Here is a 52550-nt window from a genome sequence, read left to right on the forward strand (position 1 = left end):
AATTAAAATTGTCAATGATGGCGTTAGAATCGAATGGCGACCACAAGCCCGCCTTTTATGATCTGCGTCTTGTTGCGCTAATTCGGGATCATAGGGATTGACCCGATCTAATTCATAGCTAATAGTTGATTTGGCAACGCCTAAGGCGTCAGCCATATCTTGGTAAGTATGATGGCCTTCACTGACCAGTTGAGCTAGCGCACCACGTTGAAAACGTGATAAAGTAGCAGTACCCAAAGTAATCACTCCTTATAGCTGGTTGGAATTAACTACTACCATTGTAAGAGATTGCTTTGGGCCTTTTTTTATTTTTGTTCGGATTAATTATAGAATTTGCCCATAACAAACAACAGTGTGACCTCGCCGAAGCATCCAAAAGAGATGTTGCCGAGTCAGGCCGGTATTCGAAACCGATTGTAGTCGCAATTCGAGATGCTCAGCCGTTTTGGCCAGCCGAAAATTATCATCAAGAATTTTATAAAAAACAACCCAAACGTTATCAGGCAATAGAAAGAAGTCGTCGTCAATTCCTTTGGCTTCAGAGGGTCAAAGAGAAATTTACTCGCCAGATCAAATAAATTACTGTTTTTCCTTGCCTTAAGCTTACTCGAACCCAGTATACTGATCTTGTAACCATCGAGATTGAATGCTGAGCTAATTATGAAGACGGATGGTTGTAATTAGTCAGCGAGGGTTCATCTTGGCAGGGGAGGTTCATAATGAAACAGAAAATAATTGATCGTGGCTTTTGGACTTTGCTAGCGTTAGTTTTTGTTGCCGTCATCGGTGGTGGCATTTTTCAAGCACATCGGATAGCCGAGGCAAAAGCAAAATATGTGCAGTCGTCGGTGCCAACGCTCTTCTTTCACGGTGGTGGCAGTAATTACCACGCTGAAGAGCACATGACGAGTGTGGCCAAACGGGAAGGCGCGACCAACACGATTATCCGTGCGTTTGTCTCCAAAACTGGTCATGTTCATTTGGATGGAACGATTGGTAAACGAGCAATTAACCCAATCGTGGAAGTAAACTACGCTAATAACCGACAACTTGATTTTAATAAACACGGTCAGTGGGCTAAAAACGTTGTTGTTGCATTACAGAAAAAATATCACATTACTAAATTCAACATGGTCGGTCATTCACTTGGCAATATTTCGTTAATCTACTATATGTTGGAATATGGTCAGGATAAACGTTTGCCCAAATTGCAAAAACAGGTCGACATGGCCGGTCACTTCGCAGGATTGAACTTCAAACGTGTTCCAGCATCCATACGGCAACCTGCAGGGCTAAAGCTGGACAAGAGTGGCAAACCAAACAAGATGAACGCCACTTACAAGCAGATGACAAAACTACGCCAAACATTCCCCAAGCACCAGGTTGATGTGCTAAATATCTATGGTGATATTGGCGGCCAGACAGATGGCACGGTACCCAACGTTTCATCGTTGTCACTGAGGTATTTGATTGCTGACCGGGCTAAGTCATACCGTGAACGAAAGATAACCGGAACACGGGCTAAGCACACGTTATTGCATAATAACGCTCAGGTCGATCAGCTCCTTGCTGACTTCTTGTGGGCAAAATAATCTGGAAGACTAAAAACGACTTGTCAATTGAATGGCAGGCCGCTTTTTTGTATAAAACGTGGATTGTGACAGATGGTCACCTATTAAATGTATTGGTGGAGAACAGATTTACAAACAGCGTGGTTGTCGATTACTTTCTAAACGCTACGTCAATTCTATCCGTATCTACGGTTTTTGTTTGGGCATCATTTACGTCGAACTTTTGATCAGCACCAGCATCGTTCATCTTCTTTAAGAATTCAAAGAAAGGCGTTTTGATGCCCAATTCTTCTAAATCGGCTAATGACAAGTTGTAACGAATGGATTGCTCCGTACCGGCCTCAACTTTTTGAACCCAGTGAGGTTCCCGAATGCTTTCTCGACCAATTGCAACAAACGTAATACCAGCTTCCATCACCTTTTCAGCATCAGCAGGTGTGTTTACGTTTCCAACGGAGATGAGTGGAGTGTCTGGCGAAACGCGCTGAATCTTGGTAATTAAAGGCTCTTTGTCATCGTGATTGTTCAACGATGGCCGCCAAACGTTGCCCATGGAGATGTGAAGATAGTCCAAGTTCATGTCATTAAGTTTAGTCACAAACTTCAAAGTGTCTTCAATACGAATACCTGGCTCTTCAATTTCTTCTGGTGACAAACGGTACCCAAGAATGAAAGGTGACGTAGCGGTATCGGCGATGGCTTGTTGAGCGGCTTCGATAACCCGCATTGGAAATCGCATTCGGTTTTCCAATGAACCACCCCATTGGTCGTTTCGACGGTTACTGTGTGGTGAAAAGAATTGTTGGAGTAGATACGTGTTGGCTCCGTGAAGTTCGACACCGTCAAAACCGGCCAAAATAGCACGTTTAGTTGCCGCGCCGAAATCTGCAATCGTTTGCTCAATTTCATCTTCGGATAGTGCCCGTGGCGTTTCTGCGTGTGGCCGTAATGCGGGGACTGCACTAGCAGACACAGGCTGATGCCCTCGCAGAATGCGTGAGTTTGTCATTCGCCCGGCACTGAAAATTTGCAAAATTGCTTTAGTACCGTTTTGTTTAATGGTGGCTGCCATCTTGGCAAGGCCAGGAATAAACTTATCATCGGCGACAGATAATTCACCTTCGAATCCCTTACCCAGCGCGTTAACGTTAGCAACAGGGGTAATAAACATGCCGGCCCCGCCCGTATGAATATTGAAGTAGTTTAGTTCATCTGTTGAAACTTCACCGTTTTCTAACGACATGCCTTCGGTCATTGGTGGAATAGCAACCCGGTTTTTAACGGTCACTCCAGATTTAAAAGTGTAAGACTTTAAAAATTGGTACGTCATGTTCATAACCTCCTGAAAGATATGTGATAAGATTAGCCTTAGTAACTGCTTACTAAAAGTCAGTGTAGCACCATTTTGATGAGCAAGTGGTGAACAAAATAATGATAATGTTCAAAAATGAATAAAATACTGCTTTTGTTTATTCTTACGTGAGGAGACTGAATGATTATGGAAATTCGGCGGCAAATATTTAATTCAGTATATGAATTTATGCAGAATCGGCCCATCAACGAATTAACGGTTGATGATATCTTAAATGCTTCAGGTGTCAGCCGCGGATCGTTCTATAAATATTTTGCTGACAAATATGATGTCATTAATTCGTACTTTGCAGATACCATGAACCGGATGTTTTTAAATTGTCGCCTGAGCAATTGGAACGGCATTTTGCGTAAACAATTTGAGTTTTTGGCCGACAATGCCAGTTTCTTTAAATATGCTTTTAAAACAACAGGGCAAAATTCGTTTTGCGTTTATTTCAACTGTCATCTTGTGCGTCAATTTGGCGAGGCAATTATTAAATACGGACACCAAACGGAACTTTCGGCTGTTGAAAAACATGCAGTGCAATTTTATGCGGATGGGGTGGTAGCTTATACGCGTCGGTGGCTATCCTCTGATATGAGCACGCCAATCGATGAGGTTGTCCAAGAATTGACCAGCTTGATTCCCCAAGTGGTCTTGGACGCCACTTGCGATGAAATTACCATCGAACCAGAGTACGCCTAGTAGATTGTGATTTATACTGCCGCTTGCGGTTGACGGCATTGAAACACCAGCGTGGGACCGGTTCGAGCCTCCAAAAAAAGGAGTCTTTCACCTCGTTGGCAAGACTCGCAAAGCCCTCGAGTCTTGCCAAACGTCCGTGTTGTAAGACTGGAAACCCACCAGCCTAACAACACCTTCACGCCTTGGTTTCAATGCCGTCGCCCTTCAGCTACTGTAGAAAAGCCATACCAATTGCACGAAGGTACTGACTCGTCATCGAATTCGTGCCAACTGCGACTCGTAGAATCAGGCTTTGAAAGTTAGTGAAGTCAGGAAGAGACAGAGTTTCGTGTCGGCAATCCTTTGTGGCGGGTTAGGCCACTTAGGAGTGCAGGATGACTTCCAAGACCGGTTTGTGGGCTTGGAATCAAGGTAGAAAACCGCGTTTTTTGCGGGTTGAGACCGGTCCCATGAAACACGGCGTCTCTTCCTGACGAAACGGCATTAAGAACATAAAGATAACTGATAGTTGGACACGATTTCTAAACAGAAGTCGTGTTTTTTGTTGACAATGTGACACGACGGTTTATACTATATTTAGTAAGTGAGTAGTCACTCAATAAAGTAAACAGAGGTGAACGTCATGACAGAAGTCATTAAAGTTGCTAACCTGCAGCAAGGATATGGCAAACGCATTATTTTGAATGATATTAACTTAGACATAAACACGGGTGACATCCTTGGTTTAATTGGTCCTAGTGGCGCCGGTAAAACAACCTTGGTCAGCACGATCATGGGAATGTTGAAGCCAAAACAAGGCACTGTAACTGTATTAGGTACGCCAATGCCTAATCGGAAACTGCTCGGCAGAATTGGTTACATGGCACAAACGGATGCCTTGTATTCTGTATTAACGGCCCGTGAAAATCTAAAGTTTTTTGGTGAAATGCAGGGGATGAGTAAAGCAGAATTGCAAAAACAAATTCCCTATGCAACGGGTATCGTTAATTTAAACGATGATTTGGATCAGTACGTGAAGGACTATTCGGGTGGAATGAAACGGCGGTTATCATTGGCAATTGCGCTGTTGGCAGATCCTGAACTGCTCATCTTAGATGAACCCACCGTCGGGATTGACCCCGAACTGCGGCAACAGATTTGGAAAGAACTGCATCGTTTGGCAGACGAAGGCAAGACAATCTTATTGACGACGCACGTCATGGAAGATGCCGAGCAATCCAGCTATTTGATGATGATTCGTGGTGGCCGTGCCATTGCCCAAGGCACGCCTGATGACCTAATTAGTCAGTATCACGTTAACTCAGTTGAAGAAGTCTTTTTACAAGCAGGGAGGGATCAAGATGCGCACACTAGCAATGATTAGAAGAGTCTTTCGGGAAATGTTGCGTGACAAACGTACGTTAGCCCTAATGTTTATCGCACCTTTGTTTATTCTGTCACTGGTCTACTTCCTGTTTCAGGGGAACACCACAACGACAGCTTCCTTAGCAACACGTAACGTTGACAGTAGTATGGTGACGGCCATAAAAAATAAGCACATTACGATTCATGATGTCAGCTCAGACAAGTCTGCTAACACAATCATCCGTGAACATGATTACGCCGGAATGCTTAGTCAAGACGGAGACAAACTGACGTTAACGTTGGCTAACACCGACCAAAGTAAGAGTGCGGTGATCAAACAAAGTTTGCAAGCGGCCCAAGCAAAATTGAAGGGCCAAGCAGCAGCGACAACCATTAAGACGCAGGCTCAAGCACTACAAAAGATGCAGGCGGCCCTTGGTGCAGCAACGCACACGCCGGTTAACGCGACTGCTAACGCTGGCAACCTGAAAGCTAAGCTAGGAAGCACAAGTTATACGACGAAGACACATTATCTTTATGGGAGTAAGGATTCCACATTCTTTAATACTTTGTTACCAATCATGATGGGCTTCGTGGTTTTCTTCTTCGTGTTCTTGATTTCGGGTATCGCTTTGTTGCGGGAACGGACAACTGGGACACTGTATCGTTTGCTAGCAACACCGGTTAAACGTGGGGAAATCATTTCGGGTTACCTGTGTGGTTATGGTGCGTTTGCCTTCATCCAAACGTTGTTGATCGTGTTATTCACAATGTATGTTTTCAAGATTCAAATTCTGGGCAGCATCTGGCTTGTTCTTTTGATCAATGTCCTGTTAGCAATGGTTGCTTTGACGCTAGGACTGCTGATTTCAACGTTTGCTTCCAGTGAATTTCAGATGATTCAATTTATTCCAATCGTTGCGATTCCACAGATTTTCTTCGCCGGGATTATTCCAATTAGCTCACTGCCAGGCTGGTTGCAGCCAGTGTCCTACATCATGCCGCTGTACTATGGCGCTTCAAGCATGAGCGCGGTGGTGCAAAAAGGTGTCGGTTTCATGGATGTGTTACCCAACTTAAGCATTTTGTTATTGTTTGCCGCTGTTTTCCTAGTATTGAATTTACTGACCATGCGCAAATATCGTCAGGTTTAATTTGGCAGAATTGCTGGTATTTAACTCAATGTGCGGTTAAATTAAAAGGTAGACAAAAATTTGGAGTAAAAACACATGGAAATTAGTAATGTTGAAACACTGTTTGACAAGACACTCCAGGAATCAAAGCTAACGGCTAAACAACAGTCAGTGCTCAAAGTCAGCTTAAATCTCTTTGCAGAGAAAGGGTTTGATGGCACGAGTACTAGTGAAATTGCTAAACAAGCTGGCGTTTCTGAGGGAACCGTGTTCAAGCAGTTCAAGACGAAGGATGGTATTCTGGCCGCATTATTGAATCCGTTTTTGGATCAGGTCGTGCCAATGGCGGCAACCGAGTTCTTGACGGAGGTTAAGGATCAACGTTTTGACGATCTAGCGGCGTTCTTTAACTACGTGATTAAGGATCGAATGACGTTTGCCATTGCTAACCAGAAGCAACTAAGAATTTTGGTTCAAGAAATCATTCGGAATAGTGACATGATTCAGTCGGTCATCGATAAAATCATGTCACGCATTCTGAATACTTTTGGCAAGAACTTGCAGACCTTCAAGGATCGTGGCGTATTAGTTGATTGGCCCACAAAACGGATTATTCGTTATTTCCTTGGTGTAGCGGGCAGCTACATCGTGCCCGCCGTTTTAATTGGCAAGGCGAGTCAGTTGGATATCGACAAATCATGCCACGAAGCGACCGAATTCCTGGTTCGTGGCTTAACACCAATTAAATAGTCTCGTCAAAGCCGCATTCCATCAGGGATTGCGACTTTTTTTTAAAAATAATTGTTAGTTTTTATTGCATAAAACTAACAAAAGAACTAACATAATTCTCGTTCGAAAATTTCCAGTGGAAAGAATTTAATTTTAAAATAAGGATTGAAATACAGGAGGCCGATTATGGCGGATGAAAGTCGTGATTTATTAGATTGTTTCGGTTCACTGATGCAGAATCGATTATTTATGATGGCAGTATTACATCAGCGTGATTTGACGAGTCGGCGGGCACCGAGTGAAGGCCGTGGTCAGTTGCGGCTGTTACAGGTTTTGTATCAAACACCGGCAGGGTTAACCAACGCAGAAATCGCGCAGTTTTTAGATATTCGGCCAAGTTCTGTTAGTGCCATGGTCAACCGGTTGGAGGCCGTTAACATGGTCGAACGGGTGCCCAGTGAAACAGACAAACGCACGGTTATCATCAAAATGACGCAGGCCGGTATCGACATGTTTGCTAAACAAGATGATCAGGTTGATGACATGGCAAGCCAGGTTTTTGGCACCTTAACGAAGGCTGAACAGGTTGAGTTAAATCGGTTGCTGGAGAAGTTAAATAAAGGTACGGCCGATTTAGATTGGCGGGACTTTATGGGCGGCGAGCAGGGATGGCCACATCGCGGCAATTTTGATCAACGCTGGTTTTAAATAAAACGGTGATAAAAAACTAAAGGAAGAAATTTTTGGAGGCAACATTATGGATCGTAGAGCAGGCGGGCCACGCGGTGGCGGTCCACAGGATGCGCAATACACACGAACAAAGTTTGATTTTAAGGGGTTCTTAAACCTGATTCGTCAAACGAAACCTAAGTATTGGCAGTTATGGTTGGGATTAATCCTTGGTTTTATTGCGACGGGGGCGCAGTTGGCAGTGCCGAAAATGGCACAAGGAATTATCAACGGGCTTAAGTCAGGTTTTAATTCCACTTTGCTCATTATCGCGGTTGCACTGTTTTTAGCGAGTGCCTTAATCAACGCCTTGTCAGGGACGATGTTGGGTTTCTTTGGTGAAAATATTGTTGCCAGATTGCGGCGTACCTTGTGGCAAAAAGTTGATTCGTTTGCACGTTAACTATTTTGATAACGTGAAGGCCGGTGAAATGACTTCTCGACTGGTGAACGACTCAACCCAGATTAAAGATTTATTGGCAAACGCTTTTCCACAGATGGCTAATTCACTCTTGCAGTTAGTTGGAGCGCTGATCATCATGGCATTGATGGACTGGAAAATGACGCTCGTTATGATTATTGCCATTCCGTTGGTCATGATTGTAATGCGGCCAATTATGCGCCAATCCAGCAAGATTGGGTTGCAACGACAAGATGCCCTAGCTTCATTTAATGGCGAAACTGGCGAATCGTTGGGCGAAATTCGGTTGGTGAAATCTTCAAACGCTGAGGAATATGAAACAACCTCGGGGTACAAACAGATCGACAAGTTGTATCACATCGGAATGCGAGAAGCTATTTTTGATTCCATCGCGAGTCCGGCCATGAACACGTTAATGCTGGCCATGTTTATCGGTTTGTTGGGTTACGCAGCCGTTCGAGTGGCTGATGGCACGATGTCAATGGGAACATTATTGTCATTTATGATGTATTTGTTCCAAGTTATCGGACCAGTCGGCTCACTTGGCCAATTCTTCACGACATTAGCGAAGACAAACGGTTCGACACAACGGGTTCAGGATCTGTTGAAGGAACCTGAAGAATCATTTACTGATGGCGACAATGAATCCGTTACCGACCAAACGGTGGCGATGGAACACGTTGACTTTGCTTATGACGATGACGGTCCCGTTTTACATGATGTTAACTTTGAGGCCAAGCCAAACAGTGTCATTGCGTTTGCTGGGCCATCGGGTGGTGGGAAGTCTACCATCTTTAGTCTGCTAGAACGTTTCTATCAACCCACCAGTGGGAAAATTACGATTGGTGGCAAGGATGTCGCAAACGTCAACTTGAAAGACTGGCGCTCTCAAATCGGTTATGTGAGCCAGGATTCTGCTATTATGGCTGGCACGATTCGTCACAACTTAACTTATGGCGCGGACAAAACGTACACGGATGACGAACTTTGGCACGTGCTTGAGCTGGCTTTCGCAGACAAGTTTGTTCATGAAATGACAGATGGTTTGGACACGCAGGTCGGTGAACGTGGCGTGAAAATCAGTGGTGGTCAACGACAACGTTTGGCCATTGCCCGAGCTTTCCTCCGTGATCCAAAGATTCTGATGCTTGATGAAGCAACAGCGAGTCTAGATTCCGAATCGGAAGCGATGGTTCAAAAGGCCTTGGGTGAATTAATGAAAGGCCGCACAACATTGATCATTGCGCACCGACTGAGCACGATCGTCGACGCCGATGACATTTACTTCATTGAAAATGGTCATGTGAGCGGCCACGGCAAGCATCAGGCACTCATGACTGAATTGCCACTTTACCGAGAATACGTGAGGATTCAGTTTAAGGAATAGAGCGAGAACAACCCCGTTTAAAGACCGAGCAACAATGGAAATAAGGCACTGTGCAAGCGAACTTTGCTTGTGCGGTGTCTTATTTTAATTGTGCGCAGGTCTTTGGGGTTGTGAACGCGTTTGCGAGAATATAAAAGCGAAAATTTGGTGTTTTTCGCAGTTCGTTGAAAGAAAGCAATCTCCAAAAGTGAAAGGCATGTCCTAACGCCATGAATGTCCGCACAGCAATTTCTTCTATTATGTGCGCGCAGCATTAATGCTATGCTGAATACACGACTTTTACACAGAAAAGAGAAACTATACAATATATGGATACTTTATTTACTAAGACGTCAGTTCCGCGCGCGTACTTTACGCTCGCCATGCCAGTGGTCATCAGTATGATTGCCAGCATGATCTATAACCTGGTGGACACATTCTTCATTTCACAAACGCAGAATCCCAACATTGTGGCTGGGGTAACGGTTTGTACGCCACTATTTTCAATTATGTTAGCGATTGGGGATGTTTTCGGCCTGGGCGGTAGCGCGTTGGTGTCCAAAATGTTGGGGAGCAAGCAGCATGAGTCTGCCAGTCAGGTGAGTCGCATTTGTTTTTATGCAGCGATTGTCATTGGTATTCTGACCGCGGGCATTTTACTATTATTTGAAGCACCTATTCTCACTGCGTTTGGGGCTAGTAGCGGGATTCGTCCGTTCGCGAGTGCCTTCTATCGTATTATGGCGATTGGCGGGCCGCTGATTATTGTGTCGCTGGTGCCTAGCAACTTAATTCGCACAGAAGGTTTGGCACGCGAATCAATGATTGGTAGTGTTGCCGGTTTGGTCGTGACGATTTTGCTCGACCCATTGCTGATTTTCGGTTTTCATTTATATGCTGCGGGGGCTGCCTTGGCGACTGTAATTGGATATCTCGTAACCGATTTGATTCTGTGTGCATACGTAATCAAACGGTGTCGGGTCATTAGCCTAAGCTGGCACATTAAAAAGTCGACCCTTGCGTTTGCGGGGGCCATTTTAGTGATTGGAATTCCTGCTTCAATGACCAATCTCATGCAGGCGTTTGGAACCGCATTGCTCAATAACTTCTTGGTGCGATACGGTGCTGCACAAGTGGCGGCTTTTGGGATTGCCACGAAGATTTACATGATCGTGATGCTAGTAATGGTTGGTTTTGCATTTGGCGCTCAGCCATTGGTTGGTTATAACTACGGCGCTCATAATCAGAAACGGTTTCGTCAAATCGTGAATTTTGACCTGTTAGTAGAAGTCGTCTTTTCAGTAATTTTTGCTGTTATCTTAATGTTATTGGCACCGTTTATTGTGCGTTTGTTTATGACGCAAAAAACGATTGTGACTGCCGGTGTCTTGCTGTTGAGAGCATTGCTAAGCACGACCCCATTCATTGGCGCAATCCTCGTGTTCACCACTGTCTTCCAGTCGACAGGCAAGGCACTAGGGGCTTTTTTGCTGGCTATTTCACGACAGGGTGTCATCTTTGCCATTGTGATTTATGTTGCTCACATGTTGTGGGGCTATCTCGGTGTTGTTTGGGCACAACCGTTGGCGGATGTGTTGACGTGTTTGTTAGGCTTTGTCATTTACCGGCAGGATTTCCGAAGAATGAAATAGCTTGAGCAAATGACAACCTTCTTATTTGTTCGCTGACCGTCCATTTCAAAATGAATTAATCGTTTTCTATGCATCTTTGCCTGATAATATCGTGTATTAAAAACATGATGTGGAGGCAGAATTATGAAGGCTTTTGGGTATCAAACGGATGGGCCAGCGGCTGATGCTTTTACCGAGGTTGAGTTGCCGACGCCGAAACCAGCTTCAGATGAGGTTGTTATTGATGTTGCTGCTTTTGGTCTGAATCATGTAGACGCATTTCGACGGAGTGGATTTACTGGCGGAGAAGTAACAATCCCTGGGTTCGATGTTGCTGGAACTGTCTTATCGGCTGGTGAACGGGTGACCAACTTTCAAGTGGGTGACAAGGTTGTTGCTCACATTGAAGGTGGTGGTTACGCGGAACAAGCTGTTGCGCCGGAGTCGACGACGATTAAATTAATTGACGGGTTCCCGATTGCTGATGCTGCTGGGTTACCAACTGTTGCGATGACGTCATATGATGCGCTCACCGTGTTTGGACAAGTTCAGGCGGGACAGACAGTGGCAGTGCTAGGAGCTAGTGGTGGTATTGGTGCAATGGCTGTTCAGTTTGCGAAGGTTCTTGGCGCCAGTACCGTTGTTGGGATTGCAAGGGCTGAGGATTTGGACTATGTTCGCCAAATTGGTGCCAATGATGTCGCCACGTATGCGCAAGTTACTGAAGATGGTGCGTTTGCCGATTCAGCTGATGTGGTCATTAATGTGAACTTTATGGGCGGTCATGCTGATGCAATGATGGCCTTAGTTAAACTTGGTGGCACCGTAGCGACAGTCGGTCGTGAGGAAAATGTCGGTAATAAGCCCAATGTTGAACAAGTTCACATTCATCCAGTAGATGCGAGTCATGTGCATCGGGCGATGCAGGCGCTCAAGCAACTTATGGAAACTGGCACACTGTCTGTGCGGATTGCGCAGCGATTTCCGTTTACCTTAGCAGGCGTTGTGGCTGCCAGTGAACTGAACGAAACAGGGCACACGGACGGTCGGATTATTGTCGAACGAGATGTGAAATAGGACATCAAGAAGAGCTGTTGTGCATTGCAAAAGTGTACAATAGCTTTTTGTTATGAGCTGATTACATTCATGTTAGTGGTTGCAATATGGTAAACTATCATCAACACAGAAGGTCCGTAAGTGGCATTTCAGTGTGGGGAGAAGTTGCAGAAGACATACACGTAGAGGAGTGAAACGAATGGCAGAAGCAGTATTAACAGTTAAGAATCTGAATAAGTCGTTTGGCCGCAAACAGGTCTTACATAAAATTTCATTTTCATGCCAGTCTGGACGAATCGTTGGTTTGGTTGGTGCAAACGGGGCAGGGAAAACGACAATCATGAAGGCCGTTTTGAGCCTGACATCATCGACTGGTGAGGTCACGATTGACGGGCAGAAGAGTACATTTGACCACCATCCAGTATTGGATGAGGTAGGCGCTTTGATTGAATATCCAAGCATTTATCCTTTTATGACTGGAAGAGATCATCTAAAGCTATTTGCAATCGGTAGAAATAAAGCCTCAGAAATTGATGACGTTATTACTGCCTTGAACATGGGTAATTACATTGATACAAAGGCGCGAAGTTATTCACTAGGGATGAAACAAAAACTTGGTGTCGCAATGGCATTCTTGAACAATCCGAAATTTGTTATTTTAGATGAACCGATGAATGGATTGGATCCGCAAGCCACTAAGGAATTACGTGATTTGATTATTGCTAAACGTGATGAGGGCGTTGGCTTCTTGATTTCCAGCCATATTTTAAGCGAGTTGCAGAAACTGGCAGAGGACCTGATTATTATTGATCACGGGAAAATTGTTCAAGAAACTACAATGGATGCATTACTCAAGTCTAACAATCACTTTGTTACTGTTACAACAACAGATGATGTAAAGGCCAAACAAGTCTTAGCCGATGCGGGTTATAAACTGGTTGGAGACGAAGAAGTAAAAATTCAAACTTCTTCTGATGACGATGTCGCCAACATTTTGAAAACGTTAAATGATAATCAGTTGCCTGTTACAGATGTTCAACATGAAGATGAAGATCTTGAAGGTTCCGTGTTGAAATTACTTGATCCGGAAGACCAGGAACAGGGGGAAAAATCATGTTGACGTTATACAGACAAGAGTCATTTAAACTTTTAAAAAAGAAAAGTACCATGTGGATCACTATTTTCCTAGCTGCGGTTACGCTTGGTGTCGCTCTAATGGGACGCCTAAAGCCGGCTCTTTTCCCGGCCAAACAATTTTTTCAATCGAACTTTTTGTCCGCACCGTTTTTAGTGCTGTTTATGATTGCAGCGGTGGCCTCGACCATCACCATGGAAACACAATATGGCACCATTAAAAGTGTATTGTCACAACGTTATTCACGCACACAAGTATTAATTAGTAAGTGGCTCGTTATGTTAACGTATTCTATTTATTTATATGTCATGACGAGTGTATTGGCACTGATTGCCAAAGCTATTTTCGTTAATAGCAAATTCTCTCTGACCGATAAGGGTGATGTTCATGAAATTTGGCAGGACTGGCTAGTAACGCTTGGCTCAAACTTTTTGACTGTTTGGCTACTTCTTAGTCTGGTCTTTTTAATGGCTACACTGTTCAAGAGCTCTGCTGCAGCCATATCGATTGGAATTATTGGTTACTTTGCGCTAAGTATTATCAATGGGTTCTTGGTTGTGCTGATTCACTTGTACGAATGGGTAAAGTGGAATCCGTTAAACTTTTTGAATTATCCAGCGCAACTCAATAATCCTTCACTTAGTCAAATCACTAAGTTATCGACTACCCAATTGTTTTGGGGAAACATCGGTTATATTGCGCTATTCCTGGTCTTTGACTGGTTACTATTCCGGAAGCGTAATGTTTAAGCTGAAATAGAATTAATTAAAAGACTCAGGGATTATCACTGGTTAACACCAGTCAATAATCCCTGAGCCTTTATATTGTCTTTTAATGGAACTGCATGCCACCGTCCACTTCTATCGTTTGCCCAGTAATGTAATCTGAATCCGGACCGGCGAGAAATGATACCGCTGCTGCAACATCTTTAGGTTCAGACAACCGGCCTAGGGTAATATCTTTTGCAAAGGTTTGCATTCCCCATTCATCGTCTTTACCAGCGTTCTGACCAACTTGATGGGCAATGTCCATCATCATCGGCGTTTTAACGATTCCTGGCGCATAAGCGTTGACCGTAATGTTATCCTTGGCTAAATCACGCGCCGCAACCTGTGTAATACCACGGACGGCAAACTTTGTACCACTGTAAAGTGCAAGGTTAGGGTTACCAACGACGCCAGCTTGCGAGGTAGCATTGATGATTTTACCACCATGACCCAATGATCTAAACTGTTTGATAGCGGCTTGAATTCCCCACAAGTCACCGGCAACATTGACGTGGTATACAGTGTCAAATTGTTCAGGTGTGATTGTTTCGATAGGTGTTGTTGGTCCAAGCCCAGCGTTATTAACAAGAACGTCAAAGCCGCCAAGTTGACTAGCAACGTCATTAACAGCCTGTGAGAATTCGTCACGTTCTGCGACATTTAATTTAACTGCGATTGCTTTACCACCGTCGTCGTTAACATCATTGGCGACTTTTTGCGCGCGTTCTAGGTTTAAATCAGCTACAGCAACCGAGAAGCCATCTTTTGATAGTCGTTTTATGATTGCCTCACCGATTCCTTGTGCTCCACCCGTTACCATTGCAACTTTATTAGCCATGATAATGCCTCCTTAAAGTTTGTTACACAGGCAGAATACTTAATAAAGTATGGAAAAGCAAACAATTGTATCGACGGCGTGATGTTTGCGAACAAACCGATAATGTACGGGGAATTCACCTTAGTGTGCTTTGAAAATATAACTAAAATCAGCTGTGAATTTTTGTGTGATTGTAGACGATCACTGAAAAGAAATCAGTGATGTCTGCATGTTTATTCGTGTTTAACTCGGGTAAAACGCTTATGATTAACTTATCTTGGGGGATGACCATATGAACAAAAGTCGGGTTGAAGCATTTATTGATGCCATTATTGCGATTGTATTAACAGTATTGATTTTGGAAATTAAGGTGCCAAATGAGCCAAGTTTAAAAAAAATTTTCAGTGAGTGGCGGATGGCGTTTTCATACTTGATGACGTTCATTTTGGTCATGTTCAGCTGGTATGTACAGCACGGGATGTTTTTGGCAATCAAACGGGTCAAACTTGGTGGTTTCATTGGCGTTTGTGTGTGGTTATTCGTGCTCTCTTTTCTACCAGTGACCACGGCGTTCGTTGGCCGTTTTCCAAGTTACTGGGGTGCAGAGCTCGTCTACTTAATGGTGGCTTTATTATGGCTACTTTCAGCTCAGTTAATGTCGTTTCTCATTATTCGTGAGAACCAAGACGTGCCGGAAATGAAAGAATTTATCAAACGGCAGGCTGGTAGCGTGATGTTGACGAGTAATATCGTTTGGACAGTTGTGGCGACTGCACTGATCTTTGTGATTCCAGAGATTGGCATGTTGACGCCGATTATGACAGTGATCATCCAGATTATTTCCAACCGTCATCGAAGTCGGCAGTTATCAGCTTAAACATATGGAAATGGACGAAATGCTACTTATTTTCTAGTGGTTAAACGACGTCTTGACACTGGTTGTTAAGAATTTTCAGTTGCAATGTTTAGTTATGAGTGGTAACTTACAAATCAAGGAAAAAACGATGAGGAGGCGTTAAAAATGAAATATTTAAACTTAAAACAAGTTAATGGCGCCAACCTCAACACAACTACCACAACCTCAACCACAATGACGTGGCTGGGGCTTTTGTGGTAGTTGTTCATTATCGCAAAAGTGGCCAGCCAAGGTGTCTGTCAAAGGACATCGCGGCTGGCCTTTTTTATTAGAGTGGTGCTGTAACACGGTAAAAGTTCGACCAAATCAGGAGGAAATCCATATGAGTGAGTCAGAGCCAAAAGGTGAGTTAAAACGATCGTTATCGTCGAATCAAATGCAGATGATTGCCCTTGGGGGAACCATCGGTGTTGGGTTGTTTTTGGGATCAACGTCAACTATTAAATGGACTGGACCGTCCGTTGTGTTTGCATACGCATTCGTTGGACTGCTGTTATACCTAGTCATGCGTGCATTAGGTGAAATGATCTATGTGAATCCCACGACCGGCTCGTTTGCAGACTACGCGACGAATTATATTCACCCGTTGGCTGGCTATTTGACCAAGTGGAGCAATGTCTTTCAGTACATAGTGGTCGGAATTAGTGAAGTGATCGCGGTCGGTCAATACTTGCATTACTGGTGGCCGAACCTGCCTGATTGGATTGCCGGGGTAGTTGTGATTGTTCTTTTGACGTTGGCAAACTTAGCATCCGCACGCGCGTATGGCACATTGGAATTTTACTTTGCGATGATTAAAGTGGTCACGATCGTTTTAATGATCGTTTTGGGCGTGCTGGTTATCTTCGCCGGTTTAGGTAATCATTGGCATCCATTAGGCTTAAGCAATCTGTGGTCTCATGGTGGGTTCTTTACTGGTGGTATTCGCGGCTTCATTTTTGCCATGTCCGTAATTATCGGCTCGTATCAAGGTATTGAAGTGCTGGGGATTACTGCTGGGGAGGCCGCCGATCCGCAAAAAGCTATCGTATCCTCTGTTAAGTCGATTGTTTGGCGGATTCTGATTTTCTATATTGGTGCAATCTTCGTCATCGTGACGATTTATCCGTGGAATCACTTGGCTGCATTGGGATCACCGTTTGTTGAAACGTTCTCTAAGGTTGGAATTGCTGGGGCAGCCGGGATTATTAACTTTGTTGTGCTGACGGCGGCGATGTCTGGTGCCAACTCAGGGATTTACAGCTCCAGTCGGATGTTGTACAAACTCGCGCGCGATGGTGAAACGTATCGCGGTCTGGGCAAACTATCACGTCGTCAGGTGCCATTACGCGCAACTCTGTGCATTTCCGCTGGGATCCTGATTGGCCTGATTTTGAATACATTATTGTCCGTTGTGAATCATGCGACGGCTAACATCTTCGTTTTGGTTTATAGTTCAAGTGTGTTACCAGGGATGGTGCCGTGGTTTGTAATCTTATTGTCAGAGTTACGATTCCGTCACGCAAATCCTGATGTGATGAAAACTCATCCGTTTAAAATGCCATGGTATCCATATTCAAACTACTTTACGATTTTCGCTCTGATTTTAGTGGTAATCTTTATGTTCATCAATCCAGATACTCGCATTTCAGTCAGCATTGGTTTCGGTGTTCTGGGTTTGCTCAGTCTACTGTTCTTCGTCCGCCGCTGGTCTGGGAAGGCGACGCCCGAACCTGGTGAGTACAAACATGAATCATATGAAAAAAAGGATTAACCGGCGCTCAGCTGAAATGTTTACTTGAAAAAGTTATTAATCCAATGAATCACTGTATCTGCCAGTTTTTATAATTGGCAGATACATTTTTTATAAAAACCGTTTTTCTTGATATGGATCAATTTAATTGTGCACAAATTATTCTAATAATAAGGGTGTTCTAGCAAACCACAATTATTATCGGAGGACGGATAAACATGTCAAAACATTACGAAGCAAAAATTGTGTCATTAAACGCGGCTAAGATAGGTTCCAATCCTCATGGAACTGCTGAATTTACTGAGGATGAAAGCACGTTAACAATCAAAATTGAAATGTTTGATACACCCGCAAATACACAACATTGGGAACATTTCCACGGCTTCCCAGAAGGCAAGGTAGCCGCCATTGCGACGATGGCACAGGATGCCAATGGTGATGGCTTTGTAGATTTACCTGAGACGGAACCAGTATCTGGGACAACAATGGTGCCGTTTGATGCTGCACCTGAAAGGATGTCAATTCCAAACGATACATATCCTGTATCAGATGGTGATGGTCACTTTGTTTACGAAAAGACGGTTCCGCTTGACGAATTGCAACAACAGTTTAAATCGGCGTTTGGAACGACTGACTTACAGCTAGACAAGCGGGTTGTTTATGTTCATGGTGTGCCGGAGAGCCTTGAACTGCCTGACACAGTTGCTGGTGTGGTCGGCCCTTACGATGCACATGTTACCTTACCGATTGCAGTTGGTAAGATTGAAGCGACTGACTGATCAATTGAAATGTATATGAAGAAACGCGCACTGAAGTTTTCCCGTTATAGGATGCTCGGTGTGCGTTTTATGTTCTGATGGTCTAAATTGTTTAAAACACTAATCTTAGAAAGACAATTGATAAGTGATTTCGTGCGTCTGCGGTTTTCCTGGTGTCAGCATCACGGCGCCAAACTGTGGGTGGTTCATGCTGTCTGGCAGTGCCTGAGCTTCCAGAGCAACGCCAAGATAAGGACTGCCATACCCGCCTGTTCGTTTGAAGTTCATATTGTCATGAGTAAAACTATTGGCGGTAAAGACAACTAAGCCGTTTCTTGCTGAATGAAGGGTTACTGATCGGTGGGTTTTAGGATCTGTCAATGTCGCAATGACTTGTTCGTTCCGCGTTGGTTCCACTTTGTAGACATCATCCAGTCCACGTTCAGGGATTGACTGAAGACCATTGATTGCCGCCTTAAGAGGCGTTGGTCTTTCAAAATCATAAGGTGTGTTGGTTAATTCCTCAAATTCACCGGTTGGGAGTTTTTCAGAGTTTAAAACTAATCGCTGAGTACTGTTGATTTGAAGAACATGTGCTTCAATCGAATTTTGATCACCAAGATTGAAATAGGTGTGGACAGTTGGATTGAACGGTGTAAATTGATCAGATTGACCAGTGAAGCTTATTTTGACACGGTTGTCATCCGTTAGTGCGTAATGAATTGTGACATCTGAATCTCCAGGGAAACCGTCGTCTTGAGAGGTGAACTTATGATGCATGGCAATGGTAGGGGTTTTGCCAGAGTAGTCAAATTGACCATCCCAAATGACCGTATTAAAACCATGAGGTCCTCCATGTAATGTGTTATGGCCCTCGTTGGTTGGTACTGTGACAGGACGACCATTGATTGAAAATTGTCCTTTTGAGATTCGACCCGCTGTGCGCCCAATCGCCATGCAAACGTAAAATGGATTGGCTAGATAGTCTTCACTGTGTGGGTAGTTTAAAACCAGATTATGTGGCTGGCCTTCAGCATCCGGAACGTTGATTTCATATAAAGTAGCGCCTAACGTTAAGACTGACAGAGTTACACCGTGACTATTTGTGAGTGACAACTTTTGAACACGTTGACCACGACAGTTATCAAAATCAGTAAGCAGTGCTTTTGTAGATTGTGTCATATTGCAGTCCTCTTTTTAGTGTATTTATTGATAATGCACAAAAGAGGCCATTATCCTCATTGAACGTGATGGTTGGCCCCTTCGTGTATTTCATTATTTTGTTTCTGGCAATTCTTTGTAATCGAAGTCATTGAATGTCGCTGGTTGTTCATAGCCAGCATAATCGACAGCAGCGAGTCCAACGAATGCACCAGTGAAGAAACCACCATAAGTTTGAAGAACATAGTCATCTGATAATACAGCAGCGTCTAACTCAACAGGAATGTTATGCCAAGTCGTGCCGTCAAATGAGTAGTCGTAACTGTAATGGTCTTTACGAACCTGAGTACGGAACCAAACAGCTTCTGTGCCTTCAGGAATTACGATGGCATCATCCTTAAGATAAGAGGTGTACGTGTCACGGTTATTTTCAGCAACTTCAATAACACGTCGCTTCTGATCGTCGAGGGTCACGAATACCCATGACCAGTGGTTATCATTGTAGAAATTAGTTAAACCAGCCATCTGCTGGTAAGTGAATGGATCAAACGTCACTTTTACCTGAGCGTTGAAGTTAAACGCTTGCCAACGACGGGCAATCATTGACACATTGAAATCACTGGCTAGTGAATCATGGCCAATTAAGGTGAGTTTGCCATCGCCGACAGTACCCATATTGGCGTCGAATGGAATCCGCAGCGTGTTCCAGTTTAAGTCAAGCTTCTCACTTGAGAAGTCATCATGTTGTGAGTTGTCAGCGGGTGCTTCGGTTGGAATGGCATCTTTTGGAGCATTGACTTCAACTTGGCCACCATGTCCGCCAACGACTCGTGGCCAGCCATTTTCATCCCATGAAACTTGTTGAATAGAAGTTTCGCGACCTAATGTGCTCCACCCGCGTGGGTCGTGACTAGATTCATTTTTATGGTTCCAAGGACGGGATACTAATGATGCGTAGTACCATTCACCACTTGGTGTGTTTACAAGAGCACCGTGACCTTGTTTCTGTAGATAAAAGTCTGGTGTATCAAAGTTAGTAATGAATGGGCCATCTGGTTCAGATTCAAAGCTATCCGCATCGAGTGTTTGAGACCGGGCAACAACTTCTTCATGGGTGAAGACAGTTCCGCCTTGAGCTGCAAACAGATAATATTGGTTGTCGATGTTGTAGAGGTGTGGACCTTCGACCAATTTCACATCAGTGCCACGATAGATGGTACGAGCCGTTTTAGGCATGAGTTTCATTGTTGAAGTATCAAATTCTGTCAGGGTGATACCGTTAAATGGATGACGGTATTCGCGGTGATCCCATGTTTGTTGAACCAGATATTTTCGACCATTTTTGTCGTGGAATAGGGATGCATCAAAGCCAACACCATTAACCTTGATTGGATCAGTCCATGGTCCACGGATATCTGTCGCAGTGGTGAGATAATTGGTCATATCCTTGAAGGCACCTTCAGTGATTTTTACATCTGTATAGATGAGCCAGAATTTGCCATCGGCATATGATAGATCTGGTGCCCAAATACCACCTGAGGCAGGATTGCCTTTCATATCCAACAAAGTTGTTGTGGATAAAGGCGATGGCAATAAGTTCCAGTGCACCATGTCTTTAGATTCGTGCAAACGAACACCAGGAAACCATTCAAACGTTGAATTGGCAATATAGTACGTATCACCGACACGAATCATGCTAGGATCGGCATTAAAGCCAGGCAGTACAGGATTTTGAATTTTCATGATGATTTTGCTCCTTTATTTTTTAAATACTAATGTTTAATTCGGATTAGTTTTGGTGATGCAACGCATCAATCTCTTTATTGATTTTTTCAACTTCAGGATCTGATAATGGATATTTGCTCATAATCCACATTGCAACGACGGCCAAGATAATTGGTAACCAAATCATCGACCATTGAATCCCAGTTAATGCGGAAGCACTTTGGGTGGCATGCTTTCCGTTAAAGTTAGTAAATGCGTTGATATAGCCGGGGATAATACCACCGAGGGCTAAACCGATTTTGAAGAATAGTCCCATGATTGCGTTGATAATGCCGGCAACCCGTTTGTGTGACGTATATTCACCATATGAGACAACTTCTGGAACTAATGACCACATATAACCAGTGGCGGCAGTAATGCCCCATTGCATCAAGAAACGACCTACATAACCTAATAAGACAGCGTTCTTAAATGCTGGAAAACTCCATACCCACAGAATTAATTGACCAATGATGAACAAGGTTAAGAAGAGGTAGAAGAACTGTTTCTTACCAATGTGTTTACGAACGATTGGCCATAGGAAGACAAGGAAAATACCAGGAATTGATCCGATTAGGTTAATAGATGCCATCCATTCTGGGTGACCAATGTTGTACTGCATGTAAAATGGCCATACAGTATTGCCAAAGAACATGAATGTAAAACCGATCAGGAAGAATAAACCAAGAATCTGCAAGGGTTTGTTACGTTTGATTTCAGCAAACAAATCTGAATATTTAACGGATGCAGTTTCTTTTTTTGTGGGCAGGACCCGTTCCTTAATCCCAAAGAAAGTACACATCAACAGAACGAACCCAATCACCATGTAAATACTCATTACTTTAAAGTAGGCGGGGCCGGCACCAGCGGCGGCATAGTTACCTAAGTTCATGTGAATGCCGAAGAATCCGATATCCTTAGATTGTGGATTAGGAGAGGCGAGTTGAACAAAGAGCGGCAGGAAAGTGTAAACCAACAGGTTACCAATGTTAGCTTCTGTCATCCGGACTGTCGTCAAGGTTGAAACTTCTTGATTGTCCCGTGTCAATGATGCGTTCAGCGCGCCATAGGGGATGTTAACAAACGAGTAAACTAACGCCGTTGCTAAGTAGGAAATAAACGCGTAGGGGATGTTTCCTCGTAGAGAAGGGATAGGCAGGAATAAAAGCGCTGCCAAAATAGTTAGTGGAATGCCAAAGTAGATAAGGTAGGGACGGTATTTACCAAGCTTCGGATTACGTTTGTCGACGAAAGCGCCGACCCAAGGATCCCAAAAGACATTAACCCAACGAACGACCAGGAAAATTGTTGCACCGACGGCAGCAGAAATACCGTAAACAGTTGTTAAGTAGAACAGCAACATGGAACCGACCGTTCCGAAAATTAAGTTTTGCGCTAAGTCACCAGCACCATAGCTGATGCGCTCACGCCAGGAAAGCTTCGCAAACTCATTGTCATGCGAGTTCTCCTTATTTTGTGTATCCATTCGTGTATCCTCCATTACGAAAGGCCGTAACATAAACAGACGGCAAAGGGAGCAGGGATCTCTTTGGAAAAATTAACGATACATTTATCAATGTAGGTTGCATTTTGGACTATTCATATCACGGCCTTACGTTATTAATTTTCTGTATTTGAATTATTTGTTGTGTCAGTGGCTGCTGTTTCAGTTTCACCAGCGCGTGAACGCAATGTTGCTTCAATTTCTTCAAGTGAACGATTACGTGTTTCGAAGACTTTGCTGTGAACAAACCAGATAGCAACGAAACAAAGTGCCATGTAACCTAGGAACAGACTCCCAGTGCCGAAGAAGTTAAGCAATGGGGGGAAAGTAAGTGAAACAATCATGTTGGCGCCCCAGTTAATGACACTACTGAAGGAGTTTCCTAAACCACGAATGTTTAATGGGAAGACTTCACCAATCATGACCCACATAACTGGGCCCCAAGTGGCGGAGAAGAAAGCAATGTAGATAGTTAATGCAAGAACACAGACGATAGCGGCGGCAAATGATCCATGTGAGAATTTCATTGCAACGCTCATAACGAGCAATGAGACACCCATCCCGATACCACCGCCAATTAGCATCTTTTTACGGTCAATCTTATCCATAATGGCGACCGCAATAGCAGTAACGATAACGTTGAAAATTCCGATTCCAATGTGAGCAAGTAAAGCGGCCGAAACACCAAAACCAACGTCGGTGAAAATAGTTGGCGCATAGTAGAGCACGGTGTTACAACCCATAACTTGTTGGAAAATAGCTAATCCAACACCAATGACTAAGGCTGGACGCACTGTTTTGCCAAATAACTCGTGCCAACCACCACTCTTGATAGCGGCTTGTTGTTTGATCTGAGCGAGTTCTTTAGAGACAGCATCCTGGTCGTTATGGTTCATTTGATTCAGAACGGCGGTCGCAGTTTCTAAGTCACCGTTCTTAACTAAGAAACGAGGACTTTCAGGCAGTAACAAACCACCTAAGAATAAAATAGCAGCTGGGAGGGCAGCAAAACCAAGCATCCAGCGCCAACCAGTATAGAAGCCAGAGAAACTGTAGTTAGTGATGTAGGCTAGCAAAATCCCAGTCATAACCATCAACTGGAAGAGGCTTGAAACAGTACCACGTTTGTCAGCAGGTGCTAATTCAGCTAAGTAAGTAGGGATTAAGGCTGATGCGGCACCGACACCCATTCCTAAAATGATCCGAGAAAGAATTAATGTCCAAAACTCTGGGGAAAATGCAGATCCTAATGCCCCGACAAAAAAGATAATTGATGAGAGCAAAACCAGTTTGCGACGGCCAAAACGATCGGACATTGGCCCAATAATAGCGGCACCAAGAACGGCACCTAACAGAACGGCACTAACGACCCACCCTTGTTGCCATGAACCGAGGTGCAGTTGCCGTTGAATAAATAGAATGGCACCTGAGATAACCCCAGTATCATAACCAAAGAGCAAACCACCAAGTGCTCCGAAAAAATAGACGAAGCCTGTTGATACTTTTCTCATGTTATTTCTCCTAATTAATATGTTTTGAAAGTTTGTAAGTTGATTATTAGTTAGAAGATTTGAGTTAGTGTTCTTAAACAACTAACAGTGCAGAGTATAAATTCGATTGACAATAATTGCAAGCGCTTTCCAAAAATATTGTGAAAAAAGTGCATGTTGTTTTTATGAACTACAGTGATCCTTGCTATATTTGAATTTGTGGGATTGTGACGGAATTGGCGGCCTTTATAAGGAAAACAATTTGATAAAATGTTTTACTTAACAAATATCACTTTAAAAAGTTTCGTGAAAGGGCTTGCATTTTCAAAATTGAGGAGCTATGATTCAAATCGTAAGTTGGTTGTTAGCAAAAACTATCTCAAACAAATTCATTTGGAGGAATTCATTCATGGCTTATTGGAATGTTGATAAAGTACCTTATGTTGGTACTAGCGATTTGAAATCAGGTTTAGGTTTCCACTATTACCAACCAGACAAAGTGGTTGCCGGCAAAAAGATGCGCGACTGGTTACGGTTTTCTGTAGCCTACTGGCACACATTTGATCAACGCTTAGTTGACCCATTTGGTGATGGGACTGCCCAACGTCCTTACGACAAGTACACTGACCCAATGGACCAAGCCTTGGCCAAAGTTGATGCAGCGTTCGAATTTTATGACAAGTTAGGCGTTGACTTCCTATGTTTCCATGATCGTGACCTTGCTCCAGAAGGTAACACGTTGCGTGAAACAAACAAGAATCTGGACAAAGTTGTTGATAAGATTGTTGAATACCAAAAGACATCCGGTATGAAGGTTCTTTGGAACACATCAAACTTATTTACAAACCCTCGTTTCGTTGAAGGTGCTGGTACTTCTCCATACGCTGACATCTTTGCTTACTCAGCTGCCCAATTGAAGCACAGCTTGGAAATTGGTAAGCGGGTTGGTTCTGAAAACTATGTCTTCTGGGGTGGTCGTGAAGGTTACGAATCACTTTGGAACACTGATATGAAGAAGGAACAGGAACACGCTGCTAAATTCTTCCACATGGCTAAGGACTACGCTAACGAAATTGGTTTTGATGCTCAGATGTTGCTTGAACCAAAACCAAAGGAACCAACGACTCACCAATACGACACAGATGCAGCCACAACTATTGCATTTATGAAGGAATATGGTTTGGATAAAGACTTCAAGTTGAACCTTGAAGGTAACCATGCCAACTTGGCTGGGCACACTTATCAACACGAAATCAAGACTGCTGTTGATGCTGGCTTGCTTGGGTCATTGGATGCCAACCAAGGTGACAAGTTGATTGGCTGGGACATTGATGAATACCCATCAAACTTGTATGAGACCACTGCTGCTATGTATGAAGTTCTTTTGAACGGGGGTATCGGACCTCGCGGTGGTTTGAACTTCGATGCTAAACCACGTCGTTCATCATTCGAACCAAACGATTTGTTCTACGGTCACATCGTCGGCATGGACAGCTTTGCTGCTGGTCTGTTAGTTGCTGACCGGATGTACCAAGACAAGGTTTTGGAAAACTTGAAGGCAGAACGTTACAGCTCATACAAGTCTGGTATTGGTGCTGAAATCGAAAGTGGCAAGGCTGACTTTAAGTCTCTTGAAGCATATGCCATTGACAAGCCTCAATCTGAATTGATTGCTGCAACGCACTCAGATCACCTTGAACAAGTTAAGGACACTATCAACCACTACATCGTTGACACTTTAGGTAAATAATTGTTAGTCAAATAAGCTTCACCGGTGTAATCAAACGGCGGCACTGCGGAAAGTTCTCCGTGATGCCGTCGTTTGTGTCAAAATAAACAACGTACTTCTTGTTATCCAAAAGTATGTGTTGTGGAGGATTTACTATGAGTTATGTATTGGGTGTGGACCTCGGCACTAGTGCTGTTAAGGTTTCTGCCATTGATAAAACGGGAACGATTAAAGCCCAACAGAGCTACGATTACCCACTTAGCCAACCTAAACCTGGGTACAGTGAACAAAACCCCGAAGATTGGGTGATGGGAACGACGGTCGCTATTGTACGTTTGATTCTTAATGATGGCATTGCGGCTGCGGATATTGACGGGATCAGCTATTCGGGGCAAATGCACGGGCTTGTTTTACTTGACGCTAACAATCAAGTTTTGCGACCGGCTATTTTGTGGAATGACACACGAACAACTAAACAGTGTGAAGAAATCTCCGCCAAAATGGGCGATGATTTCATTGAAATCACCAAAAACAAGTCACTGGAAGGTTTTACCTTACCCAAGTTACTGTGGGTGAAGGAAAATGAACCGGAAACCTTCGCTAAGGCAGCAACATTTTTGCTACCTAAGGATTACGTTCGGTACCGGATGACGGGAAAATTAGGAATGGATTACTCAGACGCTTCCGGAACTGTGCTTGAAGACGTGATGAATCATGAATGGAGTACCAGAATTTGCAAGATGTTTGATATTCCTGAGTCAATTTGCCCACCACTAATGGACTCAATTGACTATGTTGGTAACATTACGCCAAATTATGCAGAATTTTCTGGATTGGATACCCATACCAAAGTGTTTGCAGGTGGTGCAGACAACGCTTGTGGTGCAGTGGGTGCCGGCATCTTACACCCCAATATGGTGCTGTCCAGTATTGGTACATCAGGTGTTGTCCTGAAGTATGAAGAAGATCCAAGCATTGATTATAAGGGCACACTTCAATTCGAGAATCACGCCATTCCAAATGCCTATTATTCGATGGGTGTGACACTGGCAGCCGGATACAGTCTGAACTGGTTTAAAAAGACGTTCGCTAAAGATACTGATTTTAGCGCATTTGTGGCCTCAGCTAATGAATCACCAGTAGGTGCAAACGGATTGCTATTTACGCCGTATATTGTTGGTGAACGCGCACCATATGCTAACGCAGATATTCGCGGGAGTTTCGTTGGTATTGACGGTACTCAAACGCGTAGTGACTTTGTGCGTTCTGTGTTGGAAGGAATCGTGTTCTCGTTCCGTGATATTTTAGATTTGTTCGAACAAAATGGCAGCCAGTTTGATACCGTTGTTTCAATTGGCGGGGGCGCCAAGAGTCCACTGTGGCTACAGATTCAAGCCGATATTTTCAATGTTGATGTGGTTAGCTTAATAAACGAACAGGGACCTGGATTGGGTGCTGCCATGTTAGCGGCTGTTGGTCTCGGCTGGTTCGATACTGTTCAAGATTGTGCTGCCCAGTTCGTTCACTTTGGGACTGTCTATCATCCAATTGAAAAGAATGTGGCAAAGTACAAAGAATTACACAAAATTTATCAAACAATCTATCCGTCAACGAAAGAGCTGTCCTCACGTTTGCTGGCGTTTAGACGCAAAAATTAGGGACGACATGGTATCGATTTAGGAACACTCCTGTTATTTATGCATACTTACCGCCGTCTTTATGCATTATACTAATTGCATAGAATTGATAAGGTGGGGTTGAAGGTGAGTAGCAAAGTTTTAAATCAGGATGTCATGCGCAGTGTGAATCAGAAATTGGTTCTTCAACAGATTTTTAATGAGGGACCAATATCGCGGATTGACGTTTCTAAGAAAATTAAATTAAATAAATCAACAGTGTCTACCTTATACAACATGCTAAAAGAAAACTCTTTGGTGGTGGAATTGGGCCAGGGCGAATCAACTAGCAGCGGTGGTCGCAAACCGATTTTTACGCAGGTGAACGCTCACTGGGGTTATACAGTCAGTTTTGAAATTGGGTACCGTCATCTTCATATGATGACTAACTACTTAAATGGTGACATTATTTCGTTTCGCAATTTTGATATCGTCGGGATGGACATTCATCAGATCATTGATGCAATGCGTGCAAAAGTGCGGCAGATTAATATTCCGGGAACCTTACACGGGTTACTAGGCATTGGAGTAGCTGTTTCTGGAACTGTTTTGGATGAACACGTTGTGCATGCACCGTTTATCGATATGAAGGATGAAAATATCGTTCGAAGTCTTACTGGCGAATTTCAAGTGCCAGTTATGATGGAAAACGAGGCCAATTTGTCTGCTATTTACGAGCGTGACTTCAATGAAGCAGGCCTGTATCTAAATACAATCACAGTCAGCATCCATAAAGGGATTGGTGCCGGGATAATTATTGATAGTCAGCTTTACCGCGGCTTAAATGGTGAGGCCGGTGAAATTGGACGAAGCATTATGATGGATGCAAACGTAGGTATGTTAGACAATTTTCGTAAAGTGGAAGATTTCTGCTCTGAAGATGCCATTATTGGGTTTGCTCAGGGTGTTAAAGAAGATCCAAGTTTACAACGAGATGACTTAGTGGATCTATTTCGTAGTGATGACGCAGACATTAAGAAAATTCTGGATGAATTTACGACTGCCATTGCCAAAATTATTTTCAATGTAGCCAGTGAGTTTGATCCAGAAGCAATCTTCATTAATTCACCGTTAATTGACGAATTACCGTCATTGCTTGAACAAATTCGTCAGAAGTATCAACTAATTTCTCGGAATCGCACCCGCATTCGGCTAGCAAAGGATTCACAGCATGCAACATTACTTGGCGCATGTTCTCTTATTACGCATCGCGTTCTTAAAATGGATGATTATGCACTGAAGTTTGTGTAAGGCTAGATCCTGATTTATTTATTTTTTATGCGTCATTTTAAATTCGATTGATAAGAGGGCAATGATTCAGTGATTTTCTGAATGATTGTCTTTTTCTTTAAACGTAAATGGTCAAAATAAAAAGTATGCAATGTGAAAGAAGAGAGATCATGGAAAAAGTCGTGTGGCCGGAAGCTGGTAAAAGGATGCTAGCAGGTAAGGTTTTTCGACAGACAGATGAGTTATTGGAAATTAGGTTACAAACACGTCGGGAAGTGAAATCGTTTAATGACACTGATTCCGCAGATTTGAAATCGCGAGAACAGATTATTCGTCATTTGTTTGGGAGTATTGGCAAAGATTTTTACATTGATTCACCGTTTCACTGCGATTATGGCGTCAATATCAAGGCAGGTGACAATTTAAAGGTAAATATGGGCTGCACGTTTCTAGACTCTAATGTGATTAATATTGGTAATGATGTTTTGATTGCACCAAATGTTGGTTTGTATACGGCAGGTCATATTGTGGATCCAGAATTACGCAAAAAGCCATCTGCTTTGCAATATGCTTTACCGATTAACATTGGCAATAACGTTTGGATAGGCGCCCAGAGTATTGTGTTACCTGGTGTGACGGTCGGTGATAATACGATTATCGGTGCTGGCAGCGTTGTAACTCGTGATTTACCAGCAAATGTCGTTGCAGTCGGAAATCCTTGCCATGTATTACGTAAAGTGAATGGCCGAGACAAACGCGAGTTTTTAGGACGGCCGTTTAGTGCAGCGATGGACGATTAAAATTTAATGATTTCGATGGTGAGGCCGGCTCTGCAATTGGGTTGGCCTTTTGATGTCCTCAAATGGAATTAAAACGGAAAACTTACGATTTGTTAGTTCAAAAATGACGATGACCGTTTCTCGCTGGGCACCTTTGTTAGCGCGAATATCACGAACTGATTATGATTAAGCGTAAATAATTGGTGCATGGAAATGTTTTATACTCAATCTTTGTGCTAAACAAGCACGTGATCGGTTGAATCAAAAGAGAGAAGGCAGTCGCATGAAAAATATGAATAAGGATAGTCATGCGTCAATGGATATGAATAATGACAGTGACCTGATGCAGCACGGCGGTGAAATGATGCATATGGGCAACATTACGCAAAAATTTTGGGTGTCATTAGTTGTCTCAATTCCGGTTGTAATTTTGTCACCCGTATTGCTGAATCGTTTCTATCCAGGACTCGCTTTTCCTGGATCAGAATGGTTACTGGTAATGCTAGCGTCGTTTATGTATTTTTACGGTGGCGCACCATTCCTTCGTGGCGCACGTGCCGAACTAAAGGATCGTCATCCGGAGATGATGACATTGATTGCCATCGGGATTTCCGTTTCCTATTTCTACAGCATTTATGCGTTTATTATGAATACGTTTGTCGGTGGCACAAACGTTATGGATTTCTTCTGGGAATTAGCCACACTGATCGACATTATGTTGTTGGGGCACGTCATTGAAATGAATGCCGTGATGTCTGCAGGTAACGCTTTGCAGAAAATGGCCGCACTGTTACCAAATGATGCAACACTAGCAAATACAGATGGCACCACAAGTGACGTGCCGTTGTCAGAAGTTCAGGTTGGTCAAACAGTGCTAGTTAAAGCTGGCGAGAATATTTCGACTGATGGCACGATTGTCGATGGTCAAACGTCGGTTAATGAAGCGATGGTCACTGGCGAAGCACGTGACGTCACGAAAGACGTTGGTGACGAGGTTATTGGGGGCTCGACAAATGGTGCCGGCGTTATCCAAGTAAAGGTTACCGGGACTGGAGAATCAGGATATCTGTCCCAAGTGATGCAGTTGGTCAATAATGCGCAGAAAGAAAAGTCTAACGCTGAAGGCGTTGCTGATCGTGTAGCTGGGTGGCTAGTGTATGTGGCTGTTGGTGTTGCCCTAATTGCGTTTGTCCTCTGGTGGATCATCGACAAGAACTTTAATTTTGCTTTGGAACGAATGGTCACCATTCTTGTGATTGCTTGTCCTCATGCTCTCGGTCTCGCTATTCCGTTGGTTGTTGCTCGCTCTACATCCATTGGGGCCAAAAACGGGTTGTTGACGCGCAAACGGCAGGCGTTAGAGGATGCAAGGCGGTTAAACGTAGTGATGATGGATAAAACGGGGACGTTGACAGAGGGAAACTTTGCCGTTTCTGACGTTGAGAGCTTTACAGCTGACCATGACGCTGATGGTATTCTAGCAGTCATGGGCGGTCTAGAAACCGGCTCATCCCACCCCCTATCAGTCGGTATTATTAAGGAACTCGAAGCCCGACACAAAGCGAGTGTCGCTGTAAACAATATCAATAACTTGCCTGGAACGGGGATTGAGGGCGACTATCAGGGTCATCATGTTGCAATTGTGAACGAACGTTTTGTGAATGAAAACAAGATCGATTACGATCAGAGCGAATTTAATGAATTGTCTTTGCAGGGGAACACGGTGAGTTTCTTGATCAGCGACAATCGTTTGTTAGGATGGGTTGCTCAAGGTGATCAACTGAAGGAAAGCTCAAAAGCTTTGATCGATGGCTTGAAGGCTCGCGGCATTCGTCCAGTTATGCTGACAGGTGATAACAAGCAGGTCGCCGGATTGATTGCCAAACGTTTGGGAATTCCTGACGAAGATGTGCATGGTGAACTGAAGCCAGAAGACAAGGAAGTTATTGTCAAACAGTATCAGGATCAAGGATTAGTTGTTGCAATGGTGGGCGATGGTGTCAATGATGCACCGAGTCTGGTTCGCGCAGATATTGGTATTGCTATTGGTGCTGGCACGGACGTTGCCGTTGATTCTGCCGATATCGTGCTGGTTCGTAGCGATCCGTCCGATATCTTGCATTTCCTCGATTTAGCACACAACACAACAAGAAAGATGGTCCAAAACTTATGGTTCGGGGCTGGTTATAACATCTTCGCCATTCCGTTGGCCGCAGGCATTCTAGCATTTGTTGGCATAATTCTTAGCCCAGCCGTTGGTGCGTTGCTCATGGGGCTCAGTACGGTGGTCGTGGCGATCAATGCGCAAACGTTGAAAATTTAAGGTGCCTTGATCAAGGGGCAATTAGTTTTAGGGAACGGGCTGGCAACCTCTGTGATCAAGGAAAGCGGCACAATCACAAAAAGGTGAAATCTAACGCTACGTTTGGTAAACGTAATGTCAGATTTCACCTTTTTGTGTGATTACAATTCTTTCATGGGCTGGTTATATCCGTGGTCGCCAAATGGTTGTAATTTTGTCAGCCATTCTTTCTTAAGCTCTTTGAGTGTATACCGCATGTTTAACACGTCGGTGGCATCCTTTCGATACAATTCGCTAAACTCAAAGTTTTCTGCACCATACTTTCGCCAATCGGCTAACAAGTCTGGATTGGGAAAGCTACCATTGTTTAAATTTTGTTGGTAAAAGGACCACCGATTTTTGAGGTTGGGCACAGCGGCAATGTATATTTTACCGTTCGCTTTATTTTTCAGTTGAATCACACCATAATCGATTTCAATTTTTGCATATTGATCCAACAGTTCTTGCTTTCGTTTGGGATTCATTAGTTCCTCCTTTGTTACTTGTTTTCTACTAGTATCAGCATCCACTCATACGAATCTCATAACGATGTGCACCAAATTGGTAGCGAGTTGGTTGAGATCGGTAAAGTCGAGAAAACGTTGGTTACCATAAATTTCCTTCAACGTCGCAGCGTCATCACCCAGGGCAGCGGAAAGGACAACAATGCCTTCTCTTTCGGCTTCATGAACGATCTGTTGTAAGTCATCCTTAGCTAAGTCACCGGTGTAGTTTGGCATTGCTTTGGGTTGACCGTCGCTAAGATTGATCAGCAGTTTTGTTTGCTCAGTTCGTGCTGCAAGTTTGTCCGCCAGAATTTTGAGAGCGCTACCATCACGATTGTTATTCAACGCTTTGATGGTCGTCAAACGTAGCAAGGCGATGTCATAATCTTCGTTAAATTCTTTATAAGCATAGATGGAAGTGCGTTCACGTTCACTAACATCTGCCGTATCACCATTGATGGTTAACGGAATGTTTAGATCTCGACAGAAGGCGGTGAGAGCGAAGAGTGCTGTTTGCTCATGCTTGATGCGGTTATCCTCAACCATTGAAGCAGATTGATCAACGCGGATGGCAATTGCTAGTGAGGGGTCTTCATCAGGAGTCCGCTTTTTTGTGAAGTAACCGAAATCTTGATTAACAACTTTACTAGCATCGAATTGTTGTCCAAACACTTTACCCTTAGCGACATCGCTAGCGTGCTCATTCTGCAGGATTTCGCGCATTTGTCGAACTAGTTGATCCGTAATAAGGTGGTTGGATTGTAGCTTTTCATTGGCTAGTTTAACGTCGGCGGGCGTGATCTTGGGAACGTGAACGATAAGACCTTCACGTGCATGAATGGTATTTTTCAAACTTTCGCGAGCTGATTGATTTAACGCTTTTCGCGTTTGTTTGGCGGCATCGGTATCGATCACTGGCATCGAGAGTGTTTCGCCTTCGTGAAAACTTTCTTCTTGTTGCTCGGTACCGATCATACTGGTTACGTCGAGGCTAGCGTCACGTTTGACAACTTCGGCTGTGACTTTATCACCGTCTGGTTGAACATTATTATCTTCACTCTTAGTGTCTAGCGACTTTTCATTGTCAGGTGAGATGGGTTGCTTATCAGCTTCTGAATCTCGGTCAGGCTTATTCTGGTCAGCAACAGCAGGTGTGGTCGGTTCACTGACCGATGGCTTAACGTCTTGTTGTGTATGAGTAGCAGGAATGGTTCGTTTGACAGCCGATTGGGTGGCCAAACTGACGAGTTGATCCCAAAGTCCGGCATCCACAATTGCCTGTTTCAATAGTTCAATTTCGAGTTCATCAGTGGTGATTTTATAGAGAACCATCTGATCAAACGATTTAAGAATATCTGTAAAAGCAGTGCTGGCAGACCAATAAAGGTAACTCCGCATTCCAGCGACACCGTGAATACCATTGGCCTTTGCCGTTTCATCAAGTAAACGAATAATGTTTGCCATCACGGTCAGCAATTTTTCGTCATGTAGACCACTTTTTGCGGAAGCGCGGGCAACCATGACCGGGATGGTCGGTAAGTCCATCTTTTCGGAATACTGCATCCGGTCTCGCAGAGATTCGTTTAGTGGTCGGTTACCTTGATAGTTTCGGTTAGTTGTTAACACCACGACCGTGTCAGGATGTCGTCGAATTCGACCTTGTAGGGTTTCCAACGTTCCATTAGGTTCCAAAACCGAGTTCAACGCAACCAACACGGACGCGTCACGGATGACAGTCGGTTCTTGGATTTCTAGCAAGTAACCGTTTTGAACGGCCTTAACGATTTCGGAAGGATAAAAACGATAGCTAACGGATTGATGGCTATCTTGATAATGTTGCAAATAGGCCTTGGCGTCCTTCTCAGACAACTTCAAGCGGTCGGCCAAACGTGAAATAACTTCTGCTTGTGACTGACTCTCATCAAAGATGGTTTGTAGTTCGGAATCTTCGTCCAAGACAGGCAACAGGGAACCGAGAATATCGGATTTATCCATATCTGCAAAACAGGTAATTTTTGTGTAGGGCAGTTGTAAATCAGCGGAAAGGGCCTTTGCCAGTTGCGTTTTGCCGGAACCAGCGTCACCTTCCAATAGTAAATTTGTAATGCGCATTTCCGGCATTTGCCAGGTGGCGATGATGGTATTGGCAATCCGCCGTTCTTGTTCACTGGTCACGTGAGAAGCCGGTTTCTGCCAGATTATCGCTTGTTCCACGGTGGAATAGTCGGTGCGCTGTTTTTGTAATGTGGTACTCATGATTCTAACTCCTTAATTTTTGTGCAACACTCTGCTCTTAATACCCCAATTTTTTTAATTCGCCGGCAAGCAGGCGGTAACGTTCGCCGTACAACTCTCCGTCACTTTGCAGTTGGTCATAGAAAAATTGGATATCGTGTGCAATGGTTTCGTTATCGGCATCAACATTGATTTCGAACCCAGTTCCTTGTAACGCGTGTTTGATAATTGCAAGGTGATCCGGGTCGTATAGATCGTCCATTTTGTAGGCGGCTTCCATAAAGTAGGCGTTGGTGCTGAGAATCAGCAACGCTAAATCTAAAATGCGCGTTGCGGGAATGGTTTGTGATTCATCATGGTTAAGTTGCACCATGAGTTCGCCAGTCGTTGGGCGGGAACCAAGTTTGTCACCATAAGTTGCTGTATCAACAGCATGGGTGCCAGTACTACGGCCATCAGTTTGGTCAAACTTGGGGTTGATTGAAATTGATTTGTAAGTCATGTTAATTTCCTCGATTAATTTGAGCGGGAAAATCAGTCCTTAACAATCCAGTAACGTGAGCCGTCGCGGGTACGATCCATAAAGCCGTACTCAATGAGATAACGGCGCAACGTTACGGGGTCATCGCTAATTTTCTTTAAAATTGCAGTAATTTGTAGCTCATCCCATTCACCATCAGTTGGCAAACTTTGTGTGATGCGGTCGAGAACGACCACGATTCGCTTTTGTTTACGCGGCAAACGCTTTAAGGTCAGCTGTCCATTCGTTTCTGATAAATATTCAGCGACAGTGTTCTGCCATTCAGCGTTGGTAATTGCGAATCGGTCATCTGGTCTGGCAACGTGACCAGGAATGGGGATGAGGGTGTCAGATTGATCATGATTGATCTCAAAGACATTGTGGTACATAGCCAAATATTGCTTGGCTTGTTTGGCTTTTTCTCGAAACGTAAATTTTTGATGGCGAATCGTAGAAGCCGAAACATTCATGTCTCGTGCAATCTCGGCATCTTTTTTACCAGTCGCAAACTCAGTTAGTAAGGCTTGTTGCTTCTCTGTTAATTGATTGTATTTTGAATCATCATGGATTAATTGGTAAGCGTTTCCTTGATGAACGTTTTGAATGTGTTGCTCAATTGCCGCTGCAGCAGCAAAAAAATGATCATTAATTTGATAAACCTGGTCGGCTTCAAACTTGGCATCGCAGTAGTTACAGTAAAAAGTATCTACTTGACGATGCCAACCTTGTTCCAACTCTTGTTGCGAGTAATTTGAAAGCATATTATCACCTCAATCAATAAACGTATATTAAATGTGTTTACTGTATTCGTCAACACTTTTATTTTATATTGAGTTTTACTATTGAAATTGTGCTTTAAAAAAAGCCCGTGCAATCGCTGTTATTTCGACAGCTTTAACACGAGTTTAATAGATGAATAAATTGAATTTGTTAACGCTTGACAGACTTAATGCAAAGCATGGAAATACCTCCAACTAGCGAAAAGATAAATGACACAATAAAGATGGCGGAAAATCCGAACCAGGAAATGACAAGCGCGGCAATGACAGGAGCAATGGCCTGCGTAACCGTATTGCCCAAGTTATAGACTCCAAGAAAGAAGGCTACACGATTGGGATCAGGAATAACTTCTAAATTTAGTAAATTATCCAAAGAGTTCCACACACCCATACCGATACCTGCTGAAAAGGCATAAACAATAATTCCAACGTTGTTTCTTAGCAAAAATAAGGTAATGGCACCTAATGCCAAAAATATAGTGGAAAATGCTACAGGAAATTTGAGAATTTTAAATTTATCCGAAATAGGACCAGCAACAAAACCCATAAGAATACCGAAAATCAACATAATGGTGTTGATCAATTGAATCGAAGATTGTGTATTTGAACCACGATGAAGAAAGTCAGTCATGATGTATAAAATGTAACCAGTGATAGCGAAGTTTCCAACACCTTGAAAAAGTTTACCAATTAAAGCCAAATAGTAATCACGTCCAATGGCCCATTTAGGAAATATTTGTGTGATTTCTTTAAATGAAAATGTGCTACCTTTCTTTTCTTGATGTTTCACGTCTTCAGTACTCGAGGGTTCGTGAACAATGAGAACAGCAATTAGAGTGCCAATTAATGTGAAAATCCCAAAGAGAATGAATCCTAATCTGTACTGACTTAGGAATAAGGCCCCGATGACGGTAAAACCATTATTTCCTAGCGCCATGCCTAATCCACCGTAGGCTGAAGAGGCTGTACCACGACCATCCTTTGGTGCTAAATCTAGCCATGCCACCATGGGTGCTACAATAAAGTTCAAAGCAGATTGTCCAATCATCCATGCAATCAACAGATACGGAATATTGGTTGCAAAGGAAGCTAGAATCATTGATAGCATGAAGACGGTTGCGCCTCCAAGAATCCACGGCGCTCTTTTTCCAAATCGTGATTTAGTCCGGTCAGATAAAGCGCCGGCAATCATATTTGAAATTGCCGCCACAATCATGCCGCATGTAGAAAATAAGGCCACTAGATTAACCTTATTGGCCGCATTTAAGTGTTGAATTAATGCCGGCAAAAATAGGCTGTTCATAACAATGTACGGGCCTAACCAACTAGCAGGACCAATGATTAAACCAGGAATTAAACGTTTAAGAGGGATTACTGTTTTTTTCATTTTATTTGTCCGCCTTTTCAATGATTCTTTCGATAATGCTGTTATCGAGATTACTTACCTTGTAGTATTCAAAATCTGCAAAGGATTTATGCTGAAATGCATCAGTGGCGCCAATAAAATTAAATAGCCCTGTAAAGCCACCAATTTCACCGGGTTCACCATTGACGCCTTCATCAGACAGGTAAGTTGCATCAAATGCCTCGCGAATCGTTGACCAACATTTTGAACCGTTAGACTGATATTGAAATAAAACGTTGCCGGAATGATAAATAAGTTTAAGCTGTAAAGGACCTTCGGGTATGGAGACTTCACTGAATTTATAATCATGACGTTCGCCCAGTTTTGCCTGAAGAATTCTTAGAACACGTGAGTCCTCTTTTTCACTTGGACAGATTCGGGCATATAACCAATTATTAGCATCGTAATAAAGTCCCAATCCAGCACTCTGTGAGAAGTGATGTGGTTGGAATTCAATGGATGTTTGAACGGTATAATTTAACGAAGTCGCTCGTGTGGCCATGATTGATGGATTAACTTGCGAAAAGAAAGAATTTCCACCGTAAATGCGAAGATGGTTTGGCGACTCTGCTGTGTTTACCCATGAAGAAGCTTGCATTCGATATGGTGTCATAAAGTGGTTATCAAACGTTACTTCATGGAAATCATCTTGAACATCTGAATCAGCAGGTTTTTGCTCAGCTATTTGAACACTTTTTGGACTTTCGACAGTGGATTTTGCAAGATTTGAACCATCGACCATCGTTAGCCAGCCTCGACTATCCCACACCATTTTTTGAAGGCCGGTTTCGCGTCCCAAGGGATTCAGTTTTGTGTTAGGCAATGGACGAGACATCAGATGTGCGATGTACCATTCATCCTCTGGCGTTTGAACCAGTGAACCATGACCTGCCTTTTGAATTTTTGAAAGTGGATTGTACATTTCAAAATGACCAGCGTCAGGGTCTCCGAGAGAAAATAGATGATGAGGGGAAGAAGTTAGAATTGGTTCATTAGTTGGGTTTGGTTCATAAGGCCCAAAAATGTTTTTAGAACGCCCCATTTCAATTCCATGAGCATAACCAGTGCCACCACTAGCTAACATCAAATAATAATAATCGTTATGGCGATATAATTGTGGAGCCTCAACACAACCACGTGTGGTGAAGCCAGTTGTAACTGAGTGCCAGCCTCCAATAATGTTGCCATTGTTCAAGTCAACTTCCGCGATGACGATATGTCCGGGAGCTTGATATCCGACTCTAGATTCCCATTCTAGAATGGAAAGATAATGGCGACCGTCTTGATCATGAAATAAAGATGGATCAAAGCCAATTGACGTGAGATAGATTGGCTTTGACCAAGGGCCTTTAATATCGTCCGCCCACATTGCAAAGGAATCCGCGTTGAATTCACGCCCCGCCATGTTTTGCATGTGAGAATAGGCAAGCCAATATTTATTAGTTTTTTTATCAAATGATAAGTGTGGGGCCCATATGCCAGCTGGTGTATTTGTGCCACGAAGGTTAACTTCATCGTGTTTTAAAACCTGGGTAAGGAGCCCCCAGTTGGCTAAATTGGTCGAATGAAATATCTGAATTGCTGGATTCCAGTGGAAAGTCGATGTGGCAATATAATAGTCTCCGCCGACTCGAATGATTGATGGGTCGGGTGCCATACCAGAAATAATTGGATTGTGAATGATTGACATAGAAATTTATACCCCATTTCGTAAAAGTCATGATTGTCCTTTTACTTAAGAACAGGCAAATACTATTATGAAAGCGGATACATATCAATGTATAATATTAGTTGTGTCGAGAAACTAACGTTAAAAAGTAAAAAAAGTGTGTTTAGAGGCGTAAATAAATGACTAATCATTATGAGACTGTAATTCCTAATCTAGATATTGGCGTTCGCTTTTATGAATCGAAGGTAAATGTCAGCGATTACGTGCCCTTTCACTGGCACAATAGTATTGAGTTAGTTTGCGTGCTAGAAGGCAAATTGACTTTTACCGTGGGTGGCAAGGCCTTCGAAATTGGCCCAAATCAATTTATGATTGTATCCTCAGGGGTCGTCCACGATGTTACCAATACACCTAACCATGCTTTTGTTTTGCAAATACCATTAGACTTTATTAGTACTTACGTTGGTAACCCCGAAAAGGTACACTTTCAAAATGGCGATCCGAAATCAAAAGCGTATCAACGGATATTAGAATTATTTATCCGACTGAATAGAACCGTTCAGTTAAAACAACCTGGATACTTGTTTGATTGCGGTGTAATAATCCTTTTAATGATTAAAATACTGATTCTAGATTTTTCAAATGGACAAACTAATGAAATAGATAATAAGGGTGTTATTAAAGAAATAATTGCGTTTATTGATGCCAGTTATTCGAAATCAATTACGCTCTCAAGTTTGGCAAGTCAGTTTGGTTACAACGCAAGCTATTTATCACGATTATTTAAAAGGCAAACTGGAATTACACTTGGACGCTATTTGTATAGTATTCGCTTGAGTGCATTTCATCGGGATTTGACAACGAGTGCGGAATCAATTGAGAAATTATACGAACAAAATGGTCTTAGAAATCCTGGATTGGCACGGAAATTATACAAACAAACGTATGGTGTGTTGCCGCACAAACTTAGGTGAAAGATCCTGTGAATCGAAAGCGAATGTTTTTAAAGTAATGACATAAATACAAGTACCCCCTGTTCTCTTTTTTTCGGGAACAGGGGGTACTTGTATTTAATATGGGTTTCAAAATAAACTGAGGTTTTAAATCAAAATCCCGTCACAGTGGTCGATTTCGTGCTGAATAATCTGTGCGGTAAAGTCGGTGAAACTAGCAGTCTTTGTCTGCCAGTCGGATGTTTGATAGCGAACAGTGATGTTGTGATAGCGTTTTGTGGGACGTTGGCCAGGAAGTGAGAGGCAACCTTCTGTTGTTTGGTAGGGGGCACTTTGGGTCGTGATGACAGGATTAATCATCGGAATCTGCATAGGGCCAAGTTGATAGACAATGATGCGTTTTGGCCGCCCAATCATGTTTGCGGCCATGCCAACGCAGTTATCCTGGTGAGCTTTTAATGTATCTAGCAGATCTGTGACAATTTGCTGATCAGTCTTTGTGGCAGGCATTGCAGGACGTTTTAATGTTGCAATATCGGTATTAATTGGTTGAATCATAAATAACCTCATTTGATTGACAAAGTTGTAACACATGCTAAAACACACATATGAAATAATTAACATATACTTTGATACTATTCGTTATGTTTTTTCCCGCGAACGACATGGTCTGCATGGGCCAGTGTTTCAGTCACGATATCTAAAATATGGGGGTCATCTAGTTGATAGTAATTGGCTTTACCAACACGTTTTGCGGTGACCAATTGATGTTTGCGCAGAAGGGCGAGCTGGTGAGAAACAACAGATTGTTCAAGTCCAAGTAATTCACTCAGGTCGTTAACATTTAGTTCACGTTGTTCCAATACGTACAAAATTTGTAGTCGTGATGGATTACTGAGTAGTTTAAAAATACGGGTCGATTCATTCAAATGAAATGAGTCAATCAGAATTGGTTCTTTGGAATTTGTCATAACGAATCCTCTCGTTTCATATCATATGTTGAGTTTAGCATGACGCGGGAATCGCGTAAATATCAGTTAGGAGGCAGTGCATGTTTCAAGCAATCTTAACCGGAGCGACCGTCTACATTTCGACGAGGATTGATTACCTCGTGATTTTAATGATCATCTTTGGTTTGACACGTCGATCTGATAAGTGGCTGGTGTACTTTGGGAATCTGCTCGGTACGACGATGTTAGTCAGCGTGAGTTTGATTTTAGCACTGATATTGGGTTTCGTACTCAATGAATGGGTGCTTGGACTCTTAGGTCTTATTCTTGTGCTAATAGGGTTCAAGCAACTGTTTTTTGGCGACAATGATGATGATCATGCCATCGAAAATCGAATGAAAAAGAAGGCAAGCGTGATTATTAATGTTGACATTGTCACAATTGCAACGTGTGGTCCTGATAACATCGGCATTTATTTCCCGATTTTCACGCACACTCAACCAAATGAAATCGTCATTATTCTGTTAACATTTCTTGTGATGTTGACTGTATTCTGGTTGGCAGGGTATTAGTTGGTTAGAATTCCTGGCGTAGCAGGCTTCTTGAACCGTTTGAGTCGTTACATTATCAGTATCGTCTATATTAGTTTAGGTTTATATATTATGTGGGACAGCGGCACGCTGAGTCACTTTGTGTCAGCTGCAGTTGCATTAATCAGTTAGTTGTAGCAAACGAAAATTGAGCCCGGCAATTGTTGACGAAAATGATCGTCGCAACTGCCGGGTTCTTTTGATTGTTTGATTATTGTGAAGTAAGTACATTCAGCACGCTTAGTCTTTACCACGACCTGCTTGGAAAGATTCCCAGCCCTCACTGACAATAAAGTAAACCAGCACAAGTGCGGCCACAGAGTCGGCCCACCACCAACCGAATAGCGCGGTTAGAACGCCACCGACTAATACAGTAGCAGCCATATAAGCACAGGTGATATTGCACATCCCATCTTCCGCTAAAGCAGCTGAATGAAGTGCCTTGCCTAACGCGCGTTTGCGCAAAGTTAGAAATGGCATCAAGATAACGGACGCAATGGCGATTGCAATGCCGGAAAAACTTTGGTCTGCGGCTTGATGTGTGACTAAATTGAACAGCGAAACGCCAATGACATAGACGGATAGTAACAGGAGAACCGAGCCGACGATTAGTGAAGAGCGACGTTCAGCACGATTAATTTCGCTCTGACTTGCGCCATTTGCTTCTTTACGTAAACGCCAAATCAGTGTGCTACCTGAAATAATTTCTAAAAAACTGTCCAATCCAAAAGCAATTAATAATATTGAATGTGCCGTAATACCGGAGTAAAGACCGACTAGGAATTCAAATGCCATCCAGCCGGTTGAAAAGTACTCCGTGCGAATGCTTCGACGAACAAGCATGTTTGAATCAGCGTTATTTTGCATATTCTTTCTCCTCAATCGAGCCATTCAACGGACAACCTAATCTGAGGTTCAAATGGGGTTGCTTTAAACATGTTATTTTATTCATATGTTAATATTAACATTACAGTTCAGATTCGTAAACAACAATATTAAGTGCTGAAAATGGGCAAACTACGAATTTGCCGAAAAGAATGAGATAACGCTTGAATTAATTTTATTGGTATGGAAGAAAATAAATATGACGAAATTCTTTTGACGTGAACTGACGTAAAACACGAACTTTATTGATAATCTAAGTAGAAAATAAAACAGAAACCATTTTTTTGCGTGAAACATTGTAATTGGCTGTCAAAACGACAAAAAGTGATTGCATTTTGGTTTTTAAATGAGTACGATGTCTGTATTGAACACGAACTAATATCGCAATAAATAATTGTATTATTCGTGTTTATAAAAATAATTATGATGGGGTGACATAGTGGAACGGTTATTCGGATTAAAAAAGGCAGGAACCACAGTCAGTACAGAAATTGGTGCAGGTTTGACAACGTTTTTCGCCATGTCATATATCCTGTTTGTTAACCCTCAGATTCTTGGACAAACTGGAATGCCTGTTCAAGCTGTGTTCCTGGCAACAATTATTGCTTCGGTAGCCGGAACATTGGTTATGGGACTTGTTGCAAACGTTCCTTATGCGCTAGCGCCAGGGATGGGACTCAATGCTTTCTTCACGTATACCGTTGTTATGAGTTTAGGCTTCAAGTGGCAAGCAGCGTTAGCGTTAGTTTTCTTCTGTGGCATTATTAATATTCTGATTACCGTCACCAAAATTCGGAAGATGCTGATTTCAGCAATTCCGATGAACCTGCAATTGGCAATTAGTGGTGGGATTGGCGCCTTCATTGCTTATGCGGGTTTGAAAAACGCCGGCTTTTTAAAGTTCACTTCAGACGCTGGCAATATTTTATCGATTAACAATAAAGCATTTTCTGGAACACAAGAAACATTCCACCATGGCATTGAGACGGTCGTAACTGGCGGTGGCATCGTGCCAGCATTGCAAAACTTCAATAATGCCAGCATCGTGTTAGCTTTGATTGGCTTAATCATTACAGTTTTATTGAAGGTTCGTAAAGTTCCGGGTGCGCTATTAATTGGTATCTTTGCAACAACGATTATCGGCATTCCAATGGGCGTCACCAACTTACACTTATCTAGTGCTTTTACGTTTGGCGCGTCGGTCAAACAGTTGGGAACAACTTTCTTAGCAGCATTTTCATCACAAGGAATGGGTTCGTTATTTTCTGACAGTCACCGCATTATTTTAGTGCTAATGACCATTCTGTCGTTTAGCTTGTCTGATATTTTTGATTCACTGGGTACCTTTATTGGAACTGGCCGTCAGACCGGTATTTTCTCAGGTGAGGAAGAATTACGTTTGGAAGCCGAACCAGGTTTTAAGTCTAAACTGGATAAGGCATTGTTCGCCGATTCGATTGCAACGGGGGTTGGCTCACTGTTCGGTACATCTAACATTACGACGTACGTTGAAAGTTCAGCCGGAATTGGTGCTGGTGGTCGTACTGGTTTAACAAGTGTCGTCATTGCTATTCTTTTCTTGGCCAGCTCAGTTCTGTCACCATTGTTGTCAATTATTCCTACAGCCGCAATTGCGCCATCACTAATCTTAGTCGGCATCATGATGATGAGTTCATTCAATAAGATTCCGTGGGGCGATCTGGAAGAAGCAATTCCCGCATTTATGACATCATTGATGATGGCCTTTGCCTATAACATTACATATGGAATAGCGGCAGGATTTATCTTCTACTGTTTGATTAAGACTGTGATGGGTAAGGCAAAGACGGTGCATCCATTGATCTGGATCGTGTCTGTACTGTTTGTTATTAACTTTGCAGTATTGGCATTTATTTAACGGTTAAAATCAGTTGCAGATGGATCGATAAAATACCCGAGCCAGTATGTATGAATTGATAAGAAGGTATGGAATGATCGTTAAAAGTAGAAAACTTGGCAATTCAATTACTGTGACTCTTCCAGAAGAGTTAAATGTGCCAGAAAATGTTGAGTTTGAACCTAGCGTAGATAGTAACGGAAATGTTTTTCTAAAAAGGATTCCGGGGTTCAATGAAGAGAAAACTCAGGATATTCATCTGTTTATGGACCAGTTCAAGCCGTTGATGGACAAACTAAAGGATAAATAATTCAATTCCGTTTACTATTTAGTTTAGTTGTTACGAATTCTAAAGATAATAATCAAGCTGCGAACATTTGTTAATTAATAGAAGTTAACTTGTAATAAAAAGTGTCGCTTGCTATAAATAGCGCGACTGTTCAGATTGTCCTTAATCAGTTTGCCCAGTCGCCGCAAACGTGCTATATTATGCTTACTAATTTAATGAATTCAAACCACCGCCGGGTGGGCACAGAGTGCAATTACTGATTTCGACAGGCTATAGAGAAATCAGCAATCGCACTCTTTTTGTTTTCATGAGGAAAGTAGGAGGATTTGAATATGGCATGGATTGAGTTAATGATTGCAGGAGTGTTTGAAGTTGTGTGGGCGACGGCGATGAAATTGAGCAACGGCTTGACCAAAATGAACTACACGGTGGCAACGGTAGTGGGGATGATCATCAGCTTCTTGTTGCTGGCACGGGCCACGAAGAGTTTGCCACTTAGTTTGGCCTATCCGATTTGGACGGGCGTCGGTGCTGTCGGTTCCATTGTCGTGGGCGTTCTTTTCTTCGGCGACAAGATTCCGTTAGCAACATGGTTTTTCGTTGCGCTACTGCTGATCGGTATTATTGGTATTAAAGTGACAGTGGGTGATTAATCCATCTTATGATAGGTATCGTTTTTGAATGAAAAACCACAAAAAAGTGATGGTCACTTCAGTGCCATCACTTTTTGTATGCATTTTCATCGAAAAATTATTCATTTGAAAGTTTTTCTAGTAGGGGGCTAAACGATGCCTTGAAGCGTTGCAATTGTTGAGGGTTAGTGTGATTCAAAATCCCCATGATTTTATCTAACGTATTATCTTCGGGAGAAGGTGTGAACACATACATGTGTAAGTCAGTGTTGTCACCGACGATGAAGTTGGTTTCATCAAAATGAACCTCTCCAGTATCTGGGAAGATCATTGTTTTACCGCGTTCAGCTTCAGGCACGATATCATGTTGCGTCCACAGTTGACTAAATATTGCGCTGTCATGACGAAGAGCGGTTACAAAAGCGGTTAAATCCTGATCATCCGTTTGACTAGCATACATTTGACGGAAGCGGCCGACCATATTATGGGCAACAATTGGCCAGTTAGTAATTACCTGAGCAAATGCATCATCGGTAAACATTTCACGCAATAGGTTTTCATGCACTAGTGGGTGGCCAACTACTTGAGTAGCAAACACATCTGCTAACTGATTAACGGCAACAAAATTCCACCGTCGATCAATAACGATGACGCCAGATAGCGGCCAACTGTCAATTGTGCGCTGTAGCATCGTGTTGATTGTTTCAGTAAAGGGTACTGGCGTATCGGGTTGAGCGACACCGGCTAGCGTATAAAAATGATTAGTTTCGCTTTCGGTGAGTTTGAGGGCGTTAGCTAAACTGGCAACGACCTGATCGGAAATATGGATATCCCGTCCCTGTTCCAGCCATGTATACCACGTTAGACTGATGCCGGCTAGTGTGGCAACTTCTTCCCGCCGTAATCCGGGTGTTCGACGTCGACCAATAGTGGGCAGGCCAACCTGGTCGGGTTGCAAACGTGAACGACGCGTCACTAAGAAATCCGCTAGTTCTTGTTGTCGGGCTGTTGTCATCTCTCAAGTCTCCTTAGCTGTTAGTTTATATACTAGTATAAACTAACAGCTTAAACTATTATACAAACTCGTTATAATTGCTTTTGTAAATGAGGTGAACGGCATGAGTTGATGTGAGTTTGAGTTTCATGAACTGAGCTAGTGCCGACATTAATTTTACCCAAGCAAATAAATAATCGGTATCTTACATGGAGGTATAACAAATGAAACAGGCATTTGTCACAGGTGGTAACAAGGGACTGGGTTTTGAAATTGCAAAGCAATTAGGCCAACAAGGGTGGCAGGTTATTATTGGGTCCCGCGATGCAAAGCGTGGGGAAGAAGCGGTCAATCAATTACGTGCGGCAGGTTTAGAAGAACCACAATCTGTTGAGTTAGATCTCAGTAATTCGCAAACAATTCAGGCAGCCGCTAAAACAATTACTGATAATTATCACGAGTTACAGTTACTCGTTAACAACGCCGGTATTCCCGGCGATATGAGAGTTGCGGGCATTGAGACGACGATGGCAGATTTGCGAGAGACGATGGAGGTCAATTTTTTCGGGACGTTCGAATTAACCCAAGCACTGTTTCCACTGTTGAAACAAAATCAGGGGCAAGTTGCCAACATCACGATTCCTACGACACCAAACAAATTGTTTAATCCGTTTGCCTATCAAACGAGTAAGGGCGCCCAAAATGTAATGACAACTTCCTTAGCCACTTTGTTTGAAACGACTGATACACCGGTTGAAATCTTCAGCGTTCATCCGGGACCGGTATCCACGGACTTGAACGGCAACCTGCAGGCCGACTTTATGCAGTCCGCTGAGGAAGCGGCCGCTGGCGTTGTCCGTTTGATTACGAGCGAAGAGCCTAAGCAAGGGGCATTTTTGGAAGTTAAGCCTGCGATTGGGTAAACAGCAAAGGTTGTGTAGCAGTGACCAAATTTAAGAATATAAAGAAGGCTTCTCGATACCCAAACCGGTGTCGAGAAGCTTTTAGTTTGGCTCTTTGGCATCGCGAAGCTTTTGATGTAATGGGTCAATTATTCATTAATGAGCACCCTGTCATCTTATTAGCGAAAAAGAATAAAGCTGATAAGTGTACACAAGTATCACGTCTAAAATTTGTTTGTAATTAGCTAATTATCAAAGCTTTGACAAATTTTAGAGGTGAACTATGAAAATAATTGCAGATTCAAAATTTCGGGGGCCTGACAAAAAAAGAGCCCGCCAATGGTTAGTCAATGGGGTATTGCTGACGATGGCCGGTGCGGGAACAATTGCAGCAACGGTCACAACAGGGCATGCCGATACTAATACTAGTCAGGCAGCCGGCACGGAAACACCAAGTAGTGCAGCGACTTCTGTACCTCAATCTGTAGTGCTGTCAGCGGGCAGTGTCGCATCAAATCAGTCCGCAAGCGCTGCCACCAATTCAAACAGTGAATCAAAAAATAGTGATCAATCGATTCCATCTCAAGCCAAATCGGTGAGCCAAGAAACGCAATCGAGTTCAGCAAATGTTGAGCAGCAATCAACGGATAGTTCAGCGGATGCTCAGAATCAGGCGGGCACGATACAAAAAGTGACAGTTCAGACAGCGGTTAATGTCGATTCCACATCGGCGAGCGCAAACACCCAAGCAACGATGCGTGCGGCACGGGCCGATATTGCCGTCTCGACGGCGGCTTCTGAAGCCGTTCAAGCACCGTCAGAAAACGCTGCTATCTGGATGCCTGATGCAACATTGCGCGCATTTGCAGAATCCCAAGCCAATCACGAGTTTGGTGCCGTGGTTAACGATGATAATCTTTACCAATACATCGGTCGTATTCAAAATCTGACATCTCCAGAAAGTGCTAACAATGGCATTAAGAGCTTGGCAGGCTTGGAGTACGCGCAGACATTGCAGACGCTTCAGCTATATAACAGTGAACTGGGTTCAGACGGTATGGTTGATTTAAGCAATTTAGCTAAACTAAATTTGATTTCAATATTCAATGATCAAACGTTGACGGGAACTGTCGATGAATTTATTAATAAACACCTTGGCGCTGACAACGATCTTTGGACAATCCAACTTGTTAACGACAGTCTGTCAGGTACAATTCCAGACTTGCATAATTTCTTGAAATTACGAACGCTCATTTTAGCAGAGGATAACCTTACCGGTACAATTCCTGATTTGAGTTATTTACCCAATCTTTTGGTTGTCCAATTTTTTAATAATCAATTGACTGGTGGCTTAGATGGATTAATTAATTGCTCGAATGTATTTGATATCAGAGTTCAAAATAACGATCTTTCAGGTGAACTACCCGATTTGAGTGGTCTTGATTTGAGTACTCGTTTTGACTTTCGATATAATCACTTCACAAGCAGCGCGACTGGGTTACAAAAGAATGCTGGTTGGACCTATGGTGTGGGTCAGGGTGTTCAGGCAGGAACTTATCAAATTGGTAAGGGGACAAACGGATTTGACCCAATTACTGGCTATTTGTTTGGTGCGACCGACTATTCAAATGGTGTAACACCGGTAGCAGATTATCACTATACCGTCCGAAACTGGACGACGACTGTCGCGGGTACTTATGTTTATCGAGTAGAGAACGGTAAACTTACCGATGTTTCAAATGCTTTCGATATTGTTGCGGATCCAAATGATCCTAGTGGCTTTAAATTAGTGCCAAACACGGATTTACCAGATGGCAGTTACATGGTCTACGTAACAGGTTCAGATATCGCGCCTAAAGTGACTCCTGCCGCCGGATACTCAGCATTTTTATACTTTAATTTGGTGAATGTTAAGCCCACTGACCCTGACAATCTCGGTCAACCAGATAATCCAGACAACCCCGATAACCCTGATCAGCCGGAAAATCCTGGTAATCCCGATCAGCCGGACGATCCAAATGAACCGGATCAACCAGAAAAACCGCAGATTCCTGATAAACCTGATGTTCCACAAACACCAGAAAATCCTGATACCAACGAAACAACGACACCTGAAAATTCGGCGGCGTCACAACAATCTAATGAGACTTTTGATGTAGTCACGAGTGCTAACAATGAGCAAACTGCTAGTGCTACTAATGATAGTTTGGCGGGCTCGGCAGTGGCATCTGTTGCGAAAGCCGCAGCAGTCCAGAGTTCAGTTACGCCGTCTCATGCTAATCCATCCCAGCATTTGGAACAGTCGAAGACTGACCAGCGGCATGAGTTACCAGCAACATCGCAGCAGTCTTCTTCCATTTGGACTGCAATTGGTCTGAGCATTTTATCACTGATGTCGTTTGGTTCACTGACCGGTGGTTACCGTCGCCGCCATTAACCTGATTGATTACAATTTCGGAAATCAATTTCACTAGACAGACGCTGTGCCATCTCGTATTCTAGGGTTGTAATGGATACAACTCGGGGAGGGGTTATTATGCAGCGTCAGCAACATCAAAGATCGAATTCAAAATGGTGGCTTATTGCTTTAGTTGTAATTTTGGTCGCGGCTGGTGGCTACTTTGTTGGCAAGGCAATGAATGGTGGTTCTGAGAACAGAAATACTGCTAGTAACGCTTCTTCATCAACAAGTTCTGCCGAACGTCGTGATTCAGAGGATACATCATCTTCTAACTCGACATCTGAACACCATGCCTCAATGATGTCACGGCATTCGGGGATGATGAGTGATCACTCCAGTATGATGAATAACGATCATTCATCTAGCAAAAATAATGACACCACGACTGCGGTCGGTCCCTACTCTGTTCCAACAGAATCAATGAACGCAGTGAGTTCGTTTCAATATCGTGGGGTGAATGTCCCTGCCTCACTAGATTTGTCGTTTAATAATCAGTCGGGCGCTGGGACCGCGACATTTACGTGGCGTGGTTCAGACGGCAGTCAACCTGCCGTTTACAACGTGATGTATGAAGAAATTCCGACGACGCCAATTCGTGTGTTCGGCGCTAGCAATAATGCCGTTCGGACAGTCAAGGTGAATACCCGTATTCATATCGAAGGATTGAAATCAGGTGACAGTAGCGAGATCGATACGGCTGGTGACCTTTATGCGTTTAAAAATCGCGATGGCGGTATCTCAATCGCCACGCCAAACTATGCTGGCAACGTTGAACCGGATGAATAAGATGTCATGCAGGAAATCGTGCACCGTTAATTAAATTTCTAAGCTCGTTTGCGCACCAACTGTTTAATCGGTTGGTGCGCTTTTGTTTGGTTTCGCGAGGCCTTAATAAAAAGTTAAGAACTATCACTGAACTTAAAATTAACGCAATAAAAACTTAATCGTCCCTAAACTCTGGAAAAATTTCGTACACTCATACCAGTTTATTAACGGAGCAATTATTCAGGGGGAACCATCTTATGGACAGTGAATCACAAGACAACCGCATGAAACGTCACCAATCGAAGCACCGCACACGAAACATCATTCTGGCAGTCGTTGCCGTGGTTGTGCTCAGTGTTGGCGGCTATAGTTATCACGTGTTTAGCAGCGTGGAACGGTCAACTAGTAAAATGTACAGCGCATCGGGGATTAAGAAGAGTCGAAATGTGAGCCAGTTAATCAAGGAACAAAAGCCAATTTCGATCTTGTTATTGGGCACAGACGTTGGCGCCCTAGGCCGTGATTCAAAAGTGTGGGCCGGTGGTCGCACGGATTCAATGATGTTGGTGACCATTAATCCCAAGACGCAAACGACGACCATGATGAGCATTCCACGTGATTCGCTGGTGGTGGTTAGCGGTCATGAGGATCAATTTCCAACGAAGATCAATGCCGCGTATTATTTTGGTCAAACGAAAAGCACGATTGCGACTGTGCAAAATATGTTTAACGTGCCAGTCGATTATTATGGCTTGCTGAATATGGGCGGCATGGAGAAACTGGTCAACGAGGTCGGTGGTGTCGACATTGTGCCACCATTGACGTTTACGTATGAAAAGCAACATTTTACTAAGGGTAAACAGATTCATGTCAACGGCTCACAAGCCTTGAAGTTTACCCGGATGCGTTATCAGGATCCCGAAAGTGACTATGGTCGGACGTTGCGACAACGGATTGTCATTCAAGCACTGTTGAAAAAGGGAAGCAAGTTAAATAATCTGTTGAATGATAAATTTATTGATTCCTTGGCGAGTCAATCACGGACAGATTTATCCCTGAGTGACTTAATGGAATTAGCTAAATCGTACAGAACTGCCACCAAACACGTTGTTTCAGATCACGTTCAGGGTGTGAGTGATGACATTGCCGGGCAGAGTTTTGAAATCTTGCCTCAAACGGAAAAGCAGCGTGTCACAAACAAGTTACGTAAAGGACTTGAAATGAGCGCTGCTACAACGGGTCCGCGTTTTGGTGAAGAAGTCCCAGCCGGCATGGAAGCTTACGTTCCTGACGCTGATTTTGGCGAAACAGCAGACACAAAATCGACCTGGGGTCACGATACGAATACCTCAAGTCAGTATAATAAAGCCTATGACCGTGACAATACCGGCGACTTAAACCCAAATTACGATGCTAATAATTAATTACTAGACACGGTCTATTTATGTTTGGTCCGCGGGCATGAGTCCGCGAAAGTGTTGGTATCATGGGGTTGCAACCATCAGTTGCCAGCCATGCTCGGAGGTATATCGTGCATCTTTTTCGTTAACCATTCACAATATAGTTAACGAAAGGGGAGCGATTATTATGATGCTGGGGCAACGAATTAAAGAGGAACGGGAACGGCGTGATTGGACCCAAACGCAGTTGGCAGATACATTGCATGTCAGTCGTCAGGCCATCTCTAAATGGGAGTTAGGGACTGCGTATCCGGATATCGAACGGTTAATTCAGATTAGCGATTTGTTCAGTGTCAGCTTGGATAGCTTAATTAAGGGGGATACAACTTTTCAAGAAAAAATCGTTGTAACGGATCATCATCGTGGACTGAGCTTTTGGGATTTTGCCGCTCGGTATTGGTGGATGGTCTTTCCAATCGGTGGCTTTCTCTACTGGTTTATTCCAGCTATTATTAGTGGCATTGTCGAGGCACTACATTAGGATCATACGCAAAACGAGTTTGGGACAAAACTCTTGAATAAAAAAGAAGGTTCGAAATCGTTTTTTGATTTCGAACCTTATTTTCGTACTATTATGTAGGCACAGAGACAATTCTCTGCTCATCCAACAGCGACTAAACAATTAGAAAGCGAGGTTATCTCCATGTACAAGAATTATAACAATAATCAAACCAGTTTGGCAGTGAATTTAGATTTTACGCCTAGTGAAAATCATGTGGTCACGGTGTTAAGCCGATTCGTAGACTCTATTCCTTTAAAAGACGTCATGAACGCAACTGCCGCCACTGGGCGGCCAGCCTATGATCCACGGTTAATGATGAAGATTCTATTGTTTGCGTAT

45 protein-coding genes and 3 pseudogenes are annotated in these 52550 nt (G+C 43.2%); 31 read left to right on the forward strand and 17 right to left on the reverse strand.

What is annotated here, in order from left to right; all coding sequences use genetic code 11:
- On the reverse strand, positions 1-237 hold a 237-nt coding region (locus tag G400_RS15005), incomplete at its 3' end, for a helix-turn-helix domain-containing protein (protein WP_155827230.1).
- A gap of 74 nt (positions 238-311) precedes the next feature.
- Here G400_RS15005 and G400_RS15010 point away from each other — a divergent pair.
- Positions 312-578: a peptide-methionine (S)-S-oxide reductase gene (locus tag G400_RS15010; RefSeq protein WP_056949772.1), complete on the forward strand. Its 267-nt coding sequence runs from the start codon at positions 312-314 to the stop codon at positions 576-578.
- 141 nt (positions 579-719) lie between these two features.
- Positions 720-1592 carry an alpha/beta hydrolase gene (locus tag G400_RS0109840; protein WP_017261031.1) on the forward strand — a complete coding sequence of 291 codons (873 nt, stop codon included), beginning with the start codon at positions 720-722 and terminating at the stop codon, positions 1590-1592.
- A 130-nt stretch (positions 1593-1722) separates the two neighbouring features.
- On the opposite strand, the gene G400_RS0109845 is transcribed toward G400_RS0109840, so the two are convergent.
- The gene (locus tag G400_RS0109845) at positions 1723-2907 is read right to left on the reverse strand and encodes an NADH-dependent flavin oxidoreductase (RefSeq protein WP_026017059.1); all 1185 of its coding nucleotides are present in this window, start codon (positions 2905-2907) and stop codon (positions 1723-1725) included.
- Between the two features lie 156 nt (positions 2908-3063).
- Here G400_RS0109845 and G400_RS0109850 point away from each other — a divergent pair, with 156 nt between their 5' ends.
- From G400_RS0109850 to G400_RS0109895, 10 genes and pseudogenes are all read left to right on the forward strand, one after another.
- Positions 3064-3630, forward strand: a complete 567-nt coding sequence (locus tag G400_RS0109850) for a TetR/AcrR family transcriptional regulator (RefSeq protein WP_081495804.1) — start codon at positions 3064-3066, stop codon at positions 3628-3630.
- A 622-nt stretch (positions 3631-4252) separates the two neighbouring features.
- Positions 4253-4993, forward strand: coding sequence for an ABC transporter ATP-binding protein (locus G400_RS0109855; protein WP_017261034.1), 741 nt, complete (start codon positions 4253-4255; stop codon positions 4991-4993).
- A complete protein-coding gene (locus tag G400_RS0109860) occupies positions 4971-6128 on the forward strand; it encodes an ABC transporter permease (RefSeq protein WP_017261035.1) in 1158 nt (385 codons plus the stop codon). The genes G400_RS0109855 and G400_RS0109860 overlap by 23 nt, the downstream gene beginning before the upstream one ends.
- A gap of 75 nt (positions 6129-6203) precedes the next feature.
- Complete coding sequence (locus tag G400_RS0109865; RefSeq protein ID WP_017261036.1) at positions 6204-6857, forward strand: TetR/AcrR family transcriptional regulator; 654 nt, start codon at positions 6204-6206, stop codon at positions 6855-6857.
- 165 nt (positions 6858-7022) lie between these two features.
- Complete coding sequence (locus G400_RS0109870; protein WP_017261037.1) at positions 7023-7544, forward strand: MarR family winged helix-turn-helix transcriptional regulator; 522 nt, start codon at positions 7023-7025, stop codon at positions 7542-7544.
- Positions 7545-7593: 49 nt separating this feature from the next.
- Positions 7594-9373: pseudogene (locus G400_RS15015) on the forward strand (ABC transporter ATP-binding protein).
- 308 nt (positions 9374-9681) lie between these two features.
- On the forward strand, positions 9682-11004 hold the full coding sequence (locus G400_RS0109880; protein WP_017261038.1) for an MATE family efflux transporter: 1323 nt from the start codon (positions 9682-9684) through the stop codon (positions 11002-11004).
- 123 nt (positions 11005-11127) lie between these two features.
- Positions 11128-12060: a quinone oxidoreductase family protein gene (locus G400_RS0109885; RefSeq protein WP_017261039.1), complete on the forward strand. Its 933-nt coding sequence runs from the start codon at positions 11128-11130 to the stop codon at positions 12058-12060.
- Between the two features lie 178 nt (positions 12061-12238).
- A complete protein-coding gene (locus tag G400_RS0109890) occupies positions 12239-13159 on the forward strand; it encodes an ATP-binding cassette domain-containing protein (RefSeq protein ID WP_017261040.1) in 921 nt (306 codons plus the stop codon).
- Positions 13153-13923, forward strand: a complete 771-nt coding sequence (locus tag G400_RS0109895) for an ABC transporter permease (RefSeq protein WP_017261041.1) — start codon at positions 13153-13155, stop codon at positions 13921-13923. Before G400_RS0109890 ends, G400_RS0109895 begins: the two co-directional genes overlap by 7 nt.
- Positions 13924-14005: 82 nt before the next feature.
- Here the strand turns inward: G400_RS0109895 and G400_RS0109900 are convergent, their stop codons facing one another.
- Positions 14006-14779, reverse strand: coding sequence for a (S)-acetoin forming diacetyl reductase (locus G400_RS0109900; RefSeq protein WP_017261042.1), 774 nt, complete (start codon positions 14777-14779; stop codon positions 14006-14008).
- A gap of 271 nt (positions 14780-15050) precedes the next feature.
- Between G400_RS0109900 and G400_RS0109905 the strand changes: the two genes are divergently transcribed.
- From G400_RS0109905 to G400_RS0109920, 3 genes are all read left to right on the forward strand, one after another.
- Positions 15051-15635, forward strand: coding sequence for a TMEM175 family protein (locus tag G400_RS0109905; protein WP_017261043.1), 585 nt, complete (start codon positions 15051-15053; stop codon positions 15633-15635).
- 361 nt (positions 15636-15996) lie between these two features.
- Positions 15997-17427, forward strand: coding sequence for an amino acid permease (locus tag G400_RS15020; RefSeq protein ID WP_017261045.1), 1431 nt, complete (start codon positions 15997-15999; stop codon positions 17425-17427).
- Positions 17428-17624: 197 nt separating this feature from the next.
- Positions 17625-18185, forward strand: a complete 561-nt coding sequence (locus G400_RS0109920; protein ID WP_017261046.1) for a hypothetical protein — start codon at positions 17625-17627, stop codon at positions 18183-18185.
- A 105-nt stretch (positions 18186-18290) separates the two neighbouring features.
- Here G400_RS0109920 and G400_RS0109925 read toward each other — a convergent pair whose 3' ends face one another.
- The 4 genes from G400_RS0109925 to G400_RS0109940 form a co-directional block, all read right to left on the reverse strand.
- Positions 18291-19346: an aldose epimerase family protein gene (locus tag G400_RS0109925; protein WP_017261047.1), complete on the reverse strand. Its 1056-nt coding sequence runs from the start codon at positions 19344-19346 to the stop codon at positions 18291-18293.
- Between the two features lie 93 nt (positions 19347-19439).
- Positions 19440-21068, reverse strand: a complete 1629-nt coding sequence (locus tag G400_RS0109930) for a glycoside hydrolase family 43 protein (protein ID WP_017261048.1) — start codon at positions 21066-21068, stop codon at positions 19440-19442.
- Between the two features lie 46 nt (positions 21069-21114).
- Positions 21115-22575 (reverse strand): MFS transporter, encoded by a 1461-nt coding sequence (locus G400_RS0109935; protein WP_017261049.1) that lies wholly within the window; start codon positions 22573-22575, stop codon positions 21115-21117.
- A gap of 134 nt (positions 22576-22709) precedes the next feature.
- Complete coding sequence (locus tag G400_RS0109940) at positions 22710-24119, reverse strand: sugar porter family MFS transporter (RefSeq protein ID WP_263640339.1); 1410 nt, start codon at positions 24117-24119, stop codon at positions 22710-22712.
- 373 nt (positions 24120-24492) lie between these two features.
- Here G400_RS0109940 and xylA point away from each other — a divergent pair, with 373 nt between their 5' ends.
- From xylA to G400_RS0109965, 5 genes are all read left to right on the forward strand, one after another.
- Complete coding sequence (gene xylA, locus G400_RS0109945) at positions 24493-25833, forward strand: xylose isomerase (protein ID WP_017261051.1); 1341 nt, start codon at positions 24493-24495, stop codon at positions 25831-25833.
- 134 nt (positions 25834-25967) lie between these two features.
- The gene (xylB, locus tag G400_RS0109950) at positions 25968-27470 is read left to right on the forward strand and encodes a xylulokinase (protein WP_017261052.1); all 1503 of its coding nucleotides are present in this window, start codon (positions 25968-25970) and stop codon (positions 27468-27470) included.
- A gap of 105 nt (positions 27471-27575) precedes the next feature.
- Entirely contained in the window at positions 27576-28739 is a 1164-nt protein-coding gene (locus tag G400_RS0109955) for an ROK family protein (protein ID WP_017261053.1), read from the forward strand.
- Positions 28740-28888: 149 nt separating this feature from the next.
- Complete coding sequence (locus G400_RS0109960) at positions 28889-29518, forward strand: sugar O-acetyltransferase (RefSeq protein ID WP_017261054.1); 630 nt, start codon at positions 28889-28891, stop codon at positions 29516-29518.
- A gap of 262 nt (positions 29519-29780) precedes the next feature.
- Entirely contained in the window at positions 29781-31820 is a 2040-nt protein-coding gene (locus G400_RS0109965) for a heavy metal translocating P-type ATPase (RefSeq protein WP_017261055.1), read from the forward strand.
- Between the two features lie 140 nt (positions 31821-31960).
- On the opposite strand, the gene G400_RS0109970 is transcribed toward G400_RS0109965, so the two are convergent.
- The 6 genes from G400_RS0109970 to G400_RS0109995 form a co-directional block, all read right to left on the reverse strand.
- On the reverse strand, positions 31961-32323 hold the full coding sequence (locus tag G400_RS0109970) for a GIY-YIG nuclease family protein (protein WP_017261056.1): 363 nt from the start codon (positions 32321-32323) through the stop codon (positions 31961-31963).
- 45 nt (positions 32324-32368) lie between these two features.
- Positions 32369-34600 carry an AAA family ATPase gene (locus G400_RS0109975; protein WP_017261057.1) on the reverse strand — a complete coding sequence of 744 codons (2232 nt, stop codon included), beginning with the start codon at positions 34598-34600 and terminating at the stop codon, positions 32369-32371.
- A 37-nt stretch (positions 34601-34637) separates the two neighbouring features.
- Positions 34638-35081: a DUF6530 family protein gene (locus G400_RS15025; RefSeq protein WP_017261058.1), complete on the reverse strand. Its 444-nt coding sequence runs from the start codon at positions 35079-35081 to the stop codon at positions 34638-34640.
- Positions 35082-35113: 32 nt separating this feature from the next.
- Positions 35114-35860 (reverse strand): DUF2087 domain-containing protein, encoded by a 747-nt coding sequence (locus G400_RS0109985; RefSeq protein ID WP_017261059.1) that lies wholly within the window; start codon positions 35858-35860, stop codon positions 35114-35116.
- A gap of 169 nt (positions 35861-36029) precedes the next feature.
- The gene (locus G400_RS0109990; RefSeq protein WP_017261060.1) at positions 36030-37265 is read right to left on the reverse strand and encodes an MFS transporter; all 1236 of its coding nucleotides are present in this window, start codon (positions 37263-37265) and stop codon (positions 36030-36032) included.
- Position 37266: 1 nt separating this feature from the next.
- On the reverse strand, positions 37267-38973 hold the full coding sequence (locus tag G400_RS0109995; RefSeq protein WP_017261061.1) for a family 43 glycosylhydrolase: 1707 nt from the start codon (positions 38971-38973) through the stop codon (positions 37267-37269).
- A gap of 158 nt (positions 38974-39131) precedes the next feature.
- On the opposite strand from G400_RS0109995, the gene G400_RS0110000 reads away from it, so the two are divergent.
- Positions 39132-39926 carry an AraC family transcriptional regulator gene (locus G400_RS0110000; protein ID WP_017261062.1) on the forward strand — a complete coding sequence of 265 codons (795 nt, stop codon included), beginning with the start codon at positions 39132-39134 and terminating at the stop codon, positions 39924-39926.
- A 126-nt stretch (positions 39927-40052) separates the two neighbouring features.
- Here G400_RS0110000 and G400_RS0110005 read toward each other — a convergent pair whose 3' ends face one another.
- Positions 40053-40463, reverse strand: a complete 411-nt coding sequence (locus G400_RS0110005) for a peptide deformylase (RefSeq protein ID WP_017261063.1) — start codon at positions 40461-40463, stop codon at positions 40053-40055.
- Positions 40464-40540: 77 nt separating this feature from the next.
- A complete protein-coding gene (locus tag G400_RS0110010) occupies positions 40541-40876 on the reverse strand; it encodes an ArsR/SmtB family transcription factor (protein WP_017261064.1) in 336 nt (111 codons plus the stop codon).
- Positions 40877-40956: 80 nt separating this feature from the next.
- Here G400_RS0110010 and G400_RS15030 point away from each other — a divergent pair.
- A pseudogene (locus G400_RS15030) lies at positions 40957-41577 on the forward strand (cadmium resistance transporter).
- A gap of 108 nt (positions 41578-41685) precedes the next feature.
- Here the strand turns inward: G400_RS15030 and G400_RS0110020 are convergent.
- Positions 41686-42312, reverse strand: a complete 627-nt coding sequence (locus tag G400_RS0110020; protein ID WP_017261067.1) for a cation transporter — start codon at positions 42310-42312, stop codon at positions 41686-41688.
- Between the two features lie 457 nt (positions 42313-42769).
- On the opposite strand from G400_RS0110020, the gene G400_RS0110025 reads away from it, so the two are divergent.
- The 3 genes from G400_RS0110025 (at position 42770) to G400_RS0110035 (ending at position 45148) form a co-directional block, all read left to right on the forward strand.
- Positions 42770-44227 (forward strand): NCS2 family permease, encoded by a 1458-nt coding sequence (locus G400_RS0110025; protein ID WP_017261068.1) that lies wholly within the window; start codon positions 42770-42772, stop codon positions 44225-44227.
- Positions 44228-44300: 73 nt separating this feature from the next.
- On the forward strand, positions 44301-44516 hold the full coding sequence (locus tag G400_RS0110030; protein WP_017261069.1) for a hypothetical protein: 216 nt from the start codon (positions 44301-44303) through the stop codon (positions 44514-44516).
- Positions 44517-44827: 311 nt separating this feature from the next.
- Positions 44828-45148, forward strand: coding sequence for a DMT family transporter (locus G400_RS0110035; RefSeq protein ID WP_017261070.1), 321 nt, complete (start codon positions 44828-44830; stop codon positions 45146-45148).
- Positions 45149-45245: 97 nt separating this feature from the next.
- On the opposite strand, the gene G400_RS15035 is transcribed toward G400_RS0110035, so the two are convergent.
- The gene (locus G400_RS15035) at positions 45246-46142 is read right to left on the reverse strand and encodes a helix-turn-helix transcriptional regulator (RefSeq protein WP_017261071.1); all 897 of its coding nucleotides are present in this window, start codon (positions 46140-46142) and stop codon (positions 45246-45248) included.
- A 203-nt stretch (positions 46143-46345) separates the two neighbouring features.
- On the opposite strand from G400_RS15035, the gene G400_RS0110045 reads away from it, so the two are divergent.
- From G400_RS0110045 to G400_RS0110070, 6 genes and pseudogenes are all read left to right on the forward strand, one after another.
- A complete protein-coding gene (locus G400_RS0110045) occupies positions 46346-47044 on the forward strand; it encodes an SDR family NAD(P)-dependent oxidoreductase (RefSeq protein ID WP_017261072.1) in 699 nt (232 codons plus the stop codon).
- A 262-nt stretch (positions 47045-47306) separates the two neighbouring features.
- Positions 47307-49460, forward strand: a complete 2154-nt coding sequence (locus tag G400_RS0110050; protein WP_017261073.1) for a hypothetical protein — start codon at positions 47307-47309, stop codon at positions 49458-49460.
- 99 nt (positions 49461-49559) lie between these two features.
- Positions 49560-50270: a hypothetical protein gene (locus G400_RS15810; protein WP_017261074.1), complete on the forward strand. Its 711-nt coding sequence runs from the start codon at positions 49560-49562 to the stop codon at positions 50268-50270.
- A gap of 236 nt (positions 50271-50506) precedes the next feature.
- A complete protein-coding gene (locus G400_RS15045) occupies positions 50507-51673 on the forward strand; it encodes an LCP family protein (protein WP_017261075.1) in 1167 nt (388 codons plus the stop codon).
- A 163-nt stretch (positions 51674-51836) separates the two neighbouring features.
- Positions 51837-52190, forward strand: coding sequence for a helix-turn-helix domain-containing protein (locus G400_RS15050; protein WP_017261076.1), 354 nt, complete (start codon positions 51837-51839; stop codon positions 52188-52190).
- Positions 52191-52352: 162 nt separating this feature from the next.
- Positions 52353-52550, forward strand: a pseudogene (locus G400_RS0110070) (IS5/IS1182 family transposase); the annotation flags it as partial.

This window comes from Furfurilactobacillus rossiae DSM 15814 (assembly GCF_000428925.1).
Classification (GTDB): domain Bacteria; phylum Bacillota; class Bacilli; order Lactobacillales; family Lactobacillaceae; genus Furfurilactobacillus; species Furfurilactobacillus rossiae.

Coding starts and splice junctions, on each gene's coding strand:
- G400_RS0109975 (WP_017261057.1), bottom strand. CDS start 34,600: ATGAGTACCACATTACAAAAACAGCGCACCGACTATTCCACCGTGGAA.
- G400_RS0110045 (WP_017261072.1), top strand. CDS start 46,346: ATGAAACAGGCATTTGTCACAGGTGGTAACAAGGGACTGGGTTTTGAA.
- G400_RS0109850 (WP_081495804.1), top strand. CDS start 3,064: ATGATTATGGAAATTCGGCGGCAAATATTTAATTCAGTATATGAATTT.
- xylB (WP_017261052.1), top strand. CDS start 25,968: ATGAGTTATGTATTGGGTGTGGACCTCGGCACTAGTGCTGTTAAGGTT.
- G400_RS0109860 (WP_017261035.1), top strand. CDS start 4,971: ATGCGCACACTAGCAATGATTAGAAGAGTCTTTCGGGAAATGTTGCGT.
- G400_RS0109840 (WP_017261031.1), top strand. CDS start 720: ATGAAACAGAAAATAATTGATCGTGGCTTTTGGACTTTGCTAGCGTTA.
- G400_RS0110020 (WP_017261067.1), bottom strand. CDS start 42,312: ATGCAAAATAACGCTGATTCAAACATGCTTGTTCGTCGAAGCATTCGC.
- G400_RS0109900 (WP_017261042.1), bottom strand. CDS start 14,779: ATGGCTAATAAAGTTGCAATGGTAACGGGTGGAGCACAAGGAATCGGT.
- G400_RS0110005 (WP_017261063.1), bottom strand. CDS start 40,463: ATGATTCAACCAATTAATACCGATATTGCAACATTAAAACGTCCTGCA.
- G400_RS0109995 (WP_017261061.1), bottom strand. CDS start 38,973: ATGTCAATCATTCACAATCCAATTATTTCTGGTATGGCACCCGACCCA.
- G400_RS0109885 (WP_017261039.1), top strand. CDS start 11,128: ATGAAGGCTTTTGGGTATCAAACGGATGGGCCAGCGGCTGATGCTTTT.
- xylA (WP_017261051.1), top strand. CDS start 24,493: ATGGCTTATTGGAATGTTGATAAAGTACCTTATGTTGGTACTAGCGAT.
- G400_RS0109960 (WP_017261054.1), top strand. CDS start 28,889: ATGGAAAAAGTCGTGTGGCCGGAAGCTGGTAAAAGGATGCTAGCAGGT.
- G400_RS0109855 (WP_017261034.1), top strand. CDS start 4,253: ATGACAGAAGTCATTAAAGTTGCTAACCTGCAGCAAGGATATGGCAAA.
- G400_RS15045 (WP_017261075.1), top strand. CDS start 50,507: ATGGACAGTGAATCACAAGACAACCGCATGAAACGTCACCAATCGAAG.
- G400_RS0110030 (WP_017261069.1), top strand. CDS start 44,301: ATGATCGTTAAAAGTAGAAAACTTGGCAATTCAATTACTGTGACTCTT.
- G400_RS0109925 (WP_017261047.1), bottom strand. CDS start 19,346: ATGACACAATCTACAAAAGCACTGCTTACTGATTTTGATAACTGTCGT.
- G400_RS0109970 (WP_017261056.1), bottom strand. CDS start 32,323: ATGAATCCCAAACGAAAGCAAGAACTGTTGGATCAATATGCAAAAATT.
- G400_RS15035 (WP_017261071.1), bottom strand. CDS start 46,142: ATGACAACAGCCCGACAACAAGAACTAGCGGATTTCTTAGTGACGCGT.
- G400_RS0109920 (WP_017261046.1), top strand. CDS start 17,625: ATGTCAAAACATTACGAAGCAAAAATTGTGTCATTAAACGCGGCTAAG.
- G400_RS0109880 (WP_017261038.1), top strand. CDS start 9,682: ATGGATACTTTATTTACTAAGACGTCAGTTCCGCGCGCGTACTTTACG.
- G400_RS0109935 (WP_017261049.1), bottom strand. CDS start 22,575: ATGGATACACAAAATAAGGAGAACTCGCATGACAATGAGTTTGCGAAG.
- G400_RS0109865 (WP_017261036.1), top strand. CDS start 6,204: ATGGAAATTAGTAATGTTGAAACACTGTTTGACAAGACACTCCAGGAA.
- G400_RS0109845 (WP_026017059.1), bottom strand. CDS start 2,907: ATGAACATGACGTACCAATTTTTAAAGTCTTACACTTTTAAATCTGGA.
- G400_RS0109985 (WP_017261059.1), bottom strand. CDS start 35,860: ATGCTTTCAAATTACTCGCAACAAGAGTTGGAACAAGGTTGGCATCGT.
- G400_RS0109990 (WP_017261060.1), bottom strand. CDS start 37,265: ATGAAAAAAACAGTAATCCCTCTTAAACGTTTAATTCCTGGTTTAATC.
- G400_RS0109965 (WP_017261055.1), top strand. CDS start 29,781: ATGAAAAATATGAATAAGGATAGTCATGCGTCAATGGATATGAATAAT.
- G400_RS0109890 (WP_017261040.1), top strand. CDS start 12,239: ATGGCAGAAGCAGTATTAACAGTTAAGAATCTGAATAAGTCGTTTGGC.
- G400_RS0109930 (WP_017261048.1), bottom strand. CDS start 21,068: ATGAAAATTCAAAATCCTGTACTGCCTGGCTTTAATGCCGATCCTAGC.
- G400_RS15025 (WP_017261058.1), bottom strand. CDS start 35,081: ATGACTTACAAATCAATTTCAATCAACCCCAAGTTTGACCAAACTGAT.
- G400_RS0109895 (WP_017261041.1), top strand. CDS start 13,153: ATGTTGACGTTATACAGACAAGAGTCATTTAAACTTTTAAAAAAGAAA.
- G400_RS0110010 (WP_017261064.1), bottom strand. CDS start 40,876: ATGACAAATTCCAAAGAACCAATTCTGATTGACTCATTTCATTTGAAT.
- G400_RS0110000 (WP_017261062.1), top strand. CDS start 39,132: ATGACTAATCATTATGAGACTGTAATTCCTAATCTAGATATTGGCGTT.
- G400_RS15810 (WP_017261074.1), top strand. CDS start 49,560: ATGCAGCGTCAGCAACATCAAAGATCGAATTCAAAATGGTGGCTTATT.
- G400_RS0109905 (WP_017261043.1), top strand. CDS start 15,051: ATGAACAAAAGTCGGGTTGAAGCATTTATTGATGCCATTATTGCGATT.
- G400_RS0109870 (WP_017261037.1), top strand. CDS start 7,023: ATGGCGGATGAAAGTCGTGATTTATTAGATTGTTTCGGTTCACTGATG.
- G400_RS0110050 (WP_017261073.1), top strand. CDS start 47,307: ATGAAAATAATTGCAGATTCAAAATTTCGGGGGCCTGACAAAAAAAGA.
- G400_RS15050 (WP_017261076.1), top strand. CDS start 51,837: ATGATGCTGGGGCAACGAATTAAAGAGGAACGGGAACGGCGTGATTGG.
- G400_RS15020 (WP_017261045.1), top strand. CDS start 15,997: ATGAGTGAGTCAGAGCCAAAAGGTGAGTTAAAACGATCGTTATCGTCG.
- G400_RS0110035 (WP_017261070.1), top strand. CDS start 44,828: ATGGCATGGATTGAGTTAATGATTGCAGGAGTGTTTGAAGTTGTGTGG.